Annotated in this window: 33 protein-coding genes (1 of these 33 cut by a window edge); 16 read left to right on the top strand and 17 right to left on the bottom strand. The window is 59.6% G+C overall.

All coding sequences use genetic code 11. The features are described from left to right. Positions 1-491: the start of an ABC transporter substrate-binding protein gene (locus tag NKJ23_RS06690; protein WP_352635886.1), read on the bottom strand. It extends 1183 nt beyond the left edge of the window; only the first 491 of its 1674 coding nucleotides appear in the window; the start codon lies at positions 489-491; the stop codon falls past the left edge of the window. 299 nt (positions 492-790) lie between these two features. On the opposite strand from NKJ23_RS06690, the gene NKJ23_RS06695 reads away from it, so the two are divergent. The 8 genes from NKJ23_RS06695 (at position 791) to NKJ23_RS06730 (ending at position 11167) form a co-directional block, all read left to right on the top strand. Beyond that, on the top strand, positions 791-1516 hold the full coding sequence (locus tag NKJ23_RS06695) for a LuxR family transcriptional regulator (RefSeq protein ID WP_352679296.1): 726 nt from the start codon (positions 791-793) through the stop codon (positions 1514-1516). A gap of 173 nt (positions 1517-1689) precedes the next feature. Continuing rightward, complete coding sequence (locus tag NKJ23_RS06700) at positions 1690-2589, top strand: proline iminopeptidase-family hydrolase (RefSeq protein WP_352679298.1); 900 nt, start codon at positions 1690-1692, stop codon at positions 2587-2589. Positions 2590-3043: 454 nt separating this feature from the next. Next, positions 3044-3292: a hypothetical protein gene (locus NKJ23_RS06705; protein WP_156937305.1), complete on the top strand. Its 249-nt coding sequence runs from the start codon at positions 3044-3046 to the stop codon at positions 3290-3292. Positions 3293-3547: 255 nt separating this feature from the next. Continuing rightward, positions 3548-6286, top strand: coding sequence for an AMP-binding protein (locus NKJ23_RS06710; protein ID WP_502902500.1), 2739 nt, complete (start codon positions 3548-3550; stop codon positions 6284-6286). Further along, positions 6283-7266: an NAD(+) synthase gene (gene nadE, locus NKJ23_RS06715; protein WP_352679378.1), complete on the top strand. Its 984-nt coding sequence runs from the start codon at positions 6283-6285 to the stop codon at positions 7264-7266. Before NKJ23_RS06710 ends, nadE begins: the two co-directional genes overlap by 4 nt. Positions 7267-7269: 3 nt before the next feature. After that, a complete protein-coding gene (gene asnB / locus NKJ23_RS06720) occupies positions 7270-9291 on the top strand; it encodes an asparagine synthase (glutamine-hydrolyzing) (protein WP_352679302.1) in 2022 nt (673 codons plus the stop codon). Continuing rightward, positions 9288-10844 carry a class I adenylate-forming enzyme family protein gene (locus NKJ23_RS06725; RefSeq protein ID WP_352679304.1) on the top strand — a complete coding sequence of 519 codons (1557 nt, stop codon included), beginning with the start codon at positions 9288-9290 and terminating at the stop codon, positions 10842-10844. Before asnB (NKJ23_RS06720) ends, NKJ23_RS06725 begins: the two co-directional genes overlap by 4 nt. A gap of 56 nt (positions 10845-10900) precedes the next feature. Next, entirely contained in the window at positions 10901-11167 is a 267-nt protein-coding gene (locus tag NKJ23_RS06730) for an acyl carrier protein (RefSeq protein ID WP_023675628.1), read from the top strand. Between the two features lie 99 nt (positions 11168-11266). Here NKJ23_RS06730 and NKJ23_RS06735 read toward each other — a convergent pair whose 3' ends face one another. Continuing rightward, positions 11267-11959 carry a N5-glutamine methyltransferase family protein gene (locus NKJ23_RS06735; RefSeq protein WP_352679306.1) on the bottom strand — a complete coding sequence of 231 codons (693 nt, stop codon included), beginning with the start codon at positions 11957-11959 and terminating at the stop codon, positions 11267-11269. A gap of 404 nt (positions 11960-12363) precedes the next feature. Here NKJ23_RS06735 and NKJ23_RS06740 point away from each other — a divergent pair, with 404 nt between their 5' ends. Together NKJ23_RS06740 and NKJ23_RS06745 are read left to right on the top strand one after the other, a co-directional pair. Continuing rightward, positions 12364-14115 carry a type I secretion system permease/ATPase gene (locus NKJ23_RS06740; protein WP_352679308.1) on the top strand — a complete coding sequence of 584 codons (1752 nt, stop codon included), beginning with the start codon at positions 12364-12366 and terminating at the stop codon, positions 14113-14115. A gap of 242 nt (positions 14116-14357) precedes the next feature. After that, positions 14358-15656 carry an HlyD family type I secretion periplasmic adaptor subunit gene (locus NKJ23_RS06745; RefSeq protein WP_245274645.1) on the top strand — a complete coding sequence of 433 codons (1299 nt, stop codon included), beginning with the start codon at positions 14358-14360 and terminating at the stop codon, positions 15654-15656. Between the two features lie 24 nt (positions 15657-15680). On the opposite strand, the gene NKJ23_RS06750 is transcribed toward NKJ23_RS06745, so the two are convergent. The 5 genes from NKJ23_RS06750 to NKJ23_RS06770 form a co-directional block, all read right to left on the bottom strand. Next, positions 15681-16943 (bottom strand): polysaccharide biosynthesis/export family protein, encoded by a 1263-nt coding sequence (locus tag NKJ23_RS06750; RefSeq protein ID WP_352455325.1) that lies wholly within the window; start codon positions 16941-16943, stop codon positions 15681-15683. Positions 16944-17024: 81 nt separating this feature from the next. After that, positions 17025-18029, bottom strand: a complete 1005-nt coding sequence (locus NKJ23_RS06755) for an SDR family NAD(P)-dependent oxidoreductase (protein WP_352679310.1) — start codon at positions 18027-18029, stop codon at positions 17025-17027. A 74-nt stretch (positions 18030-18103) separates the two neighbouring features. Next, positions 18104-18778, bottom strand: coding sequence for a sugar transferase (locus NKJ23_RS06760; RefSeq protein WP_023675621.1), 675 nt, complete (start codon positions 18776-18778; stop codon positions 18104-18106). Next, positions 18775-19911 carry a DegT/DnrJ/EryC1/StrS family aminotransferase gene (locus tag NKJ23_RS06765; protein ID WP_023675620.1) on the bottom strand — a complete coding sequence of 379 codons (1137 nt, stop codon included), beginning with the start codon at positions 19909-19911 and terminating at the stop codon, positions 18775-18777. Before NKJ23_RS06765 ends, NKJ23_RS06760 begins: the two co-directional genes overlap by 4 nt. Before the next feature lie 47 nt (positions 19912-19958). After that, positions 19959-20681 carry a nucleotidyltransferase family protein gene (locus NKJ23_RS06770; RefSeq protein ID WP_352679313.1) on the bottom strand — a complete coding sequence of 241 codons (723 nt, stop codon included), beginning with the start codon at positions 20679-20681 and terminating at the stop codon, positions 19959-19961. A 511-nt stretch (positions 20682-21192) separates the two neighbouring features. Between NKJ23_RS06770 and NKJ23_RS06775 the strand changes: the two genes are divergently transcribed. Beyond that, positions 21193-21870 carry a LuxR C-terminal-related transcriptional regulator gene (locus NKJ23_RS06775; protein WP_023675618.1) on the top strand — a complete coding sequence of 226 codons (678 nt, stop codon included), beginning with the start codon at positions 21193-21195 and terminating at the stop codon, positions 21868-21870. A gap of 183 nt (positions 21871-22053) precedes the next feature. Here the strand turns inward: NKJ23_RS06775 and NKJ23_RS06780 are convergent, their stop codons facing one another. Then, positions 22054-23793 (bottom strand): sensor histidine kinase, encoded by a 1740-nt coding sequence (locus NKJ23_RS06780; RefSeq protein WP_352679315.1) that lies wholly within the window; start codon positions 23791-23793, stop codon positions 22054-22056. 286 nt (positions 23794-24079) lie between these two features. Here NKJ23_RS06780 and NKJ23_RS06785 point away from each other — a divergent pair, with 286 nt between their 5' ends. Both NKJ23_RS06785 and NKJ23_RS06790 read left to right on the top strand, forming a co-directional pair. Then, entirely contained in the window at positions 24080-24790 is a 711-nt protein-coding gene (locus NKJ23_RS06785; protein ID WP_023675616.1) for a helix-turn-helix transcriptional regulator, read from the top strand. 245 nt (positions 24791-25035) lie between these two features. Continuing rightward, the gene (locus NKJ23_RS06790; RefSeq protein WP_352576395.1) at positions 25036-26148 is read left to right on the top strand and encodes an NAD-dependent epimerase; all 1113 of its coding nucleotides are present in this window, start codon (positions 25036-25038) and stop codon (positions 26146-26148) included. A 149-nt stretch (positions 26149-26297) separates the two neighbouring features. Here the strand turns inward: NKJ23_RS06790 and NKJ23_RS06795 are convergent, their stop codons facing one another. The 8 genes from NKJ23_RS06795 to NKJ23_RS06830 form a co-directional block, all read right to left on the bottom strand. After that, the gene (locus tag NKJ23_RS06795; RefSeq protein ID WP_352576394.1) at positions 26298-27875 is read right to left on the bottom strand and encodes a lipopolysaccharide biosynthesis protein; all 1578 of its coding nucleotides are present in this window, start codon (positions 27873-27875) and stop codon (positions 26298-26300) included. Beyond that, complete coding sequence (locus tag NKJ23_RS06800) at positions 27872-30088, bottom strand: GumC family protein (RefSeq protein ID WP_352576392.1); 2217 nt, start codon at positions 30086-30088, stop codon at positions 27872-27874. Before NKJ23_RS06800 ends, NKJ23_RS06795 begins: the two co-directional genes overlap by 4 nt. A gap of 1 nt (position 30089) precedes the next feature. Then, positions 30090-32087 carry an asparagine synthase (glutamine-hydrolyzing) gene (gene asnB / locus NKJ23_RS06805; RefSeq protein WP_352679320.1) on the bottom strand — a complete coding sequence of 666 codons (1998 nt, stop codon included), beginning with the start codon at positions 32085-32087 and terminating at the stop codon, positions 30090-30092. 4 nt (positions 32088-32091) lie between these two features. Then, a complete protein-coding gene (locus NKJ23_RS06810) occupies positions 32092-33348 on the bottom strand; it encodes an O-antigen ligase family protein (protein WP_352679323.1) in 1257 nt (418 codons plus the stop codon). Next, entirely contained in the window at positions 33345-34568 is a 1224-nt protein-coding gene (locus NKJ23_RS06815; RefSeq protein WP_023675610.1) for a glycosyltransferase family 4 protein, read from the bottom strand. Before NKJ23_RS06815 ends, NKJ23_RS06810 begins: the two co-directional genes overlap by 4 nt. A 337-nt stretch (positions 34569-34905) precedes the next feature. After that, complete coding sequence (locus tag NKJ23_RS06820) at positions 34906-35139, bottom strand: Trm112 family protein (RefSeq protein ID WP_352679326.1); 234 nt, start codon at positions 35137-35139, stop codon at positions 34906-34908. Positions 35140-35431: 292 nt separating this feature from the next. Beyond that, a complete protein-coding gene (locus NKJ23_RS06825) occupies positions 35432-36715 on the bottom strand; it encodes a hypothetical protein (protein WP_352679329.1) in 1284 nt (427 codons plus the stop codon). Between the two features lie 89 nt (positions 36716-36804). Beyond that, positions 36805-37515, bottom strand: coding sequence for an AAA family ATPase (locus NKJ23_RS06830; protein WP_352679332.1), 711 nt, complete (start codon positions 37513-37515; stop codon positions 36805-36807). A 425-nt stretch (positions 37516-37940) separates the two neighbouring features. On the opposite strand from NKJ23_RS06830, the gene NKJ23_RS06835 reads away from it, so the two are divergent. The 3 genes from NKJ23_RS06835 to NKJ23_RS06845 all read left to right on the top strand — a co-directional run bounded on the left by NKJ23_RS06835 (position 37941) and on the right by NKJ23_RS06845 (position 42541). Continuing rightward, on the top strand, positions 37941-38792 hold the full coding sequence (locus NKJ23_RS06835; protein WP_352679335.1) for a class I SAM-dependent methyltransferase: 852 nt from the start codon (positions 37941-37943) through the stop codon (positions 38790-38792). 64 nt (positions 38793-38856) lie between these two features. Then, positions 38857-39966, top strand: coding sequence for an acyltransferase family protein (locus NKJ23_RS06840; protein WP_352455315.1), 1110 nt, complete (start codon positions 38857-38859; stop codon positions 39964-39966). A gap of 664 nt (positions 39967-40630) precedes the next feature. Further along, positions 40631-42541: a calcium-binding protein gene (locus NKJ23_RS06845; RefSeq protein ID WP_352679338.1), complete on the top strand. Its 1911-nt coding sequence runs from the start codon at positions 40631-40633 to the stop codon at positions 42539-42541. Positions 42542-42701: 160 nt separating this feature from the next. On the opposite strand, the gene NKJ23_RS06850 is transcribed toward NKJ23_RS06845, so the two are convergent. Continuing rightward, on the bottom strand, positions 42702-43102 hold a 401-nt coding region (locus tag NKJ23_RS06850), incomplete at its 5' end, for an aldo/keto reductase (RefSeq protein ID WP_352679341.1).

Here is a 43102-nt window from a genome sequence, read left to right on the forward strand (position 1 = left end):
CCACCTTCGAGCGTGCATGCAGCGGGGGCCTTCAAGCATGCATCCGCGCCGACGATGCCTTTGTAGAAGGTCCCGGCCGTCGGCCCGCTGATCTTGAAGATGCGTTGGAACGAAGCCACCACGTCCTTCGTGGTGACATCCGAGCCATCCGCGAATTTGATGCCCTTGCGCAGCTTGAAGACGTAGGTCTTGCCGCCGTTCTCGACCTGCGGGAGGCTTTCCGCCAGGTCCGCGACGACTTCGAAGCCGGTCTTGTCCCCGGCCTTCTTGTAGGTCACCAGGCCATCGTAGAGGACATAATTGATCTGGAAATACTGCAGCGTGTAGTTGATGTGCGGATCGGCAGTGCCTGCCGCGGCATTGGCCAGCAGTCGGAGTGTGCCGCCTGGCTTGCCCTCGGTGGCCAAGGCACTGCTTGCCGGCGACATCATGGTCACGCCGAGCAGAGCCAGGCAGGGTATCAACGCTGCAAATGCTTTTTGGGGTCGCATATTTGTTCCCTCATGGAGGCGTGTCGGCTTTTGCCGCGCTGAACCCGGTCGATCGACCATTGCGCGGCTGAAACAGTCTGGGTTTGCGAACGGTGTGCGCTACTTGGCCCGATCGCAAAAGACTACGGCGAGCGAAGCCGGACGGGATAGCTATTAAGATAGATAGGGTCGGACAGGCTTATCCCCGCCTATTTGTTGAGCAGCCGGCCGACATGGCTATTTGACAAGCAATCATCAGCGGGTAAGCTTGCCCGATGCAAAGCCTTCCAGGCGATCTAGAGAGCCGGTTCCAAACCGGAATGAGCATCGACGCTGCCATGGCGGTGGCAACGGAGGTGCTGGAGCCCATCGGTTTCACCGCATTCATCTACGACTATACGCCCGTGCCGGTCAGTCACAAGGGTGAGCTTATCACGCCCTCGTTGATGGCTCTGCGCAACGTGCCGCGCGACATGCAGGATCTCTGGTGCAAGGGCGGATATTATCAGCTTGATCCGGTGCAGGAGGCCGCGCTCACCGTATCGAGACCGTTTTTCTGGTCGCACAGCGGCGTTCAGAGCACCGTCATGCAGCGCGTGCTCCAGTCCAAGCACGATCCTGTGGTCAGCTATTTGCTTGACACCAGGATGACCTGCGGCGTCACCGTACCCATTCGCCTTGCCGGCGGCGATCTCGCCACCTTCACCGCGATCCGTGCCGATCCGGAGGCCGGGTTCGAGCTCGAAGCCAGACCCTTGATCGCCGAGATCGGAGATCTGGGTCATCTGCTGCATGACTCCGCCTACGCCGGTTTCGACGCCGGAATCCGCACCTGCCAACATGTCCATCTGACGTCGCGCGAACGTCAGTGCCTGCGCCTGGCCGCTGCCGGACTGACGGCCAAGCAGGTCGCGCGTGAGATTGGCCGCGCGGTGCCTACCGCAACGCTGCACCTCAACGCGGCGACGCGAAAGCTTGGCGCGCGCAACCGCTTCCATGCCATCGCGCTCGCCGCCCATTACCGGCTGCTCGAACCGGAGCATTGAGGCTCGCGACCTGCGGGCGATCGGCCTTGCCTCGGGCGAACCCATAACCGGCGAACCTATAAATAGTGCTAGCTGTAAATGCGCTGGGCCGCTTAGTACCGTCGGCCGCAAACAAGGCTTGGGAGGGGTGCACCAAAGTGGCTCCTGCCGCGCCATGATGCGGAGCTTGGACTGTGACGGCACATGCGATCACCGAAGGATTTAGCGACTACAAGGGCTATCGCACCTGGTACCGTGTGACCGGGGACCTCGGGTCGGGCAAGCTGCCCCTGGTCGTCGCTCATGGTGGACCGGGCTGCACCCACGACTATGTGGACTCATTCAAGGAGCTTGCCGGAACCGGGCGAGCCGTCATCCACTACGATCAGATCGGCAACGGCAAATCGACCCATCTGCCGGACAAGGGCGGCGACTTCTGGACCGTCGATTTCTTCCTGGGCGAACTCGATGCGTTGCTCGCCCATCTCAGCATTGCCGGCCATTATGCCCTGCTCGGCCAGTCCTGGGGCGGCATACTCTCGGCCGAGCACGCCGTGCGCCGCCCTGAGGGGCTCAAGGCATTGATCCTGGCCAATTCGCTGGCCTCGATGACGCTGTGGGTGGAAGGAGCCCGGCAATTGCGCGCCGAGTTGCCGGCCGATGTGCAAAGTGCGCTCGACCGGCACGAAGCGGCGGGAACCACCGATCACCCCGAATACGTTGCGGCGACGAGGGCTTTTTACGACCGTCATGTCTGTCGCGTCGTTCCGATGCCGCCAGAGGTCGCCCGGACATTTGCGGCAATCGAGGAAGATCCGACCGTCTATCACACCATGAACGGTCCCAATGAGTTCCACGTCATCGGCACGATGCGGAACTGGACCATCGTCGACCGCCTGCATCGGATCGAGGCGCCGACCCTGGTTTTCCGCGGCTTCTACGACGAAGCGACCGAGGCCTGCGTCCAGCCCTTTCTGGATCTTATCCCGTACGTTGAAGGCCTGGTCTTCCCGTATTCCAGCCACATGCCGCATGTGGAGGAAAAGCACGACTGCCTCAGCGCCGTCGGGCGTTTCCTGGCCAAATACGATTGACGTTCCAGCACCAGGCCTTCTGTTCCAACGGATCAGAAAACCACGAACCGTCCCATTTCTCCGCCGACGCACATTGCTATGCCTCGGTGATGGCGACGCCACGCTATGTGGATGTCCCGCAAAGGCCTGTAGGGTCGTCCGATGAGGCCAAATCACGGGCAGAATGCCAGATCACGGACAGCATAAAGGAGCCCATTCGAGCGCCTTTTCCATTGCCCGCGGAGGCGGAGGCCTAACGTTGCGGCGCAGATTGGCATGTCGCCGGCATGGCCGCAATCAGCCTGCCTTCCCCTGAACTGGCATCCCGTCGCTGAAAAACCTGACGGATACGGAGGGCCAAGTTGCCGGTGGGTACGGAAAGTATCGGACCCAAAGTTTCGCCAAGCAGTTGCAACCGAATTCATTAGCCGGCGTTAAAGTGCGGGTGATCTAGCGGGGGCATGGGGAGGCTTTCATGCAGACGTATCTCGTCGAGCGTATGGACGGCGACGATGTTATCTCGGTGCGCGTTGTCAACGCGCCGAGTCCGTTCAGAGCCGCAGCTATGATGACGGGCGGGCGTATTACCTTCCGAACGTGGGAAAAGGATTGGATCCGCGTGACCGACGAAAATCGGGGACAGATCTATGCCTATTGTTTCGTCCCCGGCAGCTATTCCGACACCGAAGCATCGCCGGTGTCGTCCGGAAGAACCACCGAATAGGCAATATGCCTGAATAGCGGCAATTCCATCTTCGACCCCACCTTGGTCTTCGAGCCTGCCTTGGCATGTGTCCGTGTCATGCGCACCACAACAGCCAGCGAGCCCGGCATGATTGGCTCGGCCGGCGGCTTGCGAAACAGGCGAAGCGACTAACCAAGCGCGTCCTTGAGGGAAGATCAGGGCATCATCAGAATGATCGATGAAAAGATTGGGGCGGGGGGCGATAAGTGACCCTAATCTTAGCGTAGGCAACTCATGTCTTCGGCATATTTGGGATCAGAAGTCGCGGATCAGGATCTAGCGGTGGATTGTCAGACAACGACCTCGGATAATTGGTCAAGTGTCCCACAATACGCACTGGATCAGGGTGGTCCCGTACTGCGCCCATTTCAAAGATTGGGCGTCGATTTTACCAACATTGCGGCCTTCGATCACCTGAGAAATGTCGTCCGCCAGTACCCCGACAAGCTTGCAATCAGCGACGGCGCCAATCGTCTGACCTATTCCCAGCTCCTCCGGTCAGTCGAGACGCTGTCCCACCAGATCGCGGCGGCCGTCCCAGACGGACAGGCGATAGGGATTCTTCAGGCCAACTCGGCCTGGTATCCCGTTGCCATGCTGGCAAGCATGACGGCTGGGCGGCCTTCGGTGCCACTCAACGCGCGAGATCCTAGCTCGCGTATCCTTGAAATCGTGGCCGGGGCGCGGCTCTCAGCTGTCCTGGGCGAGGGCAATGTCCGACCCGATGGTTTGCCTCACCTGGTCAGTTGGATCGATGTGTCGACCAGTGCGGCCTCGCAGGCTGGGCAAGTGCCTCGTTCTTATTCCGTCTCGGTCGATGCGCCCGCCATCGTGCTTTATACGTCAGGGAGTACGGGCCGGCCCAAAGGCATCGTTAACAGCCAGCGCAGCTTGCTGTGCCGGGTCCAGCAATATGTCGATGCGTGCCACATCAACTCGGATGATGTTTTCTTGCCATTGACCGGACCCGCCACAATCGCCGGGTGCCGGGAGATTCTTGCTGCTCTTCTCACCGGCGCCACCTTGCATCTGGTCGAAGTCGAAGCGGTCGGCTTGCGCGCCGTTCAACGCCTGGTGCGATCCGAAGGCGTGACAATCACCTATCTGGTGCCGGCACTGCTTCGCGCGCTTATGGCAGACGGACCTGCAGAAGCGTTCCATTCACTCAGAGTCGCCCGGATCGGTGGCGAGAAGGTGCCCTGGACCGACATCGCCCTGCTGCGCAAGGCCGTCTCCGATACGTGCCTTATCCAGATCGGTTACTCGTCAACCGAGACCACCGGCTCGCAATGGTTCCTGCCGCGAGACTGGCCAGAGCATGGAGATTCGGTTCCAGTTGGCTGGCTGCTGCCTGGAATCACCTTCGCAATTGTCGACGAAGCGGGCCGCCGCGTTCAACCGGGCCGCAGCGGAGAGCTTCTGATCAGGAGCCCGTATGTCTTGCTTGGCCATTGGGAGGACGGGGCGGTTGTGCCGGCAACATCAGACCCGCACGATCCAGGCCTTCGGATTTTCGCGACAGGTGACCTCGTTCGACTTGATGATCAAGGCCTGCTGCACATCGTCGGTCGCAAGGGGCGCCAGGTAAAAATCAACGGTCGACGCGTCGAGCCAGCCGAACTCGAACGGGTGCTGCGTTGTGCACCCTCTGTCGCGGATGCCGTGGCAATCGTGACGGCCGCGAATGAGCTTGTCGCCTTTGCTGTTCCTCGGCGCTCGGCCGAAGCGACCTTTTCGGACGAGCTTCGCCAGCTTGTCAGGACCAATCTGCCGCCGCCGCTGCGTCCCTTGCGGTTGCACACGATCGCCGAGATTCCGCGTCTGCCGAGCGGCAAAGTCGACATCACGACACTTGCAGAGATGGATCTTTCAGCCAGAGAGACAGCGGCGACCGCGCGTCCGCTCGAGCCGCGAGGCAAGCTGACCGCGCAGCAGGTTGTCCAGCGGGCATGGACCAGCATTCTCAATACGCGCGTGGCGGCAGGACGCTGGGATGACGCCGGAGGAGATTCGCTGAAGCTGCTGCACTGCGTCATGGAAATCGAAAGCGCCATCGGGCAGGAACTCGGCCTTGAGGCCTTCACCGTCGGGATGAGCCTGGAGCAAATGGTCAAGGCGGTCGTGTCCGCCCAGGCAGGCGATCAAAGCGCGCGCGCCCAGAAGCACGACCCTCCCATTCTTTTTCTGTTCCCGGGGTCCGTCGGCTATGGCCCGAGCCTTGCTGCCTTTGCGGCAGCGATGGGCAAGGTGACCCGTGTTGCCCCGATCAGGTATCCGGCCCTGGCTATGATACTGCGCGGACAAGACAGCCTCGCCGATATGGCCGACGCCGCCGTCGACCAGATCCGCCGCGCCCAACCCTCGGGCCATGTACGACTTCTCGGCCATTCGCTCGGCGGCGCTGTTGCCTTCGAAGTTGCGGCGCGGCTGCTGGCAGCGGGGCGAACCGTAAAGTTCCTCGGCATCCTCGACACCAGCCTCGTCGGGGAGCGAAGCGCCCGCTGGGAGACGTTTACGCGCACAGTCAATCGAATCCGAACCAACCGCGTGTCCGCTTACCGGATGGCTTGCCGCGCCCTCGCGAAAGTCGCCGTGGCAATGAAGCGCGAGGCACAACTGGTCCAGTTTCTCGACCGCTTCGCTCAAGGACAGTTCAACGCGACGAGCTTTAGAACCAAACTGGAACTGCAAGAGGTTTTGCGCGCGCAAGCCTTCTTCCAGTGGGTGGCCGAGCCAAAGCCGGCGCTGCCGATCACAGGCACCCTGTTCCGCTGTGCTCGACCCGGAATGCCTCTGGCAATCGGCTGGGATAGCGTCTTCGCCCATCTGGACGTGATTCCGATCGTCGGCAGCCACATCGATCTGGTTGTAGAGCCTCACCTCGCCACCAATCGTCCCCTTATCGAGAAAGCGGTGGCGAAAACCTATTCGCCAATCGAGTCTCGCAAACTGGAGTACAAGCCATCGACCTGATCTCAACATTCGGCAAAGACGCCCTGGTGCTCGACGCTGGCGCGGAAGTCGATCGCATCGTCCAGATCTTGCGCCAGCAGGTCTTCGGCACGCTGCGACGTCGAGGGGTGGTTGTCGGCCTCTCAGGCGGCATCGACAGCTCCGTCGTTGCGGCGTTGTGTGTTCGCGCCTTTGGGAAAGGCAAGGTCCTCGGGATATTCATGCCGGAGCGCCATTCCTCTGGCGACTCACTGAGGCTCGGCCGCATTGTCGCCGCACAGCTTGGTATCGAAACGATCCTGGAGGATATAACGCCGGCCCTGGAAGCGATCGGCGCCTATAGACGGCAGACCGAAGCAATCCAGACCGTCGTTCCCGAATATGGGGGCGGCTGGAAATGCAAGCTGGTGCTCGCCTCGGTTCTCGAGAGCAACGGTCTCAACATCACGCGCCTCACGGTTCAGGACCCCGAGGGCAGGACCGACACGGTGCGCCTGCCGTCGGCAGCCTATCTGCAGATCGTCGCTGCAACCAACTACAAGCAGCGCCTGCGCAAGATGACCGAATACTACCATGCCGACCGCCTCAACTACGCGGTAGCGGGCACGCCGAACCGCCTGGAGTACGACCAGGGCTTCTTCGTCAAGCAGGGCGACGGAATTGCCGACCTGATGCCAATCGTCCACCTCTACAAGACCCAGGTCTACCAGTTGGCCGAATATCTTGGGGTGGAGGAAGAGGTCCGGCGCAGACCGCCCACCACAGACACCTTCTCGATGGCGCAGAGTCAGGAGGAGTTCTACTTCGCGCTTCCTTATTATCTGATGGATTTGTGCCTCTACGGCTTGAACCATGGGATCGCCGACGAAGACGTCGCCGAGGCAACCGGCCTCACCGTGATGCAGGTCCAGAAGGTTTTCAAGGATATCGACAGCAAGCGGCGCGCCGCACGTTATCTCCACGCGCGGCCGTTGGTGTCCTCTTCAATGGGCGAGGGCTAGGCGATGTGCGGCATCGCCGGAATTGTGTCGCTGAGCGCCGCAGCGGCGTCCCCTTCCCGGGATGCGCTGATACGTATGGCGGGCGCGCTGGCGCATCGCGGCCCGGACGAGCGCGGCCTTTACCGCGACAGACGTGCAGGATTGGCGCATGCCCGCCTGTCCGTCATCGATCTCGCAAGCGGCCAGCAGCCACTCGCCGGCGCGGGCGACACAATGTGGATCGTCTTCAACGGCGAAATCTTCAATTACGTCGAGCTGCGACAAGACCTGGTCGCGCTCGGTTATCGCTTTCGCACACGCAGCGACACCGAGGTCATCGTCCATGCCTATCATGCCTGGGGCGAGGCCGCCTTCGAGCGAATGAATGGGCAGTGGGCAGTCGCCATCTGGGACTCCGTGGCAGGTCGTCTCGTCTTGTCGCGGGATCGGTTCGGCATCTGCCCGCTGCACTTTTGCGAGCATGGCGGACGGCTTTACTTCGCCAGCGAGGTGAAGGCCATTTTCGCGGCCGATGCGGATATACCCCGCGCCTTCGATCCAGCCGGCATCGATCAGACTTTCACACTCTGGACTGTCGCGCCGCCACAAGGCGTGTTTGGAGGAGTAAGCGAACTCACGCCGGGGCATGTCCGCATTTATGACAGCGGCGTCGTCCGGGAGCGGGCTTTTTGGAAGCCTGACTATCCAGAGGTTGACGGACCCGGCGATGATGAATTCACCGGCTCGCTTGATGACGCGGTGGAGGAAGTGCGCAGCGCCCTGGAAGCCGCGACGGCGCTCAGGGTAGTACGCGCCGACGTGCCGGTCGGCTGCTATTTGTCCGGCGGGCTCGACAGCTCGCTGATCGCCACGCTGGGGAGACGCTTCGCGGGCGAGCGCTTCCAGACCTTCTCGCTGCGTTTTGCCGACGCCGAGTATGATGAGACGCATTTCCAGCGCCTGGTTGCCGGCGTGGCCGGCAGTGACCATCATGAGGTGGTTGTTTCGCGCAGCGATATCGCTGGCATCTTCCCTGAGGTGATCTACCACACCGAGCGGCCAATCCTCAGGACCGCGCCGGCGCCGCTGTTCCTGCTCTCGAGACTGGTGCGCCAGCACGGCATCAAGGTCGTGCTGACCGGCGAAGGGGCCGACGAAATGTTCGCCGGCTACGATTTGTTCCGCGAGGGCAAGGTCCGCCGCTTCTGGGGACGCCAGCCCGCCTCGACGCGACGCTCGCGGCTGCTGGAGCGCCTCTATCCCTATCTCAGCCGCTCGCCGGTGCAGCAGCAGGCGATGGCACGCCAGTTCTTCGGTCGCGACATCCACGCCTGTGACGCGCCTGGTTTTGCGCATGGCACGCGCTGGCGTACCACAAGCGCCATCAAGCGGCTGTTTTCGGCAGACATGCGCGCTCAAACGGAGCGCCGCAACGCCGTGTCCGAGCTGCTTGCCCGCCTGCCGCCGGAGTTTTCGCGATGGGGCTCTCTTGCGCAGGACCAGTATATAGAGATTCAGACGCTGATGTCGGGATACCTGCTTTCCTCACAAGGGGACAGGATGCTGATGGCTCATTCCGTCGAGGGGCGCTTCCCGTTCCTCGATCATGAACTCGTGAGACTCGCGAATTCGCTTCCGGCCGCCTACAAGCTGCGCGTGCTCGATGAAAAGCATGTGCTGAAGCGCGTAGCGCAACCGATCGTGCCGTCGGAAATCGTCACCCGCAAGAAGCAGCCTTACCGGGCTCCCAACGCGCTTTGCTTTGTCGCAGATGGCGCTCCGGCCTACATTCGCGAAGCACTTTCGGAGGCGGCGCTGCGGGAAGCGAACGTCTTCGACCCCAAGTCGGTTACCCGGCTCCTGAGCAAGTGCCAGGCCAGCGCCGGCGACGGCGACCTGTCCAACTCCGACAATATGGCGCTTGTCGGGGTGCTGTCGACGCAGCTTCTTCATCGGCAATTTATCGCGAGCCGTCCAAGTGGGGCTCGCACGCTCAAGCTCAGCATCGATATCGACCGCGAACACCGCGAAGAGGTGCTCGCATGATGCATGGCGCCGTACCGCTCCTGCACGACTATCTCACCCACTCTGCCAGCCGGCTCGGCGAGAAGGTGGCCCTGGTGTGCGGCAATCAACGTGTCACTTATGGCGATCTCGATATGCGTTCGAACGCCATAGCGCACCATTTGACCGATGCCGGAATTGCGCGTGGCGATCGCGTGGTGGTCTTCGCCGACAACACTGTCGAGGCCGTCATTGCGTTCTGGGCGGTGCTCAAGGCCAACGCCGTGGTGTGCATCGTCAATCCGCTCACCAAAAGCGACAAGCTTGATTATCTGCTCAACGATTGCCGCCCGACGGCACTGATCACCGACAAACACCTGCACTCGATTTTCAGGGAGCCGGCGCGGAATTGCCCATCGTTGCGCCGCATGATCGTCTCCGGGCCGATCGAACACAGCGACCTGCAAGAATTGCCGCATGCTGTGCGCTGGGACGCCGCGGTCGCGGCAGCCCGCAGCACGCCGCCCTCGCGCCGCTGCATCGACATCGATCTCGCTGCGATCATTTATACGTCCGGCTCGACGGGCGAGCCCAAGGGCGTGATGCTGACGCATCGAAACATGATCGCCGCGTGCGCCTCGATTTCCTCATACCTGGCGCTTGCCGAAGACGAGGTGATCCTCAATGTCCTGCCGCTCGCCTTCGACTACGGTCTTTACCAGATGATCATGGCATTCGGTGCGGGCGCCCGGCTGGTGCTTGAGCGCTCGTTCGCCTTCCCGGCGCAGATCCTTGGGCTGATCAAGCAAGAAAGGGTGACGGGTTTTCCCGGCGTACCGACCATCTTCGCCGCACTCGGGGAGCTCAGGTCTCTCAGGGATCAGGATTTTTCGAGTATTCGCTATGTCACGAACACTGCGGCCGCCCTGCCGCTCAAGCACATTCTCCTGCTGCAGGAGCTGTTTTCTGGCGCCCGCATCTATTCGATGTACGGCCTTACCGAATGCAAGCGCTGCACCTACCTGCCGCCGGAGGATCTGGAGCGAAAGCCGTCGAGCGTCGGGATCGCCATCCCCAATACGGAAATGTGGATTGTCGACGAGCATGACAGGCGGGTCGGCCCCGGCGTCGTTGGTCAGCTCGTCATCCGCGGAGCGACGGTGATGAAGGGCTATTGGGGCAAGCCGGAGGCGACAGCCAGGAAGCTCAAGCCCGGCCCGCTGCCGGGTGAGCAGGTCCTATACACCGGCGACTACTGCCGGATGGACGCCGAGGGCTACCTCTACTTCGTCGGTCGCGGCGACGAGATCATAAAATCGCGCGGAGAGAAGATAGCGCCGAAGGAAGTGGAAAACGTGTTGATGAACATTGCGGGCGTGCGGGAAGCCGCGGTCATCGGCGTTCCGGACGAGCTGCTCGGGCAAGCAGTGAAGGCATTTGTCGTGATGGAGCAGGGAAGCATGATCGGTGAAAAACAGTTGCAGAAAGAGTGCCAGAGACGGCTGGAAAACTTCATGGTTCCGAAGTCCATCGTCATCGTACCCAGTCTGCCGATGACCGACACGGGTAAGCTCAAAAAAACGGCCCTGTCATGAGTCGGTACCAGGGCGAAGTTGATCAGCATTCATCTTTTGTACCGGAGGCGAAATCAATGTTATCTACCAAGGATAGAACCGATACCTGCAGCGAACAAATTCGCGCTTTCCTGGCTTCGAATTTCTATATAGCCGATCCCGAGAGCCTGGAGAGCGACACCTCGCTCCTCGACCAGGGCATCGTGGACTCGACGGGTGTGCTCGAGGTTATCGGCTTCATCGAGGAGACCTTCGGCATCACGGTTGAAGACAGCGAGCTGCTGCCGGAGAATCTCGATTCCATCGAGGGAATTGCGCAATACGTCATGCGCAAGAGAAACTGACGCAAGAGAAACTGATCGCCGAAATCTCGCGCAACTCTGTTTCAACTTCCCGGCCGTTTCTAGCCGCGACAGCGCGTCTACCTGCCGCGGCTGCGATGCTTACGCCTGCGCCCTCGTATGTCCCACAACCACCCTGCCCTCATCGGCCTGGTTGGTGACTGCCCGGATACTCTCATAGGCCTTGGAACGCTCGAGCAAACTCATGACCTGCCGGTCCTGGCCAAGCCCCACCTCGAAAAGCAGGATGCCTCCGCGCCGCAAATAGCGCGGCGCCTCCTTGAGCACCCGCATGTGGATGCTCAGGCCGTAGGGGCCGGCTGCGAATGCTTCACGCGGCTCGAGCTCGACCAGATGCGAACGGTCGCCCTCGAGCCGTTTTTCCGAAATGTAGGGCGGGTTGCAAACGATCACGTCGATCGTGCCGTCGAGCTCCAACCCTGAGAAGGCGCTGAACAAGTCGCCCTGAAGCACCGTTACCCGGTCCTCGATTTCAAGATGGGTGACGTTGCGGCGCGCGACCTCCACGCATCCGTCGGTAAGATCGCTTGCCCACACGCGCGCGGTGGGAGCGTGGTGCGCGATGGCGCACGCCAGATTGCCCGCCCCACAGCACATGTCGACAACGCGAGGCACCGGCAGGTTCAGTTGGCTCAGGACATCGAGAGTGGCCTTGCCGAGCAGTTCCGTTTCCGGCCGAGGAACAAGCGCACCGGGCGAGACCAGCAACTGCAATCCCATGAAGGTGCTGCGCCCCCTGCCGTAGGCATCGGCAACGTTGATCTCTTCGCTCACGACACTCGCCTCCCGATTTAGCCGGCGTTGGTGGCCGACAATTGCGTACCGATGAAGTGTATCTCAAAACCGTTTAACTCTCGATCGACAAAATCAAAACCGATCCCTCCCCAGACGCTTTGAAGCCTTGATGCTACAAAGATGACCATAAGCTTCTGCGCCGTGTCATGATTAGGAATATCTCCTTACCCGACCCGGTTATCCCCAGCCTGGCGAGCCAGTTGCCGAATTCTCAGCCTGGCGTCACGATTTTGCTACATTTTAATCAAAGAAGGCACGTATGTAAGCAATTCGTAATGTTCAGCAGCGGGGCGGGGCTGCTGCTTCCCGGAAGGTTAAAGTTTGTCCCTCATCGAAAGAATCGACGAGATTGCGCGGCAATTTCGCGTCAACGAGCGCACATCATGAAGTCGACCAAAGGGCGCTCGCTCGATCTCCGCTCCGCAATGTTCGGCTGTGTGCACGGCCTCGTCGGCGTAGGCATTTTCTCGGCATTGATAAATATCCTCGCCTTGACCGGCTCCGTCTACATGCTCCAGGTCTATGACCGCGTGCTGCCTTCGCAGAGCGTGCCGACTCTTGTCGGATTTACAGTCGGGATGCTGGGACTTTACGCGGCCTATGGGCTCCTCGATTTCGTGAGGCTTCGCCTGTTGGTCCGCATCGGCAGCCGCCTGCATAGAAATCTGCAGCAAAAAGCGTTCGCAGCCTCGCTTTCCCTGCCCCTCGTCGCCGGGCCGGATGCGAACCGGGTACACCCGCTTCGTGATCTGGACCAGCTACGTGGCTTTCTTTCCGGGCTCGGGCCGACAGTCTTATTCGACGCTCCCTGGATACCATTTTATATGGTGGTCATCTATCTGCTGCACCCCGCGCTTGGCGTGCTGGCAACGCTCGGCGCATGTGCCGTTGTGTTTTTGACGGTGGTTGCCGAGATCATCGGCCGCAAACCTGCGGCTCGTGCATCTGAGACACTCGTAGCGCAGCGGCTTCTGGCCGACTCCGGCCGCCGCAACGCAGAGGTTGTTCAGGCGATGGGCCTTTCCGCCCCGCTTAGCCGGCGCTGGAACGAGGTCAGTCATCTTTATCTGAAGAACCAGGAACGGCTCTCCGACGTCGTCGGCGCAGCAAGCTCACTGTCGAAGACGCTCCGAATGGCCCTGCAATCATGTGTGCTAGGGCTTGGTGCCTATCTTGTGATCGGCGGCGAGGCCTCGCCTGGCGTGATCATTGCATCGTCCATATTGCTGGGCCGCTCGCTGGCGCCGGTCGATGTGGCGATCGCAAACTGGAGAGGGTTTCTGGCAACCCGCAAAAGCTATACCGAACTGTCGGCAGCCCTGGATGCTTTTGATAGCCAGCAAGAGCCAATGGAACTGCCCGGCCCGAAGGCTGAGCTTGAGGTCGAGGAATTGACCGTCGCGCCACCAAGCCTGCAGAAGCCCACCATCTTCAATGTAAGCTTCCGCTTGGCGAGAGGCGCAGGGTTGGCGGTCGTCGGCCCGAGCGGCTCCGGCAAGACCACGCTCGTGCGCGCTTTGGTCGGGGCATGGAAGCCGCTTCGTGGCACGGTAAGATTGGACGGCGCCTCGCTCGATCAGTGGAATTCAGAACTGCTCGGCATTCATATTGGCTACCTTCCGCAGGACGTTGAGCTGTTCGACGGGACGATCGCCGACAACATTTCGAGGTTCGGCGGCAAGCGCGACGCAAAAGGCGTGCTGGCAGCTGCCAAGGCTGCGGGCGTGGACAAGATGATCATGCGTCTTCCGCAGGGTTTTCAAACACGCATCGGAGAAGGCGGCGCGGCCCTTTCGGCTGGGCAGAGGCAGCTCGTCGGGCTTGCCAGGGCACTTTACGGCGATCCATTCCTCGTCGTTCTTGACGAACCAAATTCCAATCTGGATGCAGACGGTGATGCTGCTTTGGCCGGCGCAATCCTGGCAGTGCGTCAGCGCGGCGGTATCGTGATCGTCGTTGCGCATCGCCCCTCCGCTCTCGTCAACATCGATCAGGTACTCGTCCTGTCGAACGGGATGCTCCATTCGTTCGGCTCGCGCGAAGACGTTCTGGCAAATGTGATCCGGCCCTTCCCGCGCCCGGACAAGCCAAACATTGTCGTTCCGCTGCAGCACGGTGCAAGCGGGCATGCGTGAGGTATTGCTTAGTGTCTAACGTGACCATGTCGTCATATGCTGCGGTTGGCGGCGAAGGCCAGCCGACCGGGGAGAAGCCGGAGCCGGATGGGATTCGAGCCAATCTACCCTGGGGTACTCTGGTCCGGAGCCTAGCAGCACATTGTCGTTCCGCCGCACAAAGGTGCAGCCGGGCATATGCGAGGTATCGCTCTGCTGTTGCCGTGTCGTCATACGTCGCAGCCGATGGCGAAAGCCGTTCGTTGGAGACGAAGCCAGAGCCGGATGGCATCCGGGCCAATCTGCTCTTGGGCCTGGCAACCAGCTTGCTGTTGATCTTTGGCGGAGGGCTCTGGTTGGGATTGACCAAGATTGCCGGCGCGGTGATTGCGCCCGCAACCGTGGTGGTCGAAAGCAACATTAAAAAAGTCCAGCATCAAACCGGCGGCACCATCGGCGGAATCTTCGCGCAGGACGGCGATCATGTGAAGGCCGGCGATGTGTTGGTCAGGCTGGACAACACATTGACCCGAGCAAACCTGCAGATAATCACCGAGGACCTCAATCGCGCCACCATTCGTCTGGCCCGACTGGAGGCCGAGCGCCAGGGTCTGCCGGAAATGCAGATCCCGCCCGACCTTCGCGCTCAAATGGGCGACCCGCAAGTGGTGGCACTTGTCAGTGGCGAGCGTGCCTTGTTTGAAAGCCGTGCTGCGGCGCTGGCTGGCCAGAAGGCACAATTACAAAGCCGCGCGAAGCAGCTGGAACGTCAGATCGATGGCCTCAAATCACAGCAGTCTGCAACGGACGAGTCTCTGGATCTGCTGACCAAGAACCTTGCGGATGTCGAATCTCTCTACGCAAAGAAGTTGGTGTCCAAGGAGAGGTTGAGCAATGTCAGCCTGGACAAGACCCGGGCTCGCGGCGAATCGGGACGCCTTGTCGCAGCGATAGCAGAGGTACAAGCTCACATCAGTGAAACGGACCTGCAGGTGCTTCAGCTCGACGAACAAATGCGGAGCGACGTGACCAACGAACTTCGCGAAACCGAAGCCAAGCAGACCGAGCTCAGCGAGCGCCAGGTGGTGGCCGAAGACGAACTCAGCAGGACAGACATTCGTGCCCCGCAATCGGGCACAGTACAAGAATCCTCGGTCCATACCGTAGGAGGCGTGATTGGCGCAGGAGAGGTGCTCATGATGATTGTGCCCGATTCCGACAACCTTGTCGTCGACGCTTCCATTCCTCCGTCGCGTATCGATGAGATTCATCCCGGACAGCAGGTGTCGATCCGCTTTCCAGCGTTCGACGCCGGCACCACACCTGCTTGCGAAGGCTCGGTCAAGCGCGTCTCAGCGGATCTGATCAAGGATCAGCAACGCCAGCTTTCCTTTTTTTCGGCGCGCATCGACGTCGAGAATGAAGCGACGTGCCTGACAGGAGAGAAAATACTCAAACCGGGCATGCCCGCCGAAGTCCACATAAGAACCGACGAGCGCAGTGTCTGGTCCTACTTGATGAAGCCCCTTACCGACCAGTTTTCCAGGGCCTTCAGGCAGTAAAGCGGTTGCGAAACGCGGCCCGATCTATCGGGTCGCCGCATTTTCGAGAGCGCTGCTGAATCTGACCTCGATCGTGTCTCCCGGCATGACCTCGGTGTCTTCTTGGGCAAGCTGTTTTCGCCATTCTTCGCCGACCTTGCGAATGATCGTGACCTCGGCCTGGACCTTCTCGCCGGCAACCGGCAACGGCAGTGCGGCAGCTCCCGTGGGCTGCAACTTTTGGCTGGCGGCGCGAAGCCTTGCGCTGACGTCGGCAAGGCGCACGTTGGTATCCTTCAACTCGATCAGCAGACCCATCCTTCTTTGGTTGTCATTGCGTTCGTGCTGTCTGGCAAAATCGTCCTGCTGACGTCGTGCTCTCATAAGCTCAACCGACGTTTCGAGTGCCCGGCTGGAAGAGAGAACCAAAGCGCGCCGGACGTCGGCGAGCCGGTTGTTGGTGAGATTTCCGGACTCAAACGCTTTTCTTACGCGCGCCAGATCGTCTTCGTCCGCCTTCACCCCATCCGCTTCGGCCTGCTCGCGTTTGAGCAAGGTCTCGGTTTGTGCGGCGGCATCCTTGCCGCTTTTATCCAGAAAGCCCTGCTCTTGCTGGAAGTTGTCCAACGAGAGCTTCAGCCCTTCCGCTTCAGCCTGCGCGATCGCCGACGCAAAACTTGCCGGCAAGGGAGATCCTTGTGGTGGCTGCATGTCGAAAGTCGGTTTGTCCTGAAGTTCGGCGCGGATGCGGGCGCTATGAAAATAATCTCTCGTATATTCCCCCCAAAGCGACTCGTAATCGCGCCGCAGATCCACCGGATCTGGGCCAACCTGGTTTGCCCGGGATCGCAAAAGGCTGAAACCGCCTGACACGGCAATCGCCTGCCGCACGGTCATCAGCGGGCGGTAGGCCTGCTGTCCGGGAGTGAGCACGTCGCCGGTCACATAGATCGGCCTGTACTCCGCAACCACGGCGGTCACGTCTGTCGGCTTGATGACGATCATTTGCTCCCGCCCATCAGGCAGACGCTGGTGGAATATCTTGGTCGGCAAGATCGTCTGCATGCGCGTTTGCAGTTCAGCCGGAGTTAAGCCGCCCACCGAAACCATACCGACTTCGGGAAGCGCGATCGTGCCGTCCATCTGGACCACCGCACGTTGCGTTCGCTCCGGGATGGAGGCAATTCCAATCTCGACGGTGTCGCCGGCAGAAAGTCGATAGGCGACCCGCGGTTCCGCTGCAGCAGCCGTATCCATGGCAGCCAGCATGCCGAGCACGACAATAAGGATTCGATCAACGAGGACCATGGGCGACAATCTCCTTCTGGCTCGAATCCGGCGATACCGCGGCCGCAATCAACAGCGGAGCCAATCCTCCCGGGCGAAAGCTCATGTCATGTAACCCATTTCGTGTCGCACCCGGCCTTCGATGAGGCGCCCTTGCCACCATCCGATGGTCCGCTCCAAGCCTTCGCGCAGGCTGGTCTGGGCACGCCATCCAGTCTTACTTTCGAGGAGCGAAGAATCGGCCAGCAAGGCACGCACCTCGGAATTCTGCGGCCGCAGGCGGCGCTCGTCCCGGTGGATTGGTTTCTTGCAGCCACTCAACTCGATCACCAAATCCAATATGTCCGAGATCGTCACAGCGCGCTGGCTTCCGGCATTGTAGGCATGGCCAAATTCGAGCTCGGCGGAACCTGCGGTCAAAAACGCCGCCGCGGTGTCTTCCACGAAAGTAAGATCGCGGATCGGGCTTGTGTCTCCCACCATGATCGCCGGGCATTTTTTGTCGAGAGCCTGGCGTATAATGGTCGGTACGATGGCCCGCTCACTCTGGCGCGGGCCGTACGTATTGAAGGGCCGCATGATGACCACTGGGATGTCGAACGATCTGGCGTAGGACTCCGCCATCATGTCCGCGCCGATCTTGGATGCCGAATATGGTGACTGTCCCTGCAACGGGTGGGATTCGCTGATAGGCATTGTCAGCGCGGTGCCGTAAACCTCGCTTGTCGAAGTGTGCACTACACGCTCCGTCTCCCATTGGCGCGCCGCTTCGAGAACGTTGACCGTGCCCAGGATGTTGGTCTCCACATAGGACTGGGCAGCGGCATACGAATACGGGATAGCTATCAGTGCGGCGAGATGAAACACGACCGCCTGGCCACGCACGATCCGGTTAAGGAACGCGCTGTCGCGAACATCGCCGCGGACGAGATTCAACTGGCGTCGTATGGTGTCGGGCAAATCGTCCAGCCAGCCGTGGCTGTCGAAGGAATTGTAGAGTGCCAGCGCGGTGACGTCGGCGCCGCTGCGGACGAGTGCTTCGGTGAGATGAGAACCGATGAACCCGTCGGCACCCGTAACCAGAACTTTCCTGCCCTTGTATGCCATGACCCAAGCGTTCCCCCTATGACGTGAGGCACTGACTTTGCAAATCCACGAGAGCGCGGATGTCCCACCTGCTCTCAAGGTCCAATCGGCGGCGGCGAAACCACGCCAAGCACCGCCAGCAAGCCGCGCACCATCCACACAACATCGGAGCCGATCGTGCGCTGCGGATAATAGGAAAGGTCGAGCCTGGCTTTGGCAGGAAACAGAACCTGGCGATAGAACAGTAGCGGGTCCACCGATCGCGGATAGAAACGGGCTTCATGCCGGAAGAGAACCTGGGCTGGACCCAGCAAGCCTGGCTTGTATTGTAAAACGTCTTCGAAGCCCCCGCGAAAACAATCGGCGAAGGCAAGGCTCTCCGGGCGTGGCCCGATGATTGCCATCTCGCCTCTGAAGACGTTCCAAAGCTGTGGCAGTTCGTCGAACTTGGTGACGGCGAGGAACCGTCCTATCGGCGTCATGCGGCTGTCATCGGCCATGGTCAGAGCCAAGCCACCGGGGTCGCATTGAACGCTGAACTTGCGGAACTTGTACATGCGGAATGGGCGAGCACCGGCCCCGACGCGGGTCTGTGTGAAGAAGATGGGCCGCCCGCCTTCCAGCAGCAGCGCCACGGCAATCAGCAGCATCAGCGGGGCGAAGACGATCGCCGCGGCTGCCGCAATGACAAGATCGATTGCTCGTCTCGCAGACCCATGGGCGGCGCTCGAGACGTTAGACCGGTGAATGGCTAGATCCAGGGCATTCATGCGGCTGTTCCTGTCTGGGCGCAATTATTGACCGCCGCGGCAAGAGCGACGACTACCGATTCGACCAATGGCGCGGTGATCTGCGGATGCAGCGGTACAGTCAGTTCGCGCTGCGCGAAATCTTCAGTGCGCGGTAAGTGAGTACCGGGAATGAGCTCACGATAGAGCGTCATCTGGTGCACCGGCGGGTAGTGGATAGTGGTTTGTATCCCTTGCCCGCGCAGTGCGTCGATGACGTCTTGCCTGTCGGCGTAACGTGGCAAAAGGATAGGCATGATGTGGTAGGCCGACGTCCGCGGCTCGTGGAATGGGATGGTCACGGCCGGGCAATGCTTCGCTATGAGACGGCGATACAGCATGACCAGGATACGCCTGATCTCATTCCACTCCTGCAGATTTTGCAGCTGGACCAGTCCGATCGCAGCCCGCAATTCATCCATGCGATAGTTGAATCCGAGCATGGTGACATCATACTGAGGGGTGCGGCTGTTCAGCCTTTGACGCGTCCCGGTGGTCATCCCATGTCCACGCGCCTGGCGGATTGTCTCGAGCAGACCGGCATCCCTGGCGATCACAGCCCCGCCTTCCGCCGTGGTCATGTTCTTGTTGCCGTAGAAGCTGAAGGCGGCTGCGGCACCAAATGTCCCCACCTCCTTCAAGCCCGGCGCATGCGCCGCGTCCTCGACGATGTGCAGCCCCCGGGCACGGGCGAGCCTCTGCCATTGTTCCCGATCGGCGAGGTAGCCGGCGAAATGAACGAGAATGATTGCCTTGGTGCGGGCCGTGCATTTCGCTTCGGCTTCCACGATCGACATCAGCGGCACGTCGGCTGACTCGATGTCGACGAAAACCGGCGTCGCACCGACATAGAGGACCGCATTTGCGGTCGCCACGAACGTCAAGGATGGCACCAGCACCTCGTCGCCCGGTCCGATGCCAAGTGCGTGCAAAATGAGATGAAGCGCTGCGGTGCAAGAACTGACCGCGACGCAATCCTCCGCATCATGAACGTCGGCAAAAGCTTGTTCGAAGGCTCGTACCTGCTCCCCCATGGTCAGCCAGCCGCTGTCGATGACCTTGGTCAAAGCAGTCTTCTCCGGCACACCCAAGATCGGGGCACTGACCAAGAGCATCACAACCTCCTAGACTGATAACTGTGGGAACCGGGCTCGTGACTTCATCATGCAGCCGTCGCAGTGACCTCGATCGAGGCCGACTGGTCTTCCCAGGAAATGGCCTGTGCGTTCTGAAAATCGTCGACGCGCCCGATATCGAGCCAGAGACCCTCATGTTTGTACACGTGCACGGTTGTGCCGTTCTGCATCATCTGCAGCATCAGGTCGTCGAACCCAAAGGGTATGCCGGATGGGATAAACTGCAGAACATCCGGGTTCATGCAGTAAATTCCCATGCTGACCAGATGCGAAAGCGTCGGCTTCTCGCGAAAGACCTGCACGGTATTGTCGACTTCGTCGATGACGCCGAAATCCATCTTGATCAGGCGACAGGCTGTTGCGATCGTCACTGGATCGGTGTGCTTACGGTGCGCTGCTACAAATCGACTGAGGCTTAGATCCGTGAGGACATCGCCATTGAGAACGATGAATGGCTCCGTCAGTTCATCCCTGATCAAAGACAGTGGCCCGATGGTGCCAAGCGGCTCCATCTCCTGCGTATATCGAATTTTCAGGTTCCACTGCGAGCCATCTCCACACACGGTGCGGATCAAGTGGCCGAGATACCCGGTTGTAATATAAACTTCCTGAATGCCGTTGCGTCGCAACCATTTCAGAAGCATCTCGAGAACCGGCCGTGCGCCGATCGGCATGAGCGGCTTCGGCAAGACCGAAGTGAAGGGGCGGAGGCGTGTTCCCATTCCTCCACATTGAATAACCGCTTTCATCCTGGTCCTCCCTTGTTCATTCGGCCTGAACGCTATCGTCACGGGCCGGCTATCCTGCCCTGGTCAGCACCCGGGAAACGCGTTCTTGTCCCCTCAGAAGAACCGGTGAGATTTCCCGTAGAAGACCGGTGAGATTTCTCCACTGTCCCCTGATCCGGACATTGCATCTGGATGGTATGTGGCCGTCAGGGTGGATGTCGTCGTGCATTCGAATGGTAACAATTCAGCCGTTTTGCTGTTCTATATCTTTAGACCTATAGCACTGCTGAACGGCCGGCCGGTCTGTCAGCTGTCCAAAAGGTCAGAACGTATGTTCGACGACGTTCGGCGGGTTTCGCTCACAAGGGGCAAAAAAAGAGGAGCGTTTCCCGTCATTTAAGATTATATTAGAAATCTGGCGTTTGCGGTGTTGGGGGTGCCGCAGCGTCGGCTGGATGAATCGACGAGTGGATGGCCACGACTTTCAGGCCATTACCGTTCAATCCATTCAGATTGGCGTTGGGGTAGTTCAATGTATCGAATCGTCATCGCCGACGATCACGGCTTGTATCGTCGCGGCTTGCGATTGGCACTGACCGCAGGCATTCCAGGTGTGGAGATCTTTGAAGCGTCCTGTTTCGACGCGGTGCTCAGTTTGCTGGCAGAGCAGTCGTTCGTGGATCTTGCGATCCTGGATCTGAATATGCCGGGCCTGTTCAATCAAGAAGTGCTCGGCGGGATCCTGTCTGCCTATCCGGACACGCGATTTGCGATCGTTTCCGGAAACGATTCACGCTCGGAAATACTCACGGCTCTGTCGATCGGGCTTCACGGCTACATCGTAAAATCGCAGACGGACGAAGAGGTTGTTTTGGCCGTCAATGAAATCCTCTCCGGCCGCATCTATGTTCCTGCACTTCTGTCACGCCCGGGAGCGACGCAAACAACCCACGCGCATACCCATTCCGACGACAAAGGCCCACAGAGGCGTACCGCTGGCGTCAACCTTGGCAGGCTGACTTCGAGGCAAAAGGAAGTCCTCAAGCTGATGGCGGAAGGCTATTCAAACAAGGAAATTGCGCGCGATCTGGAAATCGCAGAGGCGACCACGAAAATCCACGCTGCTGCGGTTCTGCGTGAATTGGGGGTACGCAATCGGACCGAGGCTGCCGTTATGCTGAAGACTTGGCTTTCGAGACATGCCAGCTAGAGCGCCGCGCGTCCTTTTGGACGTGCAAACGGCGTCCCAAGACTCCTCATGCATTTTACTGCATATCCCAAAGCCGCGGCGCAGCTTTGGGCCGACGACATTCTTGGAAGGAACCCTGCGCATCTCAAAGGCCGCTCAGCGCGACCCGCCTTTAGATATCTGCTTTCCGATTGGAGCACTGCACTAAAATCCGATTTCCTTGCGTGACAGCCGCAGCGAATACCGCAACCCTTGGTCCGATATTTCCAGCCTGGGAGAGTGACCGACAAGCGGCGCTCCATCCACTCCGATTATCATGGAACCGAAGCCATGACGGACTACGCTTGAGGTCCTACGCCGCCCCGATTCCACCCACTCGAACACGATATCACTGCCTGTTTCTTCAGGTGCGAACGTCCAGCTTACGTCGATCCGGCCTTTTGGATCGGCAAGCGCTCCATATTTCATGGAATTGGTGGCAAGCTCGTGAACGATCATTGCAAAACTCTCGGCGGCGCCTCCCGACATCGCCACGGAAGGACCGCTGACCGATATCGCACGTGTTCCAATATATGGGTGCAATTCTTGCGCAACGAGATCGTTTATCGCCCCCGATACGCTGCCGTTGCGTGAAAGAAGCAGATGGGTTGCCTCGAGCGCGCGTATCCGGTCGATCAGCATTTCCTTGTATTTGGCGACGTTGTTTCCGGGAACATCGACCATTTTCACGAGCGCCGTGATCACCGCGAAAACGTTGCCGAATCTGTGACGCTGTTCGAGCATGATGCGCTCCCGCTTCTTTGCCGCGGCGCGCAGCAGCGTGGTTTGTCGTCTCTCGCTCAGGTCGGCAGCCACTCCAAGCCGCTGTCCACCATCATCATGTCTTTCCTCCCTTCCGCGCAGCGCAACCCAGCGGATATGTCCGTCCGATCGGCGGACGCGTATCTCAACATCGTAATTCGTGACCGATGGTGCGGCCTTTCTCGATGCCGCCAGCTTTGGCCAGTCCGCCGGATGAACGACAGCTGACAGTTCCTCCAAACTGCGGCTATTGGCCTGGGCCAGGCCGAGAATGTCCCAGAACGTGTCCGAGCCCGTGACTATCCCGTCTTTAAGGTCTATGCGCCACGTGGCCAAGCGTCCAGCAGACAGAGCGAGGTCCAGCCATTCCTTCTGGGCCCGAAGCGCTTCGTGAACAGCGCGTCGTTCCGAAATATCGTCGACCACCACGAAGATGCTCTCCGAGAGGCCACCCTCGGGCACGGACGAAGAAAGCGTTAGCCTGGCCCAGAATGCCGTACCGTCCTTTCGTGACAGACGCACCTCCGAAACGAACGAAGAAATGTCATTGCCCAGCCTCGCCAGCAATTGCGCCAAGGTATCCCGGTCGTTCGGATGGGCGAGCGTATCGAGCTGCAATTGGGCAAGCTCCTCCTCCTTGTACCCGGTCATCTCACAAAGGCGTCTGTTGGACTGCAGCAACTCACCTTTCTTGTTGGTGTTCGCGAATCCCATGGCAGCACGTTCGAAGGCCCAACGATAGCGGCTTTCGGTCGCCTCGACGGCAGCGAGCCTGGCCTCCGCGACTTCCAGCAACTCACGCAAGTCCTGCCGCAGACGATGGAAGGTCATGGCAATCACGCCACCCGAAACCAGAAGCAGGATTGCGCGCGCCCAATCTCCACTTGAAATCTGATCGTGTCCTCGTGCCCACAGCCCGACAGCCACCATCAGAATGGTCGCACCGAGCGCCGGTACGCGGTCTTCGAGATAGGCGATAATAATAATAGCCGGAATAAATTCCAGAAAACTGGCGCCTTGCCCAATAAAGGCTGACGATTTTATTTCAAATATCAGTGTGGCAGCTAACACCGATGCAGAGGCAATATGAGTTAGCAATCTGCCCGACGGGTTCGAATTCGACCTGCGCGACTGCGAGCTCATGGACACAGACTACAACCTTCTGACTAGCCCGTCGAGACTAGAGCAAAAAACGTACAGCTTAGTACCACTGCCGGATTGCCATACCGCTATCATAGCGCGCATTTTATCGGACGCAGCGGGGCCTAAGAGCTGCCTTAGAACTGTCGGATCATATTAAGTTTTCAAGGTGGTGATGAACGTATTATCCGTCAGCGCATAGAAGACTAGAATCCAGCTACACATAGAAGACTACATGAATCCCGAATACTTATTTCGGGCGTGTGAAACTTTGGGTTAGGGGTAGAAAATGAATCTGATCGATAGACAGGTCGATGCTTCTTCGAGCAATCGGTACATTGTTACGAGGACCAAGTATGATTTTGAAGCGCGGAATACGCGGCCCTCTTCTGGTCACCTTCCCGATCGCGCATCGGATCCATTGGACGCAAGGTTCGCCGAACCAAAAGGCCGCAGTCTGGAATCCATAACCGGCGTGCTTGATCGCATTGGCTGTGGCTATCTCGTGCTGAATCGCGAAAGAAAAGTAGTCGAGTGGAACGCAGCCGCCCAAACCACGCTTGAGCGCCAGGGCGAAGCGGCCGACACGGCGAGCGGACTTACGGCCGCCCTAAGGCGGCTGATCGCGAATGTTCCGGGCCAATTCCTGCCGGGCTCGTTGTCTTGGGTGGTGATCCGCAGCAGGGGCGACCGACCGGTGATACTGAACGAGAACGGCGTTATCGCTCCCGACGGAACGAGCATTGTGGCGCTGCTGGATCGCGACAACAGGTCGGGGCCAAATCCTCGGACGCTGCAAAGAATGTTTGGCTTGACGAGCGCAGAAACGCACCTCGCCTTGCGCTTGGCCCAGGGCGACGCACCTTTGGAGATCGCTCGCAGCTGGCGTCTCAGCCGCACCACGATCCGTTCCCAGCTTGCCTCGCTGTTCGCCAAGACCGAAACAAAACGCCAGGCGGAACTGGTGGCCCTTCTTGGGCGTATTTCGGTCCTGCCGTAAGGCCGGCCACTTAGATCCAATCGCCGGACGTCGGCATCCGCCCGGGATTCAAACTACGCAAGTTGGCGTGTCATGACTTGGCAGGTCGTGCACCGCATTGCGCACTCCACTAGGTTCGATGCGCCAGCGTAAATATCGGAAGCCGCAATCCCGGACCGGCTATTCGGTACTGTCGAACGGATTTCGAAAGGCGACAAGTGGACAACGATCTATGCAGCGATTCTGTCCTTGCCGCAGCGGAGAAGATGGAAATCGCTCGATCCCGTTCGGACCGCGCGGTGAAGAAACTTGCACGGACAGGACCGATCGTCGTCACCGGCGCCGCAGGCTTCATTGGTTTTCACGTGGCCTCACGGCTTTTGCGTCTTGGTGTCAAAGTCGTGGGCGTCGACAATTTCACGCCCTATTACGATCTGCGGCTCAAGGAAGCGCGGTTTGCACGCCTCTGTAGCGAGGCGAAGTTCACGCCGGTACGAATGGATCTGGCGGATGCCGCGCGCGTTCAGTTGCTGTTTTCAAACGTTCGCCCCTCACACCTCGTCCATCTCGCGGCTCAGGCCGGCGTGCGTCATTCACTTGTTGACCCGCACGCCTATGTGCAATCGAATATAGTGGCGTTTCTCAACGTCCTTGAGGGCTGCCGGCATCATGGCGTCGGTCATCTCGTCTACGCCTCTTCGAGCTCCGTCTACGGCTTGAATCGAACCATACCGTTTTCCGAAAATCACGGCGCCGATCATCCCGTCAGCTTCTACGCCGCCACCAAGCGTTCGAATGAATTCATGGCGCATTCATACAGCCATTTGTTCGGCCTGCCCGTGACCGGACTGCGCTTCTTCACCGTTTATGGCCCTTGGGGCAGGCCCGACATGGCCGTCTACTTGTTCACGCGCGCGATCGTCGAGAGCAAACCAATTGAAGTAGCCAATGCCGGCCGCGTGTGGCGAGATTTCACCTATATCGACGATATCGCTGAGGGCGTGGTTCGAGCACTTGCTACACCGCCGCAGCCGGATCCGAATTGGGACCCTTGCACCGCCGACCCTGCCACAAGTTCCGCGCCGTATCGCGTCTACAATATCGGCAACGACCGGCCCGAGGAGATCAACCGGCTGATTTCGATCATCGAGACCGCTCTTGGCAGCCGGGCAGTTCGCGTGGATGTGCCGTTGCCGCCTGGCGACGTTCTGGAGACGCGCGCCGACGTCAGCGATCTTCGCCAGGCCGTCGGCTTCGCCCCGGCAACACCGCTAGAGGACGGAGTGCGACGCTTTGTCGAATGGTACCGGGACTTTCATGGAACGGATGCCGCGGCCAGCGTACGGCAACAGACGTTGGTGAATGAGGCCACCGTGTAGGCCGCGGGCCCTGTCGGGCGATGATCTGCCACTCGGCGTGTAACGCGTCGGCCACAAAGCCGCACTCGCCAGCCTCTATCCGACACAACCCTGGACTCGAAATTCCTGAACGCTGATGCCGTCGCGTATCGGGGCGCGACGGTCTCAAATCAGCGCAGGAACCAATGTCGCCGCTGGCCTTCGACTGCGTGCGTTCTGAACGATGTTAGCGCAAAGATCAGCCCAGGGATAATTTTCAGCCGTTTGCTGATGTAGATCGACATCGCCACATTCCAAATCGCCAACGCAAGCGCGAGGCCCACTGCGGCGCCCGGCGCGCCGTAGAGCGCAATTCCTGTGGCACAGCCTATGATACTGGCCGCAGCGCCGACGATCATGGTTGCGGCTGCCGCCCATTCGTTTCCGGTCATCATCAAGAGGAGCATCTGGGGTCCGCACAGCGCGACAAAGACATATCCGAGAATGAGTATCCGCGCGACGGGTGCCGCGGTACTGAAATCCCCGCCGAACCAGCTCAACAGAGGTTCAATAATCGCAAGCATCGGGATGGCCATCGTTAGAGCCCCACCAGAGGAAAGTAGGGCGGCCCGTGAAAACAGCTGCTGCAGAGCCATCCGATCGCCTCGGGCATGAAGGGCAGCCGCTGTCGGCGCAAACATCGTAGAGACGGCAACCAGGGAAAGGCTCACAAGCAAGGCGACGTTCAATCCCAATGCGAAAATGCCTGCTTCGCGAATGTGATGCGTCCAGCCCAGCACCATGACTCCGGCCCGGCTGATGAAAACATCGAGCCCAGCCATGAGCATCATTGGCGGAACCGCGGACCACCATTCCCGCGACTCGTCGCCTGGCTGAACCTGCCGCAAGCCAGGCGGCTGAAATTTTGTCGCCATGACGAACACCAGGCCGACCGTGATGGCTGAACTTGCCAGCACCGCCTGCATCACCAAGGGTGCGTTGGGGGTCCATGATCCGGATAAGCCCGCCATTCCCAGCAACGTCAACAAGAGGCCGTCGCGCACTATGCGTTCCGGCAGGAGGGCCGAGACACCGCCGCCGAAAGCACGAACAAGTGTTGCGCCCAAAGCGTAGGCGGTGACCAAAGGCACTGCTGCCATGCCTAGCAGCTGGCTGATTTGAAGCTCCTTGTGAGAAGGATCTGAAAAGAAAAAGATCAAGGCGGCGCCAACGATGCCGAATAGTGTCGCCGCCGCCAGCGACCTCTGCAGAGCAAACCTGATTACGCCGTGTACCAGGTCAAGCCGCCCTTTGGCACTGTAGGCGGAGACGAAACGCAACAAGGATACATGGAAACCAAGCGTTGCAAGATAGGCAAGCACCGAGGTCCAGGCCAGAACATAGGAGTAAATGCCATAGCTGGTGGAGCCAACGATGCGCGCAATCAATAACTGCGCCAAGCTGGTCAAGCCCGCACCCCCGATATAGACCAAAAGAGCGAAGATGCTGGCATAGCCGAGACCCCGGCCCGTGTCCTCCTTGTGCGGCAAAACCATATTCGTTGGAGCAACGGAGGCCGCAGGGAAGCGGGCGAGCTTCGGATCGCTGAAATCGTCGATGTCTTTTGCGCCGGCGTCGCGCATTTCTTCGCCTTGATCGCCTTTGGCCGCGGACCCTGCTCCGGACTGCGAGATCGTCGATATTATCTTCCGCTCGACAGGTCGAATGCCGTGGCGGTCGTTACGCGGAATCCCGCATGTGACATTCATGATGTTCTCTCGAGCAAGAGATCCGCGCTGTCCCCAAACCGGTAGCCGGCGTGTTTCCTAAGATTGACCTGCGTGAGAACGCTGCCTACGGGGACCTGAGCCGTCTCGTCCTCCGTCAGCAACTGCAGAACACCACGCGCGATGCTGCGACGCGTCCTGGCCCAGCGAACAGCGAAAAGAACTGCGTCAGCCCAGCCCGTCAGTAGCCTGGCCTCAGGTCCTCCAAGTCCCAGCGGTCCATTTATGATGACGATGCTGTACATCGAGCGCAGCTCATCTGTGACCAGGGACCCGTCGATCATGGACAGTTGCGGCAGCAGATCCTCTGATGGTGCGAGTGCCATGAAGTCGATTCCAATTTCAGGCATTCCCGTGACCGCGTCGTGCAGCGGACAACGGTCGCTCATATAGTCTCCAAAGGATTTATGCGGCTTGAACGCACCGAATTCGTTCAGAAACTCGTTCGTGAGGCGGGCGCCCGTGCCATCAAGATCGAGAAAAAGCACTCGTCCCCCAAGTCGGGTAGCTGCCAAGGCGAGGCTCCATGCGAGCTCGGTCTTGCCATCATGCCGGACGCTGGACGTGACGAGGATGACGTGCGACGCACGGCCTCTCGCTTTGTTGAGAGCCACGGTGACAAGGAGAGAAGTGACGGCTCGGCTGTAGCTGCAGTTTTGCTGGCCGAGAACCAGCTGCTGTAGTCGTTTCGCGTGTATTGTGGGCGCTTCCGGTATCAGCCCCAGGCACGGAACCCTGAGCGCGGCTTCAGCTTCGGCCCCGCCGCGCAAGGTCTGATTGAGACGGCTGCGGACCAAGACGAAGACCCCGCCAATGAGGCCAAACACGATCATGCCGGGCGGAATAAGAAAGATGGGCGGCAGGGTTTTTGGATTCGTTGGCGGCCATGCCGCTGAAAGGATCGAGACCCCGGGCAAGGGAGTTGCGATGCGCTGCACCAGATCCTGTTGTTGGGTGAGAAGCTGGTTGTATCGCTGCGTCAGGATGCTGACCTGCGGCTCGAGCGCACGCAAGCCGGAAAGCCGGCCGGCTGTGTCGGCCACCACCGCATCGAGCACATTCTTACGGCCCTCCAGAGCAGCGATCTGGGCACGGTAGATGTTCCCCTCCGCCGCAATGCGAGCAGTGCCTTGTTCGATCTCGCCGTTGATCGCAGTGCTAAGGCCCGCATCCGCATTGTCGTTGGCTTGGCGGGCCGCCATGTCGGCCAATACCGGAGACCCGATCGCTTCGGCGAGCGCCGCGACCGATGCTCCTTCCTCTCGCAAAGCCTCGATGTGCTGAAGGTGAGATTCCGTCGCTGAGAGATCCGCTTTCGACAAGGATATCTGCTGACTAAGTTCGGCTGTCTCCTTGGCAGCGTTATCCGCCGCACCTTGATCGACCGCGCCATGGCTCAGTCGATACTTTTCCAGGCGGTCGGTCGCTTTCGCCAGGTCGCTTTGTACGACCGGCAGGCTGGCGACGATCGAGGCGAGTTCCAGCCTGTCTGACGCCCTGCGCTTCTGTGCGAGATCGTCGATGTATACTTGGACGAACGTATTGGCCACCAGGGCGGCTCGCGCCGGATCGTCGTCGGTGAAGCCGACGGTGATCACCCTTGATCTCAGTTCCTGTCCAACCCTCATGCCCTTCCGCAATGCCTTGAGTTCGGCTGCATCGGCCGCCTCCGGCCTGCCCTGCGGCCAAATCCTTTCTAGCAGACCAGCTGCGAAGGTGCGTATGTTCTGCAGGTTGCCGCCTACCGGGGCGGCGCGGGAATTTCCGACATCACCTTGCTCAGCAATGTTGCCGATCTTTGTCTCGCGTAGGGCTGCCACCAGGCGACGCAGATGCCCCTGCGAAGAGAGCATGGTTAAGTGGTCATCAATGCTCGCATCCAGCATCTCCTGAGCAGAATCCGCACCTCCGGGAGCCGCGTTCCTGCCAGGAGCATCGACAATCACCTGTGCGGTCGCCTCGAACAGGACAGGACGCACAAAACCCGCAAGCCCAGCCAACACTCCGCCCAAAATCACCATTGCAAGCAGGAACCATTTTCTCCTCGCGATGGTAATGAGGAGTTGATGGAAGGGGGTCTGCGCGTCGACCTGTTCGCGCAGGAATGGCCTCATGCGCGGATTGATCTCGCGCGTCGGCACGTGCATTTCAGTGGCGCGCGGAAGGTGAATTCGGCTGACTATGGAACCTTCCATCTCATACTCCTGTCAGTTCGAGCGCTGTGGACATGCCCGTTGCCGGCCCGGCGGACCGCCCGGCCTCGTTGCGCCAGGCCTGGAACATCAACGCGGGCCACAAATCGCGAGAATGATCCTGTCTTCCGTCAAGATGGTCGCGCCAGCAGGTTTCGACCTTCGCAAAGTCGAAGATCCCATCTCCGGAGAGGCGTATATCGGCGACTAGATCGCTGGCCCAGATGCGCAACGGGCCGCTCAGCCAGACTGCTATGGGAACATCGAAACCCTGCTTCGGCCGGTCGATCAGCCGTTGCGGAACATAGCGGCTAAGCAGCTGACGAAGAAGCCACTTGCCTTTGCCATTGCGGACCTTCGCATGTGCCGGCAGCCGCCAGGCGAATTCGACAACCCGATGGTCGAGAAGCGGGCACCGGCCTTCGAGGCTATTGGCCATGCTGGCGCGGTCCAACTTCACCAATATATCGTCGGGCAGGTAACCGGCCATGTCGTCGTACAAGAGACGGGACAGCAGGCCATCAAGCCGGGGGGACCCTTGAATTGATGTGGGCGGCGTGTGGAGTGCGAGGCTCCCGGTCGATGCTCCGGTCAGCCGTCGATGCAATTCGTCCTCATCTGACGCAGCGAGCAGCCGAGCGAGGCGATGCAGCCGGTCGCTCCGCAGCGCGTGCCGTCCACTCGCCGAAAGCGGCAGCTTGCCGACGAAATCGTGACGCGCTGCACGGGCCAGCAATCCGACCCCTGCAGCAAGCGCGTGACGCAGCGGCGACGGCAGCGCATGCTGTCGTTTCAACCGCGCAGCCATGAAATGACGAGCGTAACCGGCGAAGCATTCATCGCCACCGTCGCCTGATAGCGCCACCGTAACGTGCTGGCGAGCGAGCCGCGCCACGAGCAAAGTCGGTATCTGCGATTCATCGGCGAACGGCTCATCCCAGATCCGCGGCAGTTCCGGAATGACTTCACGCGCAGCGGCTGCTGAAAGGTGGAGTTCAGTATGATCGGTGCCCAGGTGCCGCGCGACCTCCGCCGCGTGGGGAGCCTCATCAAACCCGCCTTCTCCGAAAGCGATCGTGAATGTGCGCACCGGTTTTGGCGATTGGGCCTGCATCAGCGCCACAACCGTGGAGCTGTCGAGGCCACCAGACAGAAAGGCACCCAGCGGCACATCGGCTATCATGCGTTCCCGGACGGCAAGTCGAAGCAGATCGTCGAGTCCATCGGTCAGTTCTTCGTCGGTACCGGCGATTGGATTCTGTCGACCGTTCGCGGCGATTTCAGACAGCGACCACCAGTGTCGGGCGCGTTGCGAAAGGGATGCGGCGCTGCGCGCCTCGGCAAAATCCGCCGCCGTCACAGACAGGACCGAGCCCGGAGGTAGCTTGAACACGCCTCGCCAGATGCAACAGTTTCCCGGTACCCATCCTTTCGAAAGCATTGTCGCGGCCGCGTCGAGATCGAGCTCCTGACAGAAACCTGGAAAACGATGGATTGCCTTCAACTCGGAGGCAAAAACGAGCGCATCGCGCGTTGCAGCAACATAGAGCGGCTTCTTGCCCATTCGGTCGCGGGCGAGATGGAGGGTCCTGGTCTTTAGATCCCACAATCCAAATGCGAACATGCCAGCGAAGCGCGTGAGTGCGGTGTCGAGACCCCAGCTCTCGATTGCGCACAGCATCACTTCGGTATCGCTGGCGCCACGGAACCGATGGCCAGCGTCTTCAAGCTCGCGGCGCAGATCGCGGAAATTGTAGATCTCGCCGTTGAAGGTAATGGCATATCGGCCACTTGCCGAATGCATCGGCTGGCGTCCTGCTTCCGATAGGTCGACTATAGCCAAACGTCGGTGGCCGAAGGCAATGCCGGCTTCGCGATTGATCCAGAAGCCTTCGCCATCAGGCCCACGATGACGAAGGGCCGTCGTCATCTGGCCAATTGCCCTGAGCGGCTTGATGTTGGCGGCATCGGGTGCAAGGAGAATTCCGGTAATCCCACACATGCCATCACCTCAGGTCGCTAGAGGTTGCCGAAATCGTTCGCGGCGTTCCGGCAACAAGGCAAATGGTAAGCGCAAACCACACGATTGGATGGCGGATGATCAGATGTGGCATTCCGAAGATGACGATCGACACCACCAGCACGAACAGGGCATCGAGCTTCGCACGCCATGCGCATAAAGCCGCCGCGCCGACAATCCAGGCCAGGGCCAGGACCGCAACCAAACCACCTTGAGTGTACAGATCGAGAATCGTGTTGTGAGCCTCGAAAGGCCGGGGCAGAAATTGGCTGTAGGAAATGGGCGGGCGCTCCAGATGCGGGCCAGGACCAAGGCCCAGGGATCCTGACGTTAGACCCTTGCCCAATGCATCTCCCCAGAGATGGATTCGAAGCGCAGCGGTTTCGGCGGTCGCTTCGCCGCCCTTGTCCTTGGTAAGACTCAAGGCGAACTGTTCGATGCTGCCCACCTCCGTGACGATGTAAGGCGTCATCGACATGGCCAACGGAAGGAAGCCAATCATCAGCAGGAGGGTAACTTGCCGGGACAGGCTGACCTTGCCGTCACCGGCTGCGAGCCATGTCCGAACCCGCAGCCCAAGAAATATCAGGCCGACCAGGACCGTCGTGTAAAGATAGGTATCACTCTTCGTCAGCCTTCCGACATAGATGGTCAGGATAAGGCTGCTAAGCCCGGCCAACCTCGCCCACGGCTTGCTTGTAGTCGTCGCAAGATGCAAGGCGAGCGGACCAAGGAGTGCGCAATAGAGCGCGAGCTGGTTGGGGTTCTCGGACCAGCCTCGGAAGCGATCCCAGTACCAGGGATCGACGCCGGATTGGTGGATCCAACCCCATCCAAGTGCCAGCTGAACAATAAAGCATGCATTCGCAATAGCGACCACCCACCAGGCAGCACTGCGCAGACGGCGATCCGCGTCGGGCTCCGCGGCGGCCAGGCAGGTGACGCAGATCAGCAGCAGGTAGGCTACCACATCGTGCATCACCACCGACAGATACAGTACCGTGGTCAGGTAGCCAACGATGGTGCCAATACCCAGAGCGAGCGTGATGATCAGCCAGAAGCCCGCAACACGGATCAGGGCGGGCCTGACTACCAAGTGACCGCCGGCGAGCACCCGCCCGATCGACAGCATGATCCAAAGCGCGAGAAACAATTCGCCATAGCCGTAGGGCAAGCCCGGAACTGAGAGCTGCGCCGCATACGACATGGCCACGCCGCAGGCCAGGATCGCGTCCCGGATCATCGGCGCGCTCCACCCGATCCGCGGTTTGCAGCAGGCTCTTCAAGCAACACCGGCGATGCCGGTCGAGCGAAGCCGCCCTGGGATTTGGCACTAAGGACATTGTCGTAGAGATCGCAATATTGCTCGACCACCCAGGGCAGCGAGAACTGCGTCCGGACGAGCTCGACAGAGCGAGCGCCCATGGTCCGTCCTTTCCGGCGGTCGGACAGGACCTCTATAATTCGAGAGGCAAGGCCGTTCGCATCGTGCGGGGGGACGAGATGGCCGTTCCATCCGTCCTCGACCACCTCATTGCAACCAGGCATCATCGAGGCGACGATAGGCAATCCCGCGAGCCCTGCCTCCAGCAGGACGCGCGGAATCCCTTCTCGGTATTGTGTTGGAAAGGCGAACAGATCGGCCATGCCAAGAAGGGCAGGAACGTCGCGTCGTGGACCCAAGGCGATGACATGCGGCACATGTCGATCGATCTCAGCCTTGTCCACTGCAAATGGGCCCTCGGATTCCAATGGGCCGACAAGCACGAAACGGGCATTGGGCCTTTCCGACAGGATGCGAGGGACTGCCTTGAGGAGTGTCGGGATGCCTTTCTGGCGCGTTAGCCGGCCGACAAAAATTACGATCTCGGCGGATTGGAGCCCAAGCTCTTCGCGCATTTTCATCGCCGACGGGGCAAGATGCCTTGCCATGGCGAACGCATCGACGTCGATTCCAGAACTGCGGATCACTCGTCCGCTGCCGCGTCCGATCAGTCGGTAGCGTTCAAAGAATGCCTGATCGTCCCGATTCTGGAACACCGTAGCCGCCGTCCATAACGACGAAAGCCATTGCAGTCCGCAAAAGATTGGGCGCAGGGCAAGGGCGCGCGGTTCCAGGGACGAGAACGTCCAGCCCAGACCGTTGATAGTGCGCACGACTGGAACGCTTCCGCGCACCGCAAGTGGCGTCACCAGGTTGGGCTTGGTGTCGAAGCTTTGGATAATATCCGGCCGGAGTTCCGCCATCAGCTTTCGAATGGTTCTGATGGCGGCCCATTCTCCGCTGCTGCTGGAAAATCGGTCGAAGCCGTAGCTGCGATGCGGAATGCCATGCCGCAGGAATGCGGCTTCACCGCCGCTCGACACCGCAGTAACACGGAATCCCTTCTCTCGCAGCGACATCAAGAACGGAATTCGCAGGGCATGATCCTCGCCTCCGACACACACCAGATGCGGATTCATCCTGCGTCTCCTGACCGTTCGCTGTAGCCCGATCGCGCGAAGTGGCCGGCCCTTGAATTTGCTTTCATGGTGTTGGTTTCGCTACCCATCTCGCCCAGGTCACGGTAGGGGCAGGTCTTGCCACTGTCCTCGTCTGTTTAAATGACGCAAACCCTGTCACGGCAGCGGGCCGCCGTACCCAGCCGGTTCAGGTCGCCGCGCGTTGCATCAAAGAGGTCGGCACTGCCCGGGTGCCGAGCGCAGAGTGGTCCGCAGACAAACGGCTCGCGCTCCGCGGCACACTTTCCTGTCATTGCTGGCTGTCGTCGGAAAGCCGCCTACTTTAGCGCGGCTCCCATCATCGTCTGGATGCGCGAAGTTTGACCACGCGGGAGGTGATCGTCCGTGCCTCCGAGGCTAGCAGGATTGGAATGCCGTCGCGAACCGGATAGGCAAGTCCTGCGCTCTTCGAAACGAGTTCATCGCGATCCGAATCCCAGGCAAGTGAGCCCTTGGTCATTGGGCATACCAACCATTCTAACAACTCAGGGTTGAAAGAGGCATTCTCTTCGGCTCGCTTATTCGTATCCATCTGCTATTCCTTTCTCGGCCGTGACATCAACAGTGAGCTCCGGCGCGAGCGCCCTTGGCGATACAAGCCGTCACCCGACGTCATCGCTGTAATTCGTAGGATTCCGGCAAGTGTCATAAGCCTTGCAAACTGCACAATCACGCTAGGTGCAGGCTTGGCCACTGTCGTCGTCCGTTTGAATGAATCGACATCGAACGGAGCCGTATGGCGGCGAAGTTGAACGTGAGGCGTTAAAAGCGTGAATGGAGCAAGCACGATCGGCGATATCGCCATAGGCGACCGGAACGTTTCGTTATTGAAGACCGCTCGCGGCTAATGCTCTCGAGCCAGTGTCTGATCCTTCCGGCCAGTCAATACGGGCGACGAAATCGTAAACCGGGCCGCCGGGTACTCCCCAATTGCTTGACCAGATCACCTGTGAACCGTCCGGGGACGGCGAGGCGTGGGTCTCACTCCAGTAGTCGAATGGAACGTTCTTCGTCTGCACAATGCGCCGGACCTCTCCGCTGCCGTCGATGCGCAACGCGATGACTTCCCGCGCATACGGCGCCCAAGCCGGATATTTCGATACTTCGTCCGGATTGCCCGAATAGGTAAGGAACACCCAACCGGGCCTGTCCAGCGACCTGAGCGATGCATGCTGTGCTTCACCATATCTCATGAGCGAGGTGACTTTCCCATCTGACAGCCTTCGCTTGATCACCTGGTATATGTCTGGATCGGACTTACTGATCCCCACATAGATTTCGCTGCCGTCGGCATCGACGGTCATGTCGCCATGGCCAGGCCGATGATGCTCAGTCCATTTCTGGCGCAGAACGCCGTCAACAGAAAAGATGAACGTCTGTTCAGTGTCGTCTTTCAGGTTCTGAATGCATAAGATGTTGACGCCCAGCGGCGAGATTGAGCAGGCGCCGTTGGCCCCGACAAGCTGTGCGAGATCGATTTCCGGAAATTTCCGCCGCTGTTTGAGATCGTAGGCAAAGACGACCGCTTTGCCGTCCCGGCGAACCGCGCGTACGGCAATACGGCTGCCATCACGGCTTGGATTACCTTTGTATGGCCCGAACTGGAGATTGCTACTGTCGGCCGAAACAAACAGGACCTCCTCATGATTGGTGCGTGGCGCCCAGGTCGAGATTTTCCGACCACCGACGCAGATCATCAGGTCTGGATCGTGAGGATGCCATTCGCATTCGGTCGATCGATCACGGCGAAAAAGCGGGGCGTAGGTGCGCCCATCCAGGAAGCATAAGCCGCCGCAGCCGTTGCTGATGACAAGAAGGCTCTGATCCGCATTCCAGGCCTGGGCGCTCGAATAACGGTGGCTGCAATATTTGCTCCCGCATGCGATGCCGGCGCCGAGGATTCCGGGTTTGGTTATTCGGGTGAAAGTTGTGCCAAATGCCGCATCCTTCGCGGCGTGCAGGTAATCCGGCAGGTCCATGGCTACCGGCGCGACGAACTTTGTCGATGCGACGTCCTCTCCACTCACCGCCCCGTGGATAACTATGGATATCGCGCTGACAGCAGCTAACGTCAACGCCAAGGCAGTCTGGTAGCGAGAAAAGCGCATGTCATGTCAACTCGCGCGGTTCCTTTTCAATAATTCGATTTTCCATATTATTGGATATCTCTTTGTCGACGCTTCAAAACCGCATCTCTCTAAGCTTCAACTCTTTTAAATTTCGCCCGCGTCGCGCCGAACTTGTCGACTACTCCACGCGCTATCATTTCTGTGGCGGCTGTGAGCCCGTTCGAATCTAAACTTTCGACGCAAGTTGTTGGCACGGGAAACGATCCAAGTTGTTCACCAATGAGATTAACGTGGTCAATATGATCAAGACTGCTCTGCAGATCGACTTCGAGGAACTTCTGAATGATACCGAGGTTACGCCGGCGTTCCTTCAGACGGACCTCTAGAATTTCCCTTGGCGCCTGCAATCGGACAAGCAGATCCGGTTTGGGTAGAAGCTCGAGCGCGCGCGACACCCTTTCACGATCCGTTACGCCGCTGAACAAAACCAGTGAACATACGAATTGCACCATACCCTGGTCAAAAATTGAGATCGTGTCATTGGACGCTATTGCCGCGCGCCAAGCTTGAAGAAGAGCTTCAAGATGCCAGTTCAGGCGAGCCGCCCACAACTCATTCTTGGGTGGAAGAATCTTAAGCACTTCTGCACCGAGAGAACGCTGTCCGATCCACTTTGAATGCAAGCCGGAGACCAGTTTGAAGGCGGCCCTTCTAACCGGATGTCGGCGGTCACCGGTCTGCAAAACAACACAGTAGCCCTGAGCTCGCAAAACGTGCACCAGCTCGGACGCTAACGTCGTCTTACCAGCACCGGACGGCCCAAATAGCTCCAAGATCATCTTTCAATCCAGACTGAGGGAAGCCTACTGGCAGTGACGTCATGTCCATTTGCTGAAGCGAACGCTCATCTCTTCCTGGGATGTCTAGCCGACGAGCCAGGAATCCGCGCCATCCGTATGAATGACGGTGTGGTCACGTTAGGATATCGACGGACGCCAAAATCGTGAACGGAAGGAGTGCGTTTCGGTCACTATCCTTCCGGATTGCCTACCGTCCGTTTACCGTTCCGTCTCTGAAAGGGGTGTGCAGTAGCCCTATTCCCCAGCACACTTCCGCGAGGGCGCGGCAGTCATGAGTTCGGCACGTCTCATCCGTTCGAGGGATGCGAGACACCCAGCCTTCTGGAAACCTTCTCTGTGATGGACGCAGCCAACTGGCCGTTTATCCCCTCTATCGCCAATAGGGCAGCTTGGTCGGCTATCCAATGAACGTGTCGGACAAAAATCTTCGATCTCATCTGCAGGAGAAATCGTATGAAAGCAGGCATATGAGCGAGAACCTCGAGCCACATCAGACGGCAGCGGCAAATACGGCTATACCTGCCAATTACAACGCCAAGGTCGCGGCAGTCGCGGCCTATGAGCTCCCGACAAAACAGAGATATCAAGATCCGAGTTTTGCGAGCTGGTACCTGAACGGCTATGCAGGCCGGTTGAAGCTGTCCACCGTTGCGTCATACGTCATTGCGCGACGGGAGCAACGCTGCATCGCCAAGGCGCTGGAGAGGTGCAGCCCGCCTCCATCTCAGGTGCTCGATATCCCATGCGGAACCGGGAAGCTGGCCGGCGTGCTGGGCCAGCATAATTGTCGGGTGCTGGCTGCAGACATTTCAATGGAAATGATGGCCTTGGCTAAATCAGCCTATGAAGGTCAATCCGGATTTCGGGGATTCATCCGATGTGACGTGACGCAGCTGCCGTTCGCCGACGAAAGCTTTGATACGGTGGTCTGCCTTCGCCTCATTCACCTTATCCCGCCACATCTCAGGCGCGACATTATCATTGAGCTCGCGCGCGTTGCCAGCCGTCGCCTGATCGTATCCTACGGCGTTGGCACCCGCCTCCAGAGAATACGGCTATGGCTGCGGAAGATGATCACCGGAAGGATGTCGGCGCCTCATCCCGTCAATCTCACCGTTGCACGACAGGATTTCGCGGCGGCGGGGCTCAAGCTGGTACGCTCTTTTAGCGTCCTGCGGTTCCTGTCCTGCGAGCAGCTGTTCGTACTTGAGAAGGTAAAGGCTTGGCCTGCCGCCGGTTTGCAGTCTTCGCGTTAGCACTGGTATTGCGGATCAGGCCGCTGATGGTTGTCAAAAGCTGAAACGGCTGCGGGAGGTAGCTGTGGAACCGGCAGGCAAGGCCATTCCGGCGCGCATGGCATCACTCGACCTGCTGCGCCTGGCTGCAGCCCTCGCGGTCGTGCTCTTTCACTATCTTTTTGGCGGCGCGATCGCGGGCAATCTCGACGTGGAATATCCTGCCGCAGCACCTTACGCCATCTACGGCTATCTCGGCGTCAATCTGTTTTTCCTGATCAGCGGTTTCGTCATCGCGTGGTCGGCCGAAGGTCGAACCTGGCAGGAATTCGCGGTCGCCCGCTTCGCCCGGCTTTATCCCGGATTCCTCGTCTGCATGACCGCGACGTTTGTTGTTCTCGTCGTCGCCAAAGATCAGCGTTTTCCGACCGATGTTCCAACCTATGTAGCCAATCTTTCCATGTTCGCCCGCCTCTTCGGCAGGCCGTCCATGGATGGCGTCTACTGGTCGATCATGCTCGAGATCCTGTTCTACGGCTGGGTTGCAGTGCTGATCTTTGCCGGCGCCTTTCAGCGCTGGAAAATACCCATCGCGGCCATCTGGCTCGCAATTTCGGCAACCAACGAGTTCTTCTTTGGGAACCCGGTGATACGCATTCTCTTCATTACAAACTATGCGCCTTTGTTTGCCGCCGGCATCCTCGCGGAAGACATCGTTGCAAGGGGCCGTTCACCGGCTGCGTTCCTGTTTCTTGCGGTCGCGTTCCTGGTGTCTTGCCAGACCGCAATGTTCTCTCATAACTGGATGCAGGAGCACTTTGGCGCAGCCATTTCGTATCCTGCTCTCTTCACCGCCAACATGGTGGTCTACGGAGTCTTCGCTGGTGCGATATTGCTCCGCTCCGTGATTGCTCCATCCAAGGCTATCATGATGCTCGGAGGGTTGACTTATCCGCTGTATCTTTTGCACCAGTATATCGGCTACATTTCGCTTAACGCGCTGGCGCCTCATGTCGGCAAGAACGCCGCATTCTTCGTCGTGTTGGCCGGGGTCCTCCTTGCCTCTTTTATCGTCTGGCGCTTCATCGAGACGCCGGTACGCAAGCCGCTCGTCCGCGCCCTGGTGTCTGGGATATATCGCCTTGCACCAGCCTCGCGGCCAATCCGGCCAACCTCTTCCGCGCGAACGTCATGATCAGGAGCTTTCGGCGGATGCCGCAGAAGATGTTTGAGTCCAACCGTCGCCTCGCGGAAAAGGCAACTGGGTAGCCCCACGACGCCTGCGCAAGCGAATACATGATCTGTGGGTCAATCCGCAGGCGAGCAGCAGGCCGGCGATCAGGCGAGACAGCACCGGGGTTCCTTCCAAGCCGCCGATGTTGCACGGCACCGCTGTTGCGGCAATGCCGGCTGCGAGGCGCATTCGCATTTCGGAGAGGCGCCGTCTAGATCGGCAGCTTCGTCGATTGCGTCACATTTTGTTCTTGCTTTGTGCCGGCAGCTATGCTAGTAATTTGGCTACGGTGCAGATTCGCACTGACGACCCGCCGCTAGGCGGGTTTTGTTTTTGGTCTGGTTTTCAGATTTCCCGGCCGTCCTGCGTCGGACGGCTTCTCGACCGCGCCATTCGAGCCAAGCTCCACACGGTCGGATCAAGTCAGCCGAGTCTTATCCCGAATAGAACCATCCTTGGCTGGTCGTCGATACCGTTGCGGAAACGAGTTCGAAGGGAGCGCCCCTCAAACGCTCAATCCTACTTCAAACCTCAATATTTCTGTCAGAGGGTGTCGGTATGTGATTTGGCGCTAATATACGCCGTCTGTAAGTAGGCACGGTCGAAACAGAAAAAGGAATATTGGATGACAACTCTGCATTACACGTCAGGTGGATCGGGCACGGAAATTGCGCAAGCCGGATTCAATCTGGCCGACGTTTCATCTGTTGACCAACTCAATGCGCTGCCGGACGGTATGAAGGGCTTGGTCTACCTCAACGAAACCGACGGAGCGACGTCGTCCTTTATCGACAAGATCACGCCTTTCATCGGCAATCCGAAGCTGTTCGGATTCTTCCTGGTCGACGAGCCGGATCCCACCGGTCAATGGGGCACCTACGCCTCCGCCGCGAATCTGAAGGCAGAATCCGACTGGATTCACGCCAATGTGCCGGACGCCAAGACCTACATCACGATGATGAGCTTGGGGACGTCCGCGAATCCGGATTTTTCGAACACGTACAATCCCGCCAATACCGGTATCGATTACTACGGCGTGGATGTCTATCCTGTCCGCACGGATGGCGCGGTCGACTATAACATGATCGACAAATTCGTCGCTGCCGCTCAGGCATCGGGCATCCCGACGAGCAAGATCATTCCAGGCTACCAGACGTTTGGCGGTGGCGACTATAACACCGACATGGGTGGCAAATATGTCGTGCCCACCGCCGCCCAGATGGAAACCATGATGGACCACTGGGCCAAGCTGGTTCCGTCACCCGCCTTCGAGTACGCGTACGCCTGGGGTTCACAGCGAGGCGACACCGCGCTTGAGAGCTCCCCGGAACTGCAGGCCGTTTTCCGGCAACACAATCTCAGCACCGCCGGGACTGCTCCTTCCGAAGCTGCGGCCACCGATCCCATTTCTACGGCGACGGTCCCTTCCGAGGCCACCACCGGCGATAGCACCTCGACTGTCACCGCTCCTTCCGAAGCCACCACCGGCGGCAGCACCTCGACCGCCACCGCCCCTTCCGAAGCCACCTCCAGCGGCGGCACCTCGACCGCCACAGCCCCGGCCGAGACCATCACCGGCGGCAGCACCTCGACTGCCACCGCCCCTTCCGAAGCCACCACCGGCGATAGCAATCATGGCAAGACCACGCTTTCGCATCTCCTCGCCGGCAACGGCGGTTCGATTACTACCGCCGCCTCCGGCGCTACCGCCAGCGATGGCAGTCATGGCAAGACCGCGCTGTCGCCCCTCCTCGCCAGCGACGGCAGTTCGACTACTACCGCCGCCTCCGGCGCTACCACCAGCGATGGCAGTCATGGCAAGACCGCGCTGTCGCCCCTCCTCGCCAGCGACGGCAGTTCGACTGATACCGCCGCCTCCGGCGCTATCACCAGCGATGGCAGCCATAGCAAGACCGCGCTTTCTCACCTCCTCGCTAGCGACGGCAGTTCGACTGCTACCGCCGCCTCCGGTGCCACCACCAGCGATGGCAGTCATGACAAGACCGCGCTTTCTCACCTCCTCGCCAGCGATGGCAGTTCGACTGACACCACCCACGATAATGCCGGCGACAAGGTAAGCGAGGGCAGCAACGTTGACCGCATATTGGCCTCGTTGAGCCATTCTCTTTCGGCCGGCTCGGAACTTCTCCCGACCAACGATCCATCCGACAAGACGGCAACCAGCCTGATCCGCCACGGGTTCGCGCAAACCGTCCAGCCCGATGAAAGTGTCGGCGCCCAGGCAAAAAACGGCGCCGCCGCCGAGATCATGTCTGGCCACGGAGGCAACGATGCCTTCGACTTCAGCAAGCTTCAGGACAAGCTCCACCTCGATCAAGCCGCTCTTACCGAGCTTAAGTCGGGCGGGCTTTCATTGCATACTTCCCCTGCTGGTACGGCCACGGATGATGGTTCCCACCACATCATCTTTGACAGCTCAACCGGGTCGCTCTCTCTCGACAGCGACGCGGTTGGCAGCGCAGCTCAAGCGCAGCTCGCTACCCATCTCCCGTTGCAGCATCACTCTTTGATCTGAAAACCGGAGCGGCGGACCTTCAACTCGAGCGTGTCCGCCGCTCCGTCCGTGTTCAATTGCGCCACGGAAGCTTGACTAAGAAAAATGCGATATCGGCAGACAGGAGAGAGATCGAAGTTGGTCGCATTATCGCCAATGCGAATTCCGGATTCACCACACCCTACGCAGTCTCGGCAATTTTCAGCACGGCGTCGATCTCGGCCATCACCGCTGCCGGCAGCGGCCCTTTCTCCAGCGCACCGAGATTGTCCGCGACCTGCTCGGGCCGCGTGAAGCCGGGAACCGGCAGGGCGATTGCCGACTTGGCGAGTATCCAGCCGAGCGCGCCTTGCGCAAGCGTGCGTCCGCCCGAGGTGAGCAGGTCGCGGATTGCCGAGAGCCTTGACAGATAGTGCGGGTTGGCGGCGCCATCCCTGAAAAACACCATCCATTCGGCATTCCCGCCGCGCACATCGTTGGTGGGCAGCCGCATGGCCGGCGTGTATTTGCCGGTGAGCAGCCCCATTGCCAGCGGCAGCCGGCTGAACGAGACGAGGTTCTCGCGCGCCGCAACGGCCATCA

It is taken from the genome of Mesorhizobium sp. M0184 (assembly GCF_040322215.1).
Taxonomy (GTDB): Bacteria; Pseudomonadota; Alphaproteobacteria; order Rhizobiales; family Rhizobiaceae; genus Mesorhizobium.

Excerpts from the sequence above, each read along its gene's own strand:
- NKJ23_RS06725 (WP_352679304.1), top strand. The coding sequence starts at position 9,288 with ATGATGCATGGCGCCGTACCGCTCCTGCACGACTATCTCACCCACTCT.
- NKJ23_RS06835 (WP_352679335.1), top strand. The coding sequence starts at position 37,941 with ATGAACGTGTCGGACAAAAATCTTCGATCTCATCTGCAGGAGAAATCG.
- NKJ23_RS06765 (WP_023675620.1), bottom strand. The coding sequence starts at position 19,911 with ATGCTCTTGGTCAGTGCCCCGATCTTGGGTGTGCCGGAGAAGACTGCT.
- NKJ23_RS06845 (WP_352679338.1), top strand. The coding sequence starts at position 40,631 with ATGACAACTCTGCATTACACGTCAGGTGGATCGGGCACGGAAATTGCG.
- NKJ23_RS06775 (WP_023675618.1), top strand. The coding sequence starts at position 21,193 with ATGTATCGAATCGTCATCGCCGACGATCACGGCTTGTATCGTCGCGGC.
- NKJ23_RS06825 (WP_352679329.1), bottom strand. The coding sequence starts at position 36,715 with ATGCGCTTTTCTCGCTACCAGACTGCCTTGGCGTTGACGTTAGCTGCT.
- NKJ23_RS06795 (WP_352576394.1), bottom strand. The coding sequence starts at position 27,875 with ATGAATGTCACATGCGGGATTCCGCGTAACGACCGCCACGGCATTCGA.
- NKJ23_RS06740 (WP_352679308.1), top strand. The coding sequence starts at position 12,364 with ATGAAGTCGACCAAAGGGCGCTCGCTCGATCTCCGCTCCGCAATGTTC.
- NKJ23_RS06830 (WP_352679332.1), bottom strand. The coding sequence starts at position 37,515 with ATGATCTTGGAGCTATTTGGGCCGTCCGGTGCTGGTAAGACGACGTTA.
- NKJ23_RS06770 (WP_352679313.1), bottom strand. The coding sequence starts at position 20,681 with ATGAAAGCGGTTATTCAATGTGGAGGAATGGGAACACGCCTCCGCCCC.
- NKJ23_RS06760 (WP_023675621.1), bottom strand. The coding sequence starts at position 18,778 with ATGAATGCCCTGGATCTAGCCATTCACCGGTCTAACGTCTCGAGCGCC.
- NKJ23_RS06755 (WP_352679310.1), bottom strand. The coding sequence starts at position 18,029 with ATGGCATACAAGGGCAGGAAAGTTCTGGTTACGGGTGCCGACGGGTTC.
- NKJ23_RS06785 (WP_023675616.1), top strand. The coding sequence starts at position 24,080 with ATGAATCTGATCGATAGACAGGTCGATGCTTCTTCGAGCAATCGGTAC.
- NKJ23_RS06820 (WP_352679326.1), bottom strand. The coding sequence starts at position 35,139 with ATGGATACGAATAAGCGAGCCGAAGAGAATGCCTCTTTCAACCCTGAG.
- NKJ23_RS06730 (WP_023675628.1), top strand. The coding sequence starts at position 10,901 with ATGTTATCTACCAAGGATAGAACCGATACCTGCAGCGAACAAATTCGC.
- NKJ23_RS06780 (WP_352679315.1), bottom strand. The coding sequence starts at position 23,793 with ATGAGCTCGCAGTCGCGCAGGTCGAATTCGAACCCGTCGGGCAGATTG.
- NKJ23_RS06790 (WP_352576395.1), top strand. The coding sequence starts at position 25,036 with ATGGAAATCGCTCGATCCCGTTCGGACCGCGCGGTGAAGAAACTTGCA.
- asnB (WP_352679302.1), top strand. The coding sequence starts at position 7,270 with ATGTGCGGCATCGCCGGAATTGTGTCGCTGAGCGCCGCAGCGGCGTCC.
- NKJ23_RS06815 (WP_023675610.1), bottom strand. The coding sequence starts at position 34,568 with ATGAATCCGCATCTGGTGTGTGTCGGAGGCGAGGATCATGCCCTGCGA.
- NKJ23_RS06705 (WP_156937305.1), top strand. The coding sequence starts at position 3,044 with ATGCAGACGTATCTCGTCGAGCGTATGGACGGCGACGATGTTATCTCG.
- NKJ23_RS06710 (WP_502902500.1), top strand. The coding sequence starts at position 3,548 with ATGTCTTCGGCATATTTGGGATCAGAAGTCGCGGATCAGGATCTAGCG.
- NKJ23_RS06800 (WP_352576392.1), bottom strand. The coding sequence starts at position 30,088 with ATGGAAGGTTCCATAGTCAGCCGAATTCACCTTCCGCGCGCCACTGAA.
- NKJ23_RS06750 (WP_352455325.1), bottom strand. The coding sequence starts at position 16,943 with ATGGTCCTCGTTGATCGAATCCTTATTGTCGTGCTCGGCATGCTGGCT.
- NKJ23_RS06695 (WP_352679296.1), top strand. The coding sequence starts at position 791 with ATGAGCATCGACGCTGCCATGGCGGTGGCAACGGAGGTGCTGGAGCCC.
- asnB (WP_352679320.1), bottom strand. The coding sequence starts at position 32,087 with ATGTGTGGGATTACCGGAATTCTCCTTGCACCCGATGCCGCCAACATC.
- NKJ23_RS06810 (WP_352679323.1), bottom strand. The coding sequence starts at position 33,348 with ATGATCCGGGACGCGATCCTGGCCTGCGGCGTGGCCATGTCGTATGCG.